The sequence below is a fragment of the Mesorhizobium sp. CC13 genome (assembly GCF_039907765.1).
Lineage (GTDB): Bacteria > Pseudomonadota > Alphaproteobacteria > Rhizobiales > Rhizobiaceae > Aminobacter.
Map to the genome: position 1 here is coordinate 1 of NZ_JARDJI010000003.1, position 57,671 is coordinate 57,671.

Below are 57,671 nucleotides of genomic sequence, written 5' to 3' on the forward strand. Positions count from 1 at the left end.
CAACGACCTTTTTCCGACTTTTGCGAATTTTTTGCGACAAAAACACAGACCCCTTCAAAACCCTGCGTAAGGGCCGCCAAGAAAGCGCAGACACTCCCGTCCGAGCGAAAGACAACCCGCAATCTGGACGGGAAATCAAAGACTTGATTCAGCCCAGGGCGGGAAACCGGCAAACGAATGCCGAATCCCGGGGCCGAAAAAAGTTCGGCCGGGCGCAAAAAATCTGCACCCGGCCGCCAGAAAAATGATTCAGGCCGATTCACGAGGGCAAATCCCCTGGTGCATCGCCCGATGAACCATTCGAGGGTTCACTCGGCACCGAATCCACCCGGCGTCGGCGTGATCACCACCACCGTTTCGCCCGCCTCGAGCACCGTCTGGTCGCAGGCCTTGAGCACGTCGACCGAACCGTCGTTGCGGCGGACCTTGGTCGCGCCCTTCTCGCCGGCGCCACCGCCATCCAGCCCGAGCGGCGGACGCAAGCGGTGCGAGGAGAGGATCGAGCACTCCATTCTCTCCAGAAAGCGGATCGTCCGCTTGGTGCCGTCGCCACCCGGCCAGCGGCCCTTGCCGCCCGAAGCCTCGCGGATGCGGAAATCCTCGAGCAGGACGGGAAAGCGCAGCTCGAGGATCTCGGGGTCGGTGAGGCGCGAGTTGGTCATGTGGGTGTGGACGCCGGGCGTTCCAGCAAAGCCGCGCCCGTCATTCATGCGGCCGGCGGGCGACCCCGAGCAGATCGTCTCATAATATTGATAAGTGGCGTTGCCGAAGGTCAGGTTGTTCATCGTGCCTTGGGCATTGGCGAGCGCACCCATGGCGCCAAAGATCGCATTGGTGACGTGCTGCGAGGTCTCGACATTGCCGGCGACGACGGCGGCCGGATATTTTGGGCGCAGCATGGAGCCGTCAGGGATGATGATGTCGATCGGCCGGAGGCAGCCGGCATTCATCGGGATCTGGTCCTCGACCATGACGCGGAAGGCATAAAGCACGGCCGCGCGGGCCACCGGCTCCGGCGCATTGAAGTTGTTCTTCATGACAGGCGAGGTGCCGGTGAAGTCGACCGTCGCCTTGCGCTCGGCGCGGTCGACCGAGATCCTGACCTTGATCGTCTGGCCGGTGTCGGTCGGGTACTCATATTCGGACTGGTCGGGGAGCCGGTCAAGCACGCGGCGCACGCTTTCGGCGGCATTGTCCTGGACGTGGCCCATATAGGCTTCCACCACGTCGAGGCCGAAATGGGCGACCATCTTCCTGAGTTCCGCCACGCCCTTCTCGTTGGCGGCGATCTGGGCCTTGAGGTCGGCAATGTTCTGGCCCGGGTTGCGCGCTGGGTAGGGATGGTCGGTGAGCAGCCGATGCAGTTCCGCCTCGCGGAAGCTGCCGCGCTCGATCAGACGGAAATTGTCGAACAGCACGCCCTCCTCGTCGACCGTCGTCGCCAAGGGCGTCATCGAGCCCGGGGCCGTGCCGCCGACATCAGCGTGATGGCCCCGTGCCGCGAGCCAGAAGAGGATTTTCCGCGACTGGCCGATCTCCCCCCTTGTGGGGGAGATGCCCGGCAGGGCAGAGGGGGGCAACATGGAGAGCTGACCTGCGGGATTGGCCGACTGAGAGGATTGCGGGACAGCGCCCCCCTCTGTGGCCTGCGGCGACATCTCCCCCACAAGGGGGAAGATCTGGGCCTCTTCCTCCTCGAACACCGGCGTGACGACGGTGATGTCGGGCAGATGCGTGCCGCCATTATATGGAGCGTTGAGGGCGAAGACGTCGCCGGGGAAAATGTCGCCCTCGTTGAGGCGGATGATGGTCTCGACCGAACGGTCCATCGAGCCGAGATGCACCGGCATGTGCGGTGCATTGGCGACAAGCGCGCCCGAGCGGTCGAAGACGGCGCAGGAGAAGTCGAGCCGCTCCTTGATGTTGACCGAATAGGCGGTGTTCTGCAGCGTCACGCCCATCTGCTCGGCAATCGACATGAACAGGTTGTTGAACACCTCGAGCATGACGGGGTCGGCGGCGGTGCCGATGGCGGCGCGGCGCTCCTTCTTCTCGATACGCCGCATCAGCACGTGGTCGCGGGCGGTGATCTCGGCCAGCCAGCCGGGCTCGACGACGATCGTCTGGTGGCTCTCTATGACAAGGGCCGGCCCCGCCACCTTGTGGCCAGGCTTCATGGCGGCGCGGCGGAGGACGCCGGCATCACGCCAGACGCCCTCGGTGAAGATCTTGCTCACCTCGGAGGCCTTGGCCGGCCTATCCTCCAGCGCGGCCTCGCGTTCGGAGAGGCCGCGGGCGCTGCCGTCGCGGCCTTCCAGCGCCACGGCCTCGACCACCGTCGGCTTGTCTTTATATATGAAGCCGAACTGCGCCTTGTGGGCGGCCTCGAAGGCGGCCTTGGCCTGGGCGATCGAGCCATGCTCGAAGCCGACGGGCAAGGCGGTATCGGTGCCATCGTAGCGGATATGCAGGATCGGCCGCACGACGACGTCCTTCTCCGCGATTGCCTGTCCCGCGAGCTCGGCCAGCACCTCGGCGCGCAGGTCGCCGATCAAGGCTTCGATCCGGCCACGCGACTCGTCGGCCAGCGGCTGGAGCAGCGCCTGCTGGCGCGACGCGAAGACCGAGGACAGGCCGATGCCATAGGCCGACAGCAGGCCGGAGAAGGGATGGATCAGCACCGCCTCCATGCCGAGCGCGTCGGCCACCAGGCAGGCATGCTGGCCGCCGGCCCCGCCGAAGCAGTTGAGCAGATATTCGGTGACGCCGTAGCCGCGCTGGACCGAAATCTTCTTGATGGCGTTGGCCATGTTCTCGACGGCGATGGTGACGAAGCCCTCGGCGACGGCTTCCGGCGAACGGCCGTCGCCGATCTCGTTTGCCATGGCAGCGAACTTCTCGCGCACCACCGCTGCATCGAGCGGCTGGTCCTGGCCGGGACCAAAAATCGCCGGGAAGAAGTCGGGCTGCAGCTTGCCGAGCATGACGTTGGCGTCGGTGACGGCGAGCGGGCCGCCGCGGCGGTAGCAGGCGGGGCCTGGATTGGCGCCGGCGGAATCAGGACCGGCGCGGAACCGCCCGGCCTCGAAGTGCAGCACCGACCCGCCGCCGGCGGCGACCGTGTGGATGCGCATCATCGGCGCGCGCACGCGCACGCCTGCGACCTCGGTATCGAAGCTGCGCTCGTAGTCGCCGTCATAATGCGCGACGTCGGTGGAGGTGCCGCCCATGTCGAAGCCGATGACCCTGTCGAAGCCCGCGAGCTTCGCCGTCTCGACCATGCCGACGACGCCGCCGGCCGGGCCGGACAACAGCGCGTCCTTGCCCTGGAACAGGTCGGCGGCGGTGAGGCCGCCCGAGGACATCATGAACATCAGGCGGGGTTTTTCACCCTCCCCCTTGTGGGGAGGGTCGGTGCGCAGCACCGGGGTGGGGATAGACCCCGTCGCACCATCGTCACCCCCACCGCGTCCGGCTTCGCCGTCCGACCCTCCCCACAAGGGGGAGGGTGAGGCGCCCAACTCACCCGCCACCTGCTGCACATACCGCGACAGGATCGGCGACAGATAGGCATCGACCACGGTCGTGTCGCCACGCCCGACCAGCTTGATCAGCGGCGAGACCTCGTGGCTGACCGAGACCTGGGAGAAGCCGCACTTGCGGCAGACGGCGGCGACGGCGCGTTCGTGCTCGGGGAATTTCCAGGCATGCATGAAGACGATGGCAACCGCGTCGATGCCGTCGGCCCTGGCCTGCATCAGGATCGGCTTGATCTCCGCGATGTCCAGCAGCCGCTCGACGCATCCGTCGACCCGCACCCGCTCGTCGACCTCGACCACGCGCTCGTAGAGCTGCTCGGGCAGGATGATTTCCTTGGCGAAGATGTCGGGCCGCGCCTGGTAGGCGATGCGCAGGGCATCGCGGAAACCCTTGGTAATGAGAAGAAGGACGCGGTCGCCCTTGCGCTCGAGCAGCGCATTGGTGGCGACCGTCGTGCCCATCCTGATGTCGCCGATGCTGCCGGGCGGGATGGCCGCGCCGGGCGCGAGGCCGAGCAGGTCGCGGATGCCCTGGATCGCGGCGTCGCGATAGGCCTCAGGGTTTTCGGACAGAAGCTTGCGCGGGTGGAGGCCGCCCTCAGGGTCGCGGCCGATGACGTCAGTGAACGTGCCGCCACGGTCGATCCAGAAATCCCACTTGCCCGACATGACGCTCTCCCGAACCTGCGGCCACGACTTCTTCGTCTGCCGCATTGGGCAGGAAGCGGGAGCGCAGCCGATCCGTCAAGGGCGGCGGACTGTCATGGCTTGCGTCGCGCATGCTGACCATGCACGCGCGGCGACGGTCGACCTGCTCATGCCGCAATCGGCCTCAATCGCCGAACTTGGCGGTGGCAAGGGCCGCGCGGCCATACTTGTTGTTGGCTTCGAGCAGCTTGATCAGCGTGGCAAGGAACAGCTCGCGCTCGCGCTCGCCGAGCGTGTCGAGCAGCCGCTCCTGGGCGCGGCTCATCGCCGGGTGCATGGCTGCCACCAGCTTCTCGCCCTCGGTCGTGAGGCGCGCCAGCACCATGCGCTTGTCCTCGGTGCTGCGGGTGCGCTCGACCAGGCCGCGCTGGGCCAGCCGCGACAGCACGTCGGCGACATTGGTGCGGTCGTTGCCGAGCGCCTGGGCGAGCGAGATCTGGTCGGAATCGGGATTGCCCGAGAGGATGGTGAGCAGCCCGTATTGCACCGGCGTGATACCGAAACCCTCGCATTCCTCGAAGAACAGGGCGTAGTGGACCTGATGCAGCCTGCGGATGAGATAGCCCGGCCGCTTCCACGCCGCGACACCGAGGATCCGCAGCGCTTCTTCCTCATCGCCGAGTGGTCGGACATCGTCGAGCACGCCAAGATCCGCAAGGTGCTGGCCGAGGAGATCAAGCCCGCCTTCGTCGGCCTGATCGAGGGCCGCCAGTTCGTGCCCAAATATGTCGAGGTCGTCTCCTCGACGCCCGATGAGATCCTCAACGCAGGCCCCCTGACCCCTTGCGTTGCGCACGCTCCATGCCTTCTTCAGGCAGTCGACCTCGTACCGGCTGCGCATCGCGCTCGCGCTCAAGTCCTTCGAAGCGACGCTTGCCGTCGCCGGCCGACACGGGCGCTATTGCCTCGGCGACAGCATCACCATTGCCGACATCTGCCTGGTGCCACAGGTGGCCAACCCCGACGCTTCGACTGCGATCTTTCCGCATTCCCGCTGTCAGTGGAGATCGCTGGTACTGCCGCAACCCTGCCCGCCTTTGCTGCAGCCCATCCAAGCCTGCAGGCGGACGCGCTTTAGCAGCTGCTAGCGCTTGATCGCCACGATGTAAGGCCGGTTGTCGTTGCCCCTGGTCGAATGGATTTCGGTGGCAAGGATGTCGAAGCCGGCTGAGGAAATGAGGCGGCCCAGCTCTGCGGTGCTGAACGCGCCGACATGGGGCGCCAGCCCGGTGGCGCGCATCGCAGGCAGCAGGACAAGGCGGATCAGCGGGTTCATGTCGCCGAGGCAGGGGGTCTTGGAGATGAACAGGCCGTCGGCGGCAAGCAGCGCGTGGATGCGCCGCAAGGTGCCGGGCAGGTCGCGCACCAGGTGGAGATAGTTGAAGCCGAGAACCGCATCGAACTGCCCGATTTCGAGCTCGGTCGAATCGGCGGTTGCGGTGCGGAACGCGAGCCCCGACACGGGGTCCGCCCGGTGCTTTTCCTCGGCAATCGCGATCATGCCCTCCGAAAAGTCTGTGGCGAGATAGCTCTTCACCTCGCCAGCCAGGCGCAGCGCCGTCGTGCCGGTGCCGCATCCCAGCTCCAGCACCCTGTCGGTGGCGTCGAACAGTGCGAGCGTCCGGTCGAGCGTCCTTGCGTATCCGTCCCGGTCGGCAATCGCCGACCTGGCGTATTTGCGCGAGGTCCGGTCCCAGAAGCGCGCATCGCTGGTTATGCTCATGTGGCATGCTCTCTTCATGAGGCCGCGAAAGCCGACGCTCTCAGGGATCAGCTCAAGAATTACGGTTTCGCCGACACCCGACTACAGTCACAGTCTTGCAGCAACATTGCGTCGTGGAAAAACGCCGCGAAAGTGCGGCGACGGCATGAACCGCTACGCAGGCTCGAACGTGATCAGGCGCTACAGCCCGACTGCGCCTCATTCACGCGAACGCGACCCCATTTGCTCAAGCCATGCGGTGAGCCTCGATCTTTGTCGAACCAGGCCGTTCTGATCGAAGTGGTGAACGCAAAAATGCGCCCATGAATCTGCGAAGGCCATCTCCATATCACCTGTAATCGAAGTCGTGCCCAGCCCGATCTCCGCGTAGGTGAACTCGAAGCTGCCGCTGGGGCGCGCCAGGGCAATGTGGAATGGCTGACCATTGAACTCGTTGGTCATCGGCCTGCCGGTGCTCCGCATGACGCCGGGTATCTCTACCCTGGCTGTCCTGCGCTCCAGGTCCGCTTCAAGTTCGATCGGCAGGAACAGTGTCGCGAAGGATTGCGAGCAAGTGGACGCGAACACGGAGAACAGATTGCTCAATGGTTCGCCTGCCTCGCCTGAGATGATCGTTTCAAGAGCGATCCGTTGAGCTTCATCCGCGCGCTCGTCGACAACAATCTGGCGCCGGCCGTTTCCGTCCTTGATTTCGCCAGGCCACTTGTACAGAGCCGCCCAGTTCAGGCCTGCGATCGGGGTATTGTCGAAGTGACCCTCAACGATGTTGCCGACGAAGGCAGACTGGCAAAAACCGTGGGTCGTCGGCAAATTGAACTGGCAACCACAATTCATGGCGCAATTGCAGTTGTCGTAAGTCTCGCTCTTGAACAGCCACTGAACAGCCATCGCCCGATCCTCCCATCACATTCGCTGCTTCGAACGGCCGCTTCCCGCGATGACCATGATGTCGCCATCGTTGAAGACACCGTCTGCGTCTACGCCGGCAATCCCGTCTCGAAGCAGTAATAGAGCGTGCGAAATCCCGAACGCAGGGCCAGGGCGTCGTTCTTCACATTCTCCGGGCTTTCGCGCTGCACGATGATGCGGACGATGAGATCTGCGATCTCGTCCATCTCGGCCTCCTTCATGCCGTAGCGCGTCATCTCGGTCGTGCCCATGCGCAAACCGCCTGGAAAATCCCAATCCCTGGGGGTGTCGCTCGGGATCAGGTTCTTGTTGACGATGATGTTGGCCCGCTCGAGTGTCTGGGCGCATTCCAGTCCGCGGCCAAAATCGCGCACGTCGGCGATTGCCTGGTGCGTGGTCGTAAAGCCTTTGTGGCGGCCCAGCATCGGCAGGCCGCGCGCGTCGAGCCCGCGGGCAAGCGCCTGGGCGTTGTTGACGACCTGCGCCATGAACATCTCGCCAAAGGCGATCGCCTCGGCGGTCGCGAGCGCGAGTGCCGCGACGCGATTGACCTGATGCGTGGCGGCCCAGATCGGGAAGACGGCCGTCGTCACTTTTTCCGTAATCATCGGGTCGTCCCAGACGATGATGCCCGATTGCGGACCGGCAAAGGTCTTGCCGGCCGAACCCGTCATGATGTCAGCCCCCTCCTTGAGCGGGTCCTGGAACTGCCGGCCGCCGATCAGGCCGAGCTGATGAGCGGCGTCGAAGAACAGGCGCCCGCCCCATTCGCCGATCACGGCCTTCATCTCCGCCAGTGGCTGCGGGAACAACGTCATCGACAGACCGAGCGCCACCAACGGCGGACGCGCCGCGAGCGCAATCTTGCGAAACGTATCGACATCGACGACCAGTTCATCCGGGTCGATGGGAATGTCGACGATCTTGCGGCCCATGACGCCGGCCGGTCCGTCGAGGCGATTGGACGAATGTCCGCCGACCGGCTGCGCCGCGCTCATGACGACGTCGCCGGGCTGCGACAGCGCCGTGTAGACGACGGCATTGCCGATCATGCTCGCGCACATGCGGTGATCGGCGTAGTTGCAGCGGAAATGGCGCTTCAGCAGCTCGACGCAGAGGGCCTCGAGTTCGTCGATGTGACGCGTGCCCGCGAACCAGCGGTTGACCTTGCCGATATGCCCTTCGGCCGCCCGCGTGCCGATCTCGGCACCCAGCAGGGCGCGCACGCCCTGGCTGGTCGGAGCTTCCGGCGCCAAGAGGTTGATGCAGTCCTGGCCACGCCATTGCGCGTTGCGGGCGACGGCGGCCTTTACCGCCTCACCCATGTCGCGCGCGTCGGCGCAGGCATCCAGTATGGCGCTGGCGGCGGCAAGCGCGTCGCGGTCATGCACTTCGACCCGGTTGTGGGCAAGGCGTGTGTCGGTCATGGCGGACGCTCCTTTGGATCGTCCCGTAGCCATCGCCTGCAAGTGTCTCTACGCGGACGGAATCGGATTGCCGAAGGCAACCGGAAACCTCGCAATTATAAATCCGCAACGCCTGCGGGTCGACACGTCCCAAGGGTGCTGCTGCCTACCCCCCAGATACGCCGCCCCTCACGCCCGCCGGCGCTCGGCTACCGTCGCCTTGTCATAGCCGGCGACCTTCTTGTAGCTGTTCGACATCGCCGCCAGTTCGTCCTGGCTGATGACGTCCTCAAGCCGGGTGAAAGGCCGGTCGCCGGTGCGCTCATAGACCTCCTTGAGGATGACGTCGGGCGGCGCGGCGCGGTTGGTGCGCACCACGTTGGCCGTCGCCTCCAGCCGCTTGTCCTCGTAGGCCTTGAGAATACCTGCGACGTCGCCGCCCGACGCAAGGCAGTCGGCCAGCGCACGCGCATCGAGGATCGCCTGGCCGGCGCCGTTGGAGCCGCGCGGATACATCGGATGCGCCGCATCGCCGAGCAGCGTGATGCGGCCAAGGCTCCGGCGGGAAAGCGGGTCCTTGTCGACCATCGGATATTCGAGGATCGCATCGGCGCCGCGGATCAGGCCCGGCACGTCGAGGAAATCGAAGCTCCAGTCGGCGAAGGCGCCGATGAAATCGCCGATCCGGCCGCGGCGGTTCCAATCCTGCTGGAGGTAGTCGGGCGTCTCGATCTCGGCCACCCAGTTGATGAGTTGGCGGCCCTCGGCGTCGAGCTGGTTGCGGATCGGGTAAATGACCATCTTGCCATGGGTCAGCCAGCCGGCGCGGACATAGGACGCGCCGGTGAGATAAGGTTTCCACCAAGTTGTGCCGCGCCACATGTTGACGCCCGAATAGATCGGCGGTCCGTCGTCGGGCACGAGCTTGCGGCGCACGACCGAATGGATGCCATCGCAGCCGACGACGGCCACGCCCTGCTGAGCCGGACGGTCCTCACCGGTGCGGCTGTCGGCGAACGGGCAGTGGCTTCGCTGTCGCTCTGCTCGACGGCCACGCATTTCCAGCCGGTGACGACGCAGTCCGGGCCGGCGCGCTCGACCAACGCGCGGTAGAGGATCTGCTGCAGGTCGCCCCTGTGGATCTGGAACTGCGGATGGTCGTAGCCGGCGAGGTGCCCACCGGCTCCTTGTAGACGAGCTGGCCGAACCGGTTGAAGAAGCAGGATTCGCGCGCCGTGACCGCCACGTCCGCGAGCGCGTCCTGCAGTCCAAGCGCGTTCAGCTCGCGGCTGGCATGCGGCAGGATGGAGATGCCGACGCCGATCGGCCTGATCTCCCGCGCGCTTTCATAGAGGCGAAAAGGAATGCCCACCTTCTCCAGCATCAAGGCCAGTGTCAGCCCGCCTATGCCCGCTCCGACGATGATGACGTCCATGCAGTTCTCCACTCGATAACCGCAATATACTGATTATTTCCTTGCGACCATGGCCCGGTAATCCGCGCTACACGGCTTCCCGGAACGGCAGTTCGAATTCCTGGCGGGCGTTGCGGTCGAGGATCTCCTTGGCGAGCGCGGCGGCAACGCCGGTGGGTTCGCTGGCGACGCTGGTCAGGATGAACTCCACCTCCTCGAGTTGCGGCAGTTGCGGGGTGGTGGGCAGCACGACGAGGCCGGCCGACACCATGCTGCGCGGCTGCACCATCACGCCAAGGCCGGCACGCGCCGCCGCCTGCAGCCCGCTCAGGCTGCCGCTCGTGCAGACGATACGCCAGGGGATGCCCTTGCGGTCGAGCGCCTCCATGGCCGCGACGCGGGTGATGCCCGGGCGCGAAAACAGGATGAGCGGCAGCGGTTTGCCCGGCTCCACCACCGACGCGTCGCGCGCCGCCCAGACGAGCCGCTCGGTGCGGACGGCGATGCCGCTGCGGGCCTCGCGCTGCTGATTGAGCCCGACGCGGCGCTTGGCGATGACGAGGTCGAGTGCCCCGTCGTCGAGGAGATCGAACAGCGTGCCCGAGAGTGCGACCGTGAGCTCGAGCTCGACCGAGGGGGCGCTCGGTGAACTTGTGCAGGACATCCGCAAGCCGCGTGGTGACGAAGTCCTCGGAGGCGCCGAATCGGATGCGGCCGCTCAGCCTGGCTCCCTGCAGATAGCTTCGCGCCCGCTCGTTGGCGTCGAGGATCGAGCGGGCAAAGCCCAGCATGGCCTCGCCATCCGGAGTCAGCATCACCGAATGCGTGTCGCGAACCAGGAGCCGGCGGCCGGTGCTCACCTCCAGCCGCCTGATGTGCTGGCTAACCGTCGACTGGCCGATGCGCAGATGCACCGCAGCACCCGTGAAGCTGCGGGCGGTGGCAACCGCTACGAAGGTCCGCAGCAGAATCGGATCGAACATGATCCCTCCGCGTGTTCACGAAACGAAATGAGCATCATTCCCGTATGCGCCATTCCCAATAGGCATGGCATTTGGCATACTGTATACCATTTTCCATCCATGCCAAGGGATCCCGCGCTTGTTCTCCCGTTTTCGCCCCGACATCTTCATCCTGCTGATGATCGCCTCAGTCGTGCTGGCCTCGCTGCTGCCGGCCCAGGGCAGCTTCGCGAGCGTCTTCGGCACCGCCACCAACCTCGCCATCGCGCTGCTCTTCTTCCTGCACGGGGCTCGCCTGTCGCGCGCCACCGTCATTGCCGGCATGACCCATTGGCGATTGCACCTCCTGGTCTTCTCCTCGACCTTCGTGCTGTTCCCGATCCTCGGGCTGGCGCTCGGGCTGCTGGTGCCGAGCGTGCTGCCGGCGGCGCTCTATGCCGGGGTGCTGTTCCTGTGCGTGCTGCCGTCGACGGTTCAGTCGTCCATCGCCTTTACCGCCCTTGCCGGCGGCAACGTGCCGGCTGCCGTCTGCTCGGCTTCCGCCTCGAACATCATCGGCATGTTCCTGACGCCGCTACTAGTCGGCCTGCTGTTGACCAAGACGGGGAACGGAGCCGTGTCGCTGTCGGCGATCGAGGGCATCCTGCTGCAGCTGCTCGCCCCCTTCCTGGCGGGCCAGGCCGAAGGCTTTGGCGCCGGGAACGCAGGGGGCGGCGGAGTGATGAGAAGCTGGCGCACCCGACAGGATTCGAACCTGTGACCTCTGCCTTCGGAGCAATTTAGCCTGCTCATCCTAAATGCACGCTAGGGCACGCTATGATACTACAAGCATCTGAAATCGCTGGACTATCCTGGCTTTCTTACCGAAATCCATATCCGCAAGTTCGCTCCGATATTCATCCGGCTGCTTCCGTGGCGCTTCCGCGGAAGCAGCCCCTCCATAACGGGGGGATGGCCTGATGGCAAAGCTGACGAAACGAGTGGTCGACGCCGCAGATGTCCGGGAAAAGGACTACTTCATCTGGGACGATGAACTTCCCGGCTTCGGCCTTCGCGTGTTCGCTTCCGGCAAGCGCAGCTACCTCATCCAGTATCGCGCCGCCGGCAGGACGCGACGCTTCACCATCGGCCTCCACGGCATATGGACGGCCGAGACAGCCCGGCAGGAGGCGAAGGTTCAACTCGGCCGCGTCGCGCGTGGTGACAACCCCTCCGAGGAACGCCAGCTCGACCATAAGGCCATCACAGTAAAGGAGCTTTGCGCCCTCTATGTCGCCGACCTGAATGCCGGCTTGATCCTCGGCAAGGGCGGTCGCCCCAAGAAGCCGACGACCATCGTCACCGACTCTGGCCGCATCGAGCGGCACATCGTACCGCTCATCGGCGCACGGCGGGTCAAGGACCTCGCCAAGGCCGACATCAACAAGGTCCTGAAGGAAATCATGGCCGGCAAGACGCGGGTCTCCGTCAAGACGAAGAAGCTGCGCGGCAAAGCAATCGTCCGCGGTGGTGCGGGTACGGCGACCCGGACTGTCGGACTGCTAGGCGGCATCCTTTCCTATGCCGTCGAAGCCGGCATCATCGACCGCAATCCGGCACACGGCATCAAGAAGCCGAAGGACAACGTTCGCACCCGGCGTCTCACGGAAGATGAATATCATACCTTGGGCGGAATACTTCGCGAGGCCGCCGAGAACGAGAAATACGTGATGACGGTGGATATCATCCGCCAGATCGCGATGACCGGCTGCCGCCGGACCGAAATGATCCGGCTTATGCGGACTGAGGTGGATGCCGAAGGCAGCTGCCTGCGCCTAGTTGATAGCAAGGAGGGCGCCTCTATTCGCCCCATCGGCCTTCCCGTGGTCGAATATCTCGAGAAGTGGTGCCAGAAGTTGACCGGCACCTATGTTTTCCCTGGTCAGGGCGAGGATAACGCGTTCGGTAGTTTCCCGAACCATTGGGAGCAGATTCTCAAGGACACCCCGCTTGCCGACGTCACCCCGCACGTCCTGCGCCACAGCTTCGCCAGCATCGCGAACGACCTCGGCTTCACCGAGGTCACGATCGCGGCGCTGGTCGGCCACTCAAAGGGATCGGTGACGAGCAAATACATCCATACGCTCGACACTGCACTCATCATGGCGGCAGACACGATCTCGGGCTACATCCAGGGTCTTCTCGACGGCAAGGCGTTCAAGCAGACTGCCTACGCCCTTGATCGAGATTCCCGAAGGGCGGCGCTTGCGCGCTTCCTCGACAAAGCCGCCGGCGAGCATGAGGTGGACGGCGGGGATGAGCGGCGACTTGCAGCGTAGCTGCGCGCCACCGTCATCTCTAGATGTAGAACTTGAAGGGTTGCCGCTCTGCCCCTGCGGCGCTTCCCATCGTCAGCACTTCGCCGACCTTGTCCGCGAAACGAATTGTGACTGGAAGTCCATCGCTAAAATTGCAGGCGTTGTAGTTGATTTTCGTGAGGCCCAGAATGTCGGCCAGCACGACTTCGATGGCCGGATATTCACCGCTTGCGCGCAACACGGTGATGAACAGCGGGTTCGGCGTTTCCGGACCGATATACGTGTCGATGCGGGGCGCATATCCCGTTGTCCACAGAAAGGCATCTTTGTCAGCGAGCCTGATCGCCGTGCCGCGAAGGCATGGATAATCGCCATCCCGGAAGAGCTTCGTTTCGCCATGAGTCGATCGGATCCGCACGCCCACGACATTAGTGCCTTCGGGAGCAGCCTTGCTGAACGCCTCCCACTCAGCGTCGTTGAACTTTGTCCGGCCATGAATGAACAACTCACTAGGATAATTCCCGAAGCGCTGCCTGTACGTGTCCAGGACAGTCTTGATCAGCTTCTCAGCGGCTGAATCGCTGAGGTGGAACTCCTTGTCCTCTGTCTGCCACGGTCCGTTTGCCCCGCGAAAGACCACGCCATCCCCCTCGCTCAGGAACATCTGCGCCGCACAGCAGGCGTGATTGTCAGGATGGTTGGGAAGCACTTTGAAGACTAAACCCACGTAACAGACGCCCGGCCGCATCCCTGCGATCTTCCATGGGGGTTCAGCTTGCGTCTTGTAGAACAGGCCCGTTGCCAGGTTCCAGGCGATGGTGGCGGAATCCTGGGTGCCGCGCTTCGGATACCCTGCCTTGTTCAGGAACTCGTTGGGAGCAAGGGTCGTCTCGCGGACGAGTTGGGATGTCATTCCCAGCTTCAGCAGCTTCGCCTTAAGCTGACGGTGGAAGTCAGGGATGTCATCGAACACCGCCTCAAGCGTGTCATCAATGACGCCCGCCAGCAACGGAAGGTCGGCGCGTCCCTTCTGGCGCTTGGAAAGTTCCCCTTTGACGAGCTCGAGCTTACGGCGCTGACCAGCGACCGGCCGGCAGGTCTCGAACACAGGTTCCGGCACGACAAAGACCCAGACATCGACAGTCCGCTCCTCGTTTTTCGCGTGGCGTTCGATTGGGTCGATGAACAGCTTGGTTGTTGCAGCCACTGCCTCGTGATGGTTCTCGATCGCTATCGCGGTCCGGATTTCCGCGGGATCAAGCTCATATGCGATCAGGCCGCCCGGGTCGGCACGGATCCCGAAAGCCTCTTCGAGGCCGGGAAAATCGGACAGATGCAGCCGGAATTCCTTGTCGCGCTTGCCGCGAGGCGGGATAGCAACCGGATTGTTGATCGCTTCGAGCCAGCGACGCAGGAAGGCCAGGCCATGCTTGGTGCCGATTGCACCGATTGTGATCTGCGCGCGATCAGGCGTCGACGCCGGCCCATAGAGCGTCAGGCCGTCCTTCGGATGATCGGAAGTCTGCCCATGTGCGAATCCAAGCGATGGTTCCGGCACATAGAGGACGGGGATGGATTTTTCGGAGAATTCGGTCAAACGTCCTCATCCTCATAGTGGGTGCCGAGGGTGGTCTCATCAGGCTCTTCGGCATCCTCGCCGAGACGGTTGGTCTGCCGCGCCGTGACGGGAGCTGTGAACTGAATGGGCATCGCGTCGAGCGTGATGGTGCCGCCGGAGCCAACGGCAAGGGCGACATAGGGGCTGTCGCCGGCGAGCAGCTCCATGAAGGCCATAACACGCCCGTGCCACGCCTTGTTGCGCCAACCGGAGCAGACCGAACGCCGCAAGCGAAACTGAGCCTTCGTGTCCGCGATGATGATCGGCTTGTTGCGCTCACCTATGTCGGAGAACAACACACGGCCTTTCAGGCGCATGTGGGGATAGGGAAAAAGGCTCGGTATGACGCTGACGCCATATTCCCAGATCTTCTTGCGAGCGATGCCACGCAGCATCGAATTCCGTCGCTCGCCCTGGCGACCCCAGGAGATGCGCTGCTTGAGGCGTAGCTTGTCCTCGCCGACATGGAAGGACAGGCCGCTCGAGAAAGTACGGGCAAGGAACCCTTCCCGGGCACAATGCTTCTCCCACGCCTGGCGCAGAAGGTTCATCGTGATGGACTTGGCGTCCCGGCTTTCGATCCGCGCATCAGTGGAGCCGTTCTCCATGAACTCGATAACGTCGAAGTCTCGCTCGGTGCGAAACGGCCCGACCTGCTCGAAATGCTCTGTTAGGTCGAGCGGGCTGGCGAAGGTCAGGAAGCCATCACCAAATTCGGCCATCGGGAACTGGAAGGTAGCGCCCAGCTTGCGCAGGACCGCGTCATCGGCCCGGTTACGCGGAACCAGGTGATTCAGCCTGTCCGGCATCCCCACGATCCGAAGCCAGTTGGATGTCAGAACATCGGGAGCCGCCTCGATCTCCACGGCGTGCCGGCGGAGATAGGCGTACCACTCAGGCTGGATGACCCCACCGCCAGCCTTCGGCACCTGCTGTCTTTCAAGCGACTTGAGCAGGCTCACCAGCCCCTTGGCCCAGCCGCTCTCGAAATCGACATACTGGAGGCCACCGATGCCGAAGAGCTTCTTGAAGGTGCGTATCTTGAGGGGGATGATGAAATTGGGATCCTGGAGCTGCTTCGTCAGGTCTTCCGCAATGGCGATCTCCTCGCGAACGCCCCTTCTGGCGAGCGTCTCGTCGCTACAACACAGCAGCATCTTGATCGCCCGCGTCTGAAGCGCCGCGGTGAGCTTTCCACGCCATTCGTCTCCGGCGTCGAGATCAAAGATGTCGGCAAAAACCTTGTAACCCGCGGCCTCGAGGCGTGGAGCGAGCCACAGCACGAATTGGTCGTCGCCGGGCGTCGCCTTGGAGATGAAGATCAGGTCCCGTTCGGTCGGCCCGGCCACACTCATATTCCAGGTTCCGGTCCAGACAAGCGCCTAACCCGAGCGCTTTCCCTCGCGCTCAGGCCAAGCGAGCTTGGCCGACATCTCCAAGCCGACGAGCGATGGAAGTGCATCGACATCATTCGACCGACTTCTCAATGAACCCGAGCGTGTTGGCGTTTTCGACCAACGTCCGGACCTTGGCGCGCTCAAGACCGCCGGGCACCTCCGCTTCGATTTCGAGCCTGAGCTTCACCTGGCTGCCTGGCAGCGTCGTGAGCTGCTCGATGATCGCCTCGACGATCTGATGAATGTCCCTTGCCGGGCGTTCCGGCGAGATCATGACAGCCCCTGAAAAGCGGGTCGGCTTCTTCTCTGGCGGCGGCGAGCCCGGCGTTCCTCCAGTGGGCTCGCCTCCAGTCTCCGGCGGCTTTTCGCCAGGCGTTTCCGGGCCGCCGGTCGGTCCCGGCTGCGCCGGAGCCGGCCGGTGCGCTTCGGCCACATCCGGCTTCACGATGACGCTGTCGCTATCGATGACGACCACGGCATTGCCGGCTCGCTCGATCGCGAGACCCAGATAGGTGTCCGTCTTCTCATCCCACCGCTCGGCGTAAGCGAAGGGGCCGGGCAGCATGCCGCCGACGGCCGCCTGAACGGCCTTGATCAGGACGTCCTGGTTCTTCAGGCGCGGCAGATAGATGTAGCGGTTGAGGTATTCCCGCAGGTCCTTCAGCGACAGGTGCGACTTGCCATTCCAGATATATTTCTGGAGGTCGCGTTCGAGGCGGGCGGGTCCAAGCTCGGTGAGCAAGCCTTCCTCGCCGACGAGCTTCTTGCTCGCACGCGCAAGCAGCCCGTCCTGCGCCGGAACCTTGCCCGAGACCCACTCCACATCGGCCTGGGCGCTCTCCTGCGCCGGATAGTGCAGGTAGCACCACGTCTCCTTGAGGCGCGTCTTCATTGTCTCGGTCGCCTCGGCCAGCTTGGCCTCGGCGAGCTTCTGATCGCTGGGCCGAAGCTCCAGACGCTCCTTGTCGCGGACGATCTCGCCCCAAGCCAGGGACGCGCGCATGGCGTCCTTCAGATTGTCGAGCTGGCGCGAATCCGCAGCGATGAAGACCAGCATGTTGCGATAGACGCGCGGCGTGGTGCCGCGCTGCATCAAGATATCCTTCGCCCCGGTTAGGGCTTCCGAGGTGTCGCGCCCGTTGTGCGGATGCGTGATCCCCAGCACCACGGCCCTCACACCCCCTGCTTCATCGGGCACCTCGGCTGACGAAGCAGGCGCCACCTGCACGGCGTCGAAATGCCCGCGATCCGCCAGGCCATTCACGTATTTGCCGAGTTCCGCGTCGATCCTCACATCGACCAATGCCGCCTCGATCTGCGCTGCCTTATCCGCCGCGATGCGGTTGAGGCTGGCCGACATGGAGTACCAGTAGCGGCCGAGATCGGCGTGCATGAACTTGGCCTGGTTCGTCAGCCGCCGGAGCGCGTCGCCGAAGATCGCTGGGCGCTCTCCGGGCTGTACGACGCCGAGGTTGATCTGCTTGTCGTCGAGGCCGGTGTTCTGCTGCTGGTGGGTCGGGGCTGTGCCCATGAAGATCGCTCGGGCGACGCGCCTGGTCGCCGAGTAGCGGTTCAGGTTCGGCGCTGACTGGTCGATCTTGTAAGGCGTGGACGTCGTGCCATCGACGTCGCCAGCGATGATCGACTGCCAGCTTACGTCGAGATAGTGCAGCAGTTCCGGCTCGACACGCGGCGAACTGACGGCGACGCTGCCGGGCATGATCATCACGGAGGGATCGCCGCTCATCCAGAGTTCGTGAATCGCCTGCGCCATCAAGCGCAGCACGCCGCGCGTGCGCTGGAATTTTTCGAGGGACCCCCAGCTTGTATAAAGTTGGTCGAACAACTCGGGATGGATCGGATAGGCCTTCTCCAGCTTGCGCCGATAGTCCTCATCCGCGCAGCCCTGCGGGAAGTCGTTGGCGTTCTCGCGGTAGAGCTTGGCGAACTGCTTCAGCGTGTTGTCGCGGTGATGGAACTTGTCGCCGGGGATTTCCTTGAAGAGCCGTCGCCGGACGATCTCATAGCTCTCCTCCTGGCTCGCTGGTCGCCATGAGGATTCGACTCGGCTGAAGGTCTGCTTCAGGCGGGCCAGCGCCTCCTGGCCGCCCTCGCCGCCGACCTCGATCTGAGACGCGGGCAAAGAGGCAACCAGAAGCGTTCGCGGGCTGGCCTTGACGGCTTCGGTGAGCGACTGGACGAAGGAGAGGTTCGCGTCGAACGAACCGGACGGCAGCCCATCGACCCGGTAGATCTGCCGCAGATAGGCGACCCATTCGTCGATCAGGATCAGGCTCGGCGCGTACTTCTTGAAGATCGCTTCCAGCAGGCTCGAGCCGGGCGCGATGCCGGTGGCATCGTTCTCGGCGATCATGTCGAAGGCCTCGGCGCCGCCGAGCTGCCAGGCCAGCTCGCCCCAGGTCGTGCGAATCTTCCGGCCGCCGTCGGCGTTGAGGACATCCTGCGGCCCGCGTGACGTGCCGACGAGCACGGCGCGGTTGATGCTCTGCGGCACGCTGAGCCCCTGCTTCTCGAGCAACTGGTCCAGCCCGGAGAGGTCCCGGACCGGCGTCGGTCCGGCCATATGGTAGAGGGCGAGCATCGAGTGGGTCTTGCCGCCGCCGAAGTTGGTTTGCAGTTCGACCACCGGATCGCCGCCACTGCCAGAGAGCCGCTTGGCGGCGCCAACCAGCACTGCGCTCAGGCCCTCCGTCAGATAGGTGCGGCTGAAGAACTGCTTCGGATCGCGATATTCGGCGGGCGCGCTGCCCGAATGCACCTTGGCGAGATCGGCCGCGAACTCGGCCTGCTGAAACTCGCCGGTGGCGACATCCTGGTGCGGCTCGACCACGTCGCGCCAGGGAAGCAGACCTGCAACAGTCTCGACCGAGATTTCCAGCCGCTGGGTCTTCCGGCGCTCCTCGTTGCGCTGAAGCTCGGTGAACTTTGTGCGCAGGATCGTGTCGCGCGTCTTGGCGAGTTGCTCGGCAATTTCGCCCGCGCTGATCGCCTCCATCAGACGGCGCATTGAATCGAGCGCGCGCTCTGCGTCGTCGTAAGTGAAATTCTCGTTGTGCGAGAGCTTGTTGCGCACATCGAGCAATTCGGACACATAGGACCGCTCGGGATGGCCGAGAACGGTTGCGAAAGCCTCCTTCCAGAACGCCATCATGGTTTTCAGCAGACCCTGCTGATCCCAACCCACCTCACCGGCGGAGTTTGGCCGCAATCCCTGGACGCGCTGGATCACCTCCAATTGCCAGTGCCCTTTGAGCGAGCTTTCCAGCCTCTTCTCGACGAACGGGATGAGCGCCGCCGGGAGCAACTCCATCCCTTCAAAAACATACTGGCGCGTACTTTTGGCCACGTTCCGTCCCCCTTAGATGTCCAGCCGGATCTGCCGATCGCCGCTCGTGTCGTGGATCGTCGCCGCCTGCCGCGTCAGCTCCGTCCAGTCGGCGATCAGTGCGTTGTAGGAGGTAGCCTCTTTCGCATCCTTCCGCTTGTTGGCGCTGATGTCGTAGAGGACATAGGCGAGATCCTTCACGGCCTCGGCCTTGTCGCCGCCAATCTTCTTCAGCAGCAACGCGGTGTCGTGCGAGAGACCATCCAGCTCGTACTGACGCACCAGATACTGACAGCATTCCCAAATCGTGGGGTGCCTGTCATTTGCTGGATCCCAACCTTCTTCGAGGTCCTCCCGCTTGTAGATGCGGACCCTTCCAGCAGACGACTCCGCTATGCCGGCATGCTTGACGTCATCCACGGAAATGCCGCGTGCGCGAGCAAGGTTGTCGGCGTCGCCGAAAACCCCCTTCTCATATCCATGCTGGGTGAACCAGCTCACCGCAAAGCGAGTCTCGGGATCAAAGTCACCCTCCTGCGAGGATAGATACTGATCCAACTCCTCGTTGATGATCTGCAATGCCGTCTTCACCGACATCGGCTTGTCATCACGTTCGATCACCGAACCGTATCGACTGAAAATCGCGATCCCAGGGCCGATTGACGCCTGTGGAATGTCCACCGGAGCGATGTTCGCGCGGTGCATCTCCTTCAAGGCTCCGGGCAGCTCTCGCCGCAACGCCCGGATAAATTCAATCCGGGAGATAGATTCAGCGTCTAGCGCACGCGGGCGGCACGCCATCACAACAGACGTTGCTAGAGCGTTCTTATTTTTCTTCAGGTTCCCGACAAGCTCAGTCCTTACCGGCCATGTAGCGCCGATTGAATAGCCCGCATCGACAATGGATTGTAGGAAGGTTGCCCAGCCTTTCGACGAGTAACCGTGTTCGTCCACCTCTCCTTGCCGGAACGCATAGTAGATAGTGGCAGGTACGTCGGCCCGGCCTTCCGTAGCCATGTGGCGCATGACGGTGGTCATCCCATCAAGGAAGAAACGGTCTGCCTCGTCCTTGCCACCATGACGTTTATAGTCGGCGACCAGCTCCTCCTGCTTGGGGACCAGCATCGTCGAGAACAGGTCGGGGTACGTGCTTGCCAAGCCCTTCTTAATCCAGACGTAGAAGAAGTCCGACAGGTCCGCGTAAGGGACATTGTCGTAATAGGGAGGGTCGGTCGAGACGACAAAGCCCGAAAAATCCACGTTCTGGGCATCTAATTGCCTTACGCCGCCGCCCCCCTTTGAGCATGGAAGAGCGGCAACGCTCTTGGCTAGATACTCTACCTGTCCAAAGAAATTACCGGATGAAGACGAGAACGGATTTCCTTCAACTGTATCCCAACGCATAGGCAGGGCTTGCATCGCAAAAACCTGCTGCACCTTCTCCCCTGACGTATCCCAGAAGGCACTCGTGGATTGTCTGTTCGCAAGACGACTCACACTTAGGACAAGATACGAGGAGATAGCTGTCCGATATGCGTCGTCGGTGACGCCGCCCACCACCTCCGGAATGAGATTCAGAAAGGTGTTCAGGGCGATAGTCTGCCGATCCATGAAAAGGTCGGAGATATTTGTGGGACCATAGTTGGTCACACTCATATACTGAGGGTGCTGCGACAGCGGGTATTCCGGTCTCCAATCGGGCTTTTCGCTAAAAGCCAAAACCTCGTGCTCTTTGGTTGGGGCGACGTATCGACGTCCCCTTTTCCCCTCCACGACGATAGCGAGAAGGCGCCAGCCCATCCTGCCCGCCATGCCCTCAGCCTTCACGTAGTCGGCGGTGATGGCATCACCGGTCAGAATGCACCTGAAGTTCGCACCTCGCCCTGCCTTGGTCCCCGCCGCCACGGCATCTTCCTCGTCGGGCTTCCCGTTATGCACTTCGAACGAGATGTCCGTTCCACTGACGACTGGCTTCACCCACACTGATTTCTTGGGCTTGTTGCAAAGCCAGTAGTTGGAAATCAGGGGAACATGAGCGCCGCGTACTGCCGGGTTCGGACTGGCGACAGTCCTGGCCCAGAGCCAGGCAAGAACGGTAGCCTCCCCTCCGCCATCTTTCTTTGGAAGCCCGACCGACGGATAAAGATGCCCAATCTTCTTCCAAGCTCGGTTGCTCAGCTCTTTCGCATACCAGAGGATATCTTCGGCAAGCCCCTCTGCACCTCGATAGTGCAGGCGCTCAGGTTTGCCGGGATGAATGGGCTTGCGATCATGGAATGGCGACGGCAACTCAATCATCGCCTTGCCAATCATCACCGCGACGGGATTGAGATCCGATCCCTTCGAGGGAAGACCAAGACGAACCGCTTCGAGCGGTATGGAGCCTCCTCCAGAAAACGGATCGTAAATGGGCGGGACGCCGTCAGGAAAGTTATTGCGTATCTCGGCGCGTGCGCGTTCCAGAACTTCGTCGTTCGTCGAGTTCTCCCACTTCACCAGATCTTCAATGATCCGAAAAAGGCGTTGACGTTCAGCCTCTACCGCTTCCTCGGTGGGAAACTGCTCTGGATGGCTCGACGGATCATCCACCAACTGGGCGAAAAGCACCGCGCGGCATGCAGCCAGCGGACGCCGTGCCCACCACAGATGTAGTGCGGAGGGATGCCCGTGCTTGATAGCCTTCTCCCGTGCTGATGCCTCATTGATCGCTTCGAGAGGGATTGCGACCTCGATGAGTTTCTTCTTGGGGTTATTGGTCGAGGTCATAAACCAGCCTGTACGTTGCGGGGTGAATGGTCATTTCGCCGCCTTCGCGCAGCACGCGAAGGCGGGCGCCCGTCATCTCGACGGGTTCACCCTCGGGGTTGACGAGAATGAAGGCGTAGACGTCCGGCTTCTGGTCGAGCAGGCCCCAGACGTCAGCCTCGATCTGGAGCGGCTCGCGCTCCAGGCAGTGTTCCTTCGGATGGTAGTGGCGCAGAACTTCACCGCCGGCCGAGCGGCGCTCCCAGGGAAACCTCGTCCCATTGGCGCGGCCGATCCAGCTTCCGTCCGAATGGAAGAAGCGATCCTCTCCATCGGCCTTATAGCCCTGGGCCAGAGCGAAGCGCGCCATGACGCTGGGACGTTGAGGCTTTGGCGCTGGGCGCGGCTTGGTCGTGACCTCGGTGTCGATCAACGCGTGACCTGGTTCCCCCGGTTGCGGCTCGGGCTCGGGCGACGCGGTGGGCACGTCGTCCTCCGATAGCTGGAGATCGTCATCCTGGGCCGGCGCAGCTTCCTCGTGAGCGTCCTCGGAAGACTCATTGGCCACATCGTCGTCGGCCGGCTTGGCTATCGGCTGCAGCTCGACAACTGGCGCAACCGCTTGTCGCTGCGGGCCAAGCGTGAAGTTCTCTTCGAGGTATTCCTTGATGTCCTCGGGCGACCGCTCGAACGCATAGGCCAGCGCCGCACGAATATCTGCGCTCAGGCTCCTGCCGATCTCCTCGGGCACGCGCTTCGCGAGCTTGGCCTTCGACAACGGGCTGACGAACAGCTTGTGATCGAGCCACAGGATGTCCGTGAGCCGAGCCGTGCCCGCGGGCACACCGTCGAGATAGGGAATGACCTCCAGCTTCGGCGCCTGAACCCAACTCGTTTCCGCGATCGCTTCCGCCAGCGCCCGCACGCGCTCGGTCTCGGCGGGATCGGCAAGCTCGATCCGCCCAAGCTGGGTTCCGAACGCCGTCAGCCAGGCGCGCCGGTCTTCCAAATCCGCGAGCAACGACGGCTGGTTGAACCGCTCTTCGACGAGGCTCGACAGAGCCGGAAGCGCCGAGAAGGGCGCGCTCTGGACCATCTCGGCCGAGAGTTGACGGAAGTCCGCCGTCTTGCGTTTCACCCAATCGTGGAGATGCCCGTAGGTGAACAGGCTCTGCATGCTCAGCACATGGGCGAGCGTGTCGGCCGGCACCCACTCACCCAGCAGATTCACCCAATGCCCGCACTCGTCCCAGATGCGGGTCGGGTATCGGGACAGCAGGGAACGAACGCGGCGGGCGTCGTCGGGCGACAGCGCCTTCTCCGAGGCCAGTGTGCCGAGCCATTGCAGCGCCAGGTCCGCCGACGGCCGATCGGCGACTCCGATGCGCCGCCACAGGCTGAGATCGACCACGGATACCCGGATTGTCGCGGCGCCGGGAACGTCCTGTTCATCGCCGGCGATGAACACGCCGCCCGACGTCACCCACGTGCCGTCATTTGCGAGAATGAGCTTCTCGGTCTTAAACGCGTCCCTGATGTTCTGCGTGTCTGTGGTCGAGCTCCCGTCGAGCATCTGGTCGAGGCGGCGATACCATTTCTCGACCTCATGGGCGGGGGCCTTGTCCGATTTCGCCAGGGCACGCAGCCGGTCGAGCAGACGTCCGGGCCCGCTCGGCGTGCTGCGGACGCCCAGAAGGTCCAGCAGAGGTCGCGTCGTTTCCCGGTCGAGCAGCCCATGCACGAAGGGCTCGACATCGATCAGCGCTTCCGTCTCCGGGGTGCGTCGCAAGAGATCGCCAGGTTTGTGCAGGAAGCCGCGCACATCGCGAAGGCACGCTAGTTCCCTGAGCCGCGACGCCCACGCCGGAAGCAGGCCGCGACGCAACACTGTTCGCCGATGGCCATTGGAAGCTTCCTCGGCAACTGTCGCGGATGCCTTCTGTGACCAGAAGTCGCTCTTTTCCGCGATCAGCTTCTCGGCAACGGCGGCCCATATCCCGTCGTCAGTCTTTGCCGCGCGTTGCCAATGGGCCCAAAGCTCAGCCGGGAAATCCCAGTCGTGAATGTAGAACCAGGGATCCTTGTAGCGATATTCGATCCGCCCCGAGAACGATCGTTTCTTCAATTCGACATTCAGCGCCGATTCGCGTCCCGAGAATGTCCGCACCTCGACGAGGGGCGGGAATGTCCGCAGTCCTGATTTGCCCGATGATATCCATTGGAGCCACTCGTCGCGCGTGCAGGACCTAAAGTTTGCGACGTAGTCGGGATGCAGAAGCTGCGTTTGTCGGAGCGCCTGCGGCAGCAACTCCTCCAATGCGCCATTCTCATCGAACAGCACGGCCTTCTCGATGGAGCGGAGCTTCAGGTCGGCACAGGCATACCGGAAGGATTCGCCGATGGTGACACCGAGCTTCGCCGCGATCTGGGCGAGCTGGACGCATTCGACCAGCTTCGGCTGGCCGGATTTGAAATAATCGGCCGCGACGCGTTCGATGACTGCATTGACGTCGCTGGTACCGTCGAGTCCGATCTCTTCGAGCACGGCGAAGGCCGCCCCGACCGCGTCGCCGCGCCGGGCGTCCTTGTCGCCCTTGTCGCGGCGCTGATCAGCGAGGAAGCGCGTCCAGTTCTGATTGAGCACGATCAGATGGTCGGCCAGGAATTCCCAGTCGTCGTCGGACTGGAGCAGCTTCTTCTCGCCGAGCCGCACGACCTCCGACGCCGAGTAGAGCACCTCCTTGCCCTGGACGGGGACGATGCGCAGGCGATTGGTGTCGTGACATTCCCAGCCCGTCACCTCAGGGGCGATGTAGGCCCACAAGTTCAATAGGTGCCGCCAAGTCGACGGCCGGGGAAGGTGCTTGCCGCGCAGCTGCTGAAGCAGATCGGACTTCGAGAATTCCTCGACCAAGTTCCAGTGAACGAGCTTGGTTCGATCCATTGCCGACACATGCTGGCAAAGCGCCTGTCGCGACTGTTCGTCGAGCAGGGCCATGGCCTGGTCGGCTGGCCATATGTCGAATATCGGCAACGGGACGGCAATCGCCCCCTTCGTGGCGGCGAGCCCGCCTTCCTCGGTGAGGAGGACCGGCCGATCCCCGATTGCTTCATCGAACGCCAGCTCGACGATGGCGGCGCAAGACCCTTCGAGCGTGCTCGCCTCGCGGTCGACATCGGGGAGGAGTCCATAGGCGTCCGCCCGATCGCGCGGGCTGGACTTGGTCTGTTCGAGCCATTCCGCCATCGCATCGGCGGCGAGTGCGCCGGCGCGCTTCAGCAGCCAGCGGTTCGTGGGCGAGGTCTCCGGATCCTTGATCTTGAGGCGCGCGGGATCCTGGATGAAAGGGGCGTTGCAAGCGAAGGGGAGCGGGGTCTCGACGCCGGTCGGCAGGACGACATAGAGCCGCCCTTTCGCTCCCAGGACGATCTCAACCCGGCAGGGCGGAAAGTCGCCGCCGTCCTCGGCGCCGATCATGCGCTCCTTGCGGATCTCATCGAGCGCATCGTCGGGAAAAGCCTCCTCGGCGGAGCGGACCAGCAGGAACGGGTCGTCCGCCTTCTCGTCCAGGGCCATCCATTCGCTCTCGGCGACGGGGCCGGGGCCGAGACTCTGCCAATGCACCGCCTTGTCGCCGATCTGAAGCCGTCGGATGGTCTTGAAGAACAGCAGAGACACAGGGCTCTTCAGCCATTCGTCGAGGTTCTTCTCGACCTCACGGCGCAACAGCGAGTTGGCGATCGCCACCTCGACGCGCGTGCTGCCCGCCGTCGGTTGATCGCGTTCGATCCAGTGCGGCTCGGTGAACCGGGTGCGCTCGAAGGCCACGGCAAGTGTGGGCGTGAAGAGCTCGACCCGATCGCCCAGGCTGAACGTGCTCTTGAAGCCGATCCCCCGGAAGCCGATCGTATGGAGGGCGCGCTTGTTCGAATAGCCGAAGCGGCAGATCGACGCGAAATGGGCCTCGATGAAGTCCTCACCGTTGTGCTCGAACACGAAGCGATCGTCCTCGATCGAGACGCGCGCTTCGCTGGCGCCGGCATCATCGGCGTTCTGGAGCAGTTCGGACAGGATGTGACGCGGGCTCTGCACCTGCTTGAAGAGCTGGTGCCACGGACCGGCAAGCTCCGGGTCCGCCTCGAGTTGATCCCAGCGTTTCGACGCGCGCTCTCTGATCCGGTCGAAATAGTCCGGAGGAGCGCCGATCGCGGTCGCGAGCATCTGGCGTTCCGCGCTCATCGCGAGGCCCCCGCGTTCGGGAGCTGCGCGAACGCGCGTCGCGGTTGCGTTGACCGTTCGACGATCATGCCTCGAACTCAATCGTCGAAGGCGTTGCGACCAGTTCCGGCCCGCGCGGCGGCGCACTCTTGCGCCAGCCGCCCTTGATCGTCTGGATCGCCGAAATCGGCAGCCTCTGGGCGGGCGGTAACTCGCGCAGATCGCGGACGTGCCAGAACACGGCCCAATGCCCCTGATTGTCCGACGTGTATTGCCCGGTCGTCGGAGGGCGGTGGGTCATTCCCTGCGAGTGCTTGCCGTTCGCGCTCTCCTCGCAGCCGAAGTACCAGCCTCTCCAGCTAACGACGAGACTGTCCTTCGCCGGCACGTCCTCGTGGGACGGATAGATCAGGACCGGGACGAACGCGTCGCCGCGAAGCTCTTCGACCTTGCGGAACAGCTCCCATTTGCGCGAGCCGAAGGCGACGAATCCCGTGCGGCGCGCGATGTCCTCGCCCGACTGGAGATGCTCCAGCGGGACCGGTGCAAGGATGGCGAAATCCTTGATGTCCGTCACGGCGCCCTCCCTGCCGAACCCCGTCTCCTGAGGCTGACGCGATAACGGTAGGGCGCGGTCTCCTCGATCACGACGAGGTCTCCGGCCCGCGCGCCATGCGATTTGTAGAAGGCGCCGATCCAGCCCGCGGGCGCGGAAGAACTTCTTGTCCTGGCCGTCGATGTCGGTCCGCACCGGCTCCGGTCCGCCCCAGTCGATCACCACCTCGCCTCGTGCCCGCGAGGCCTTGTTCGAGCCGCCGATCACATCGTCAGGGAACTTGTCGATTAGCGGTCGCAGATAGAAGTGGTTGTTACGCAGATTGGCGTGGTTGATTTCGATCTCGCCGATCCAGCGCGCCGTGGATGCTGATGCGGGCGGCGAGATCGCGGCCGCCGTGGCGGCCTTTGGCGTTTGGATTCGACCAGCCGCCGCCGACGGCTGCCTGGCGGCAACCGTCACCGCCTCCGGCATGGGCTCGGCAACCGAGCCTTCGGGGAACACGCCACGCAACGCGGCGGCGATCCCCGCGATCGCCTCCTCGTCCAGTTCGACCCAGGTCACGGCGCCGCTCTTGTGCCGGTAAGGCACTGGCCGGTCGAGCCGGCGCACCTCGTCCAGCTTCCACGGCACGTTCCATTTCGCGACCGCGCCGGAGCGGATCATGTGCTCGGGGATGCAATGGCGCTCGAACGTCACGATCATGTCTGCCGGCGACAGCGGCCGGCCGACCTCGGTCAGCTTGGCGACGCCGTACACCGCGCCCGTGCCTTTCCGGATGAGTCCGAACCAGCCGCGATGCGACGTCGCCGACGAGCGCATCTCCCAGGTTTTCGAGCCCTCGAGGAGATGGCCGATCCACGGATCGGCGACGATAAGCCCCTTGGTGATCCTCATCGCGGCGCCTCCGCGCGCTCCAGGAGACGTCGCAGGTCGAATTGAATCGCCGTCTCGAGGAACGACGGCTCGCGCTCGACCAGGGCGCCGCGCACATAACGCGGCTCCTGGGCGAATCCTCCGGCGACGGACACGACCGCCAGGATGAACTTTTCCGGCTCATGCAACGAGGTGATTACCTCCTGGCGCGTGATCATCACGGAGTCGGCGCTGTCGATGCGGCCCTTGACCTCTATGAAGCGCAGATGCCCCGACTTCGGATCGTGCGATGCGATGTCGTACCCGATCTTCTGCGCCGAGACGTCGACCGGAGCGTGTCCGAGCGTGCGCTCGGCAGCCATGACAGCTTCCATCGCGGTAAGCTCGATCGCCCGCCGCGCCGCCGGATCCTCGGCGAAACCGTTCGCCACGGGAGCCTGACGGGCTTCCAGCAGACCGCGCGGTATCACCACCATGCCGCCTCGGACCCGTGGTGGCTGCGACGAGATGAACCGCTCGCGTTGGAGCTGGTCCATCCGCCGCTTCTGGCGCTCGGCCAGTTCCTCGGCACGGCGCTGGGCGTTCTGCCAGTTGAGCCGCGTCTTCTTGCCGGCCTTCTCCTCCTCTTTGAGCTCGAAGGCCCGCGAGTCCCAGTAGTTGATCTCCTTCTTGAGCCGGGCGCGGACCTCCTGCTCGACCTTCTCGATCTCGGGCAGGCGACGCGCCTTGACCTCGGCGACATGCCCCTGCGCCAGCTCGACCGTGGCGAAGCGGATGGCCGTCTTTTCCAGTTCGCTGGTCAGCCAGTCCTCGTCGAGCAGGTCGCGGACCATCCCGATCTCTTCCGCCGTGGCGGGTCGGAGGTTGAGGTGCGGCGCGATGCCCGCGTTCTCGGCCTGACCTCGCTTGTCGATCGCGGCGAATTGCAGCCGCTGCGAGATCACGTGCGGCTTGCCGCCGCTGGTCAGCCGGCCGTCCTGGACGGTGTGCTCGAGCAGGAAGACCGCCGAAAGCGCATCGCCCGGATCGGTGTCATCGACGAGGATCGCGCCCTGGCGCATGATCTGCTCGTATTGCTCGCGGATCAGGCTGATCACCGCCTCGAGCAGCGGGTGCCCGGGACAGACGAAGGCGGCGACGGGCTGCTGATTGATCAGCCCTTTCTCGAAGCAGATCCGCTCATATTGCTTCTGGATCGGCGCCCCGGTGCCGATCTGGCGATCGCGTTCGCGGATGCGCACCGGCACGTGGGTGATTTCCCAGCGCCCTTCCTCGCGGCGTTTGAGGCGTCCGCCGAGATGCTGGAACGCCTCGACGAAGAAGCTCTGGATGTGATGTGGCTGCAAGCGCAACGCTTCGGCCCGCTCCATCTCCAGCCGCAGTTCCTCGACCTTGGCCTCGGGCATGGTGTCGTTGGTGAGCGCGCGGCGGCGGAGCAACTCCAGCAGATGCGCCTGATCGACCGCACCGTCGACCTGCCGAAACAGACGCGCCTTCACGTCTTCCTGTTCTCCATACTGGATCGCCTGGAAGAGGAGATCCTTGAGCGCGGTGCCTTCGAAGAGTTCGCCGAGCACGTCGTAGACGCGCCCGCCCAGCGCCTCGCGCGCGGCTTCCAGTTTTTCGAGAAGCCGCGCATAGACCTCGCCCTCGCGCGTGTCGGCCGCGACCAGGTTCCAGAGATGGCAGACTTCGGTCTGGCCGATGCGGTGAATGCGCCCGAAGCGCTGCTCGATCTTGTTGGGGTTCCAGGGCAGGTCGTAATTGACCATCAGGTGCCCGCGCTGGAGGTTGACGCCTTCGCCCGCAGCGTCATTGGCGATCAGCACCAGCAGATCCTTGTCTTGCATGAAGCGCTCGATCACCTTGCGCCGCTCCTCGCGCGACACGCCGCCATGGATCACGTCCACTGCCTCGGGGTTACCGAGGCGCGCGCGCACCTTGTCGAGCAGGTAGTGAAGCGTGTCCTTGGGCTCGGTGAAGATGATCAGTTTGCGGCGGTTGCCGCCCGCATCGATCATCAGGTCATCGTCGAGAATGCGGTTGAGCTGGGTCCATTTCGTGTCCACGCCGGAGCGCAGCACGCCGAGCGCCGTCGCCTCGAGGCCTTTCAACGTCTCCACTTCTAGGGCGAGCTGCTCGACCGTCTCGGCCGTGGTCGCGCCGGTCGAGATCAACTCCTCCAGTTCGTCGATCTCCTCCTGCCCGTATTCCTCGATGTTGCGCAGCATGTCGGGATTGACCGCCGGCTCATCGACGCCGACGCGCCGTCCTTTCGCGGCGAGGCGCGCTTCACCGAGCTCGCCTTCGAGGCGCTCACGCCGCCGCTTCAGCGACTGGTAGATAGCGGCTGGCGACGAGGCCAGGCGTCGCTGCAGGATCTGCAGTGCGAAGCCGACATTGTTGCGTTTCTTGCCATCGCCCTCAGCGAACCGCTGCACCCGGTTCATCTCGGTGCGGACATACTCGGTGACCGCGGTGTAGAGCGCGGCTTCGCCCTCGGAGAGTTCATACTTGACGGTATAGGCGCGCCGCTCGGGAAACAGCGGCCGGCCATCGAACTTCAGCAGTTCTTCCTTGGTCAGCCGCCGCATCATGTCTTCTGTGTCCGCGTAATGGACACCGTCCCGGAACCGACCTTCGAAGCGGTCGCCGTCGAGTAGCGCCATGAAGAGCTGGAAGTCTTCCTCCTTGCCGTTATGCGGCGTCGCCGACATCAAGAGCAGGTGGCGGCAGATCTGACCGAGCTTCTGTCCGACCTGATAGCGCCGCGTATATTTGACCTCGCCACCGAAATAGGTCGCCGACATGCGATGGGCCTCGTCGCAAATGATGAGGTCCCATTCGCGGGCACTCATGAGCTTTTCCTGCAGCTCCTCGTTACGCGCCAGCACATCGAGTCTCACGATCAGCCGATCGCGTTCGCTGAACGGATTGCCCGAACGCGACGTCTCGATCATGTCACGGGTGAGGATGTCGAATTCGAGATTGAACTTCTGGCCGAGCTCGTCCTGCCACTGCTCGACCAGGCTGCCCGGCGCGACGACGAGGCAGCGCTCCAGATCGCTCCGTGCGATCAGCTCCTTGATGAGCAGGCCGGCCATGATCGTCTTGCCGGCGCCGGGATCATCCGCAAGGAGGAAACGCAGCGGTTGCCGCGGAAGCATCTCGCCGTAGACCGCGGAAATCTGGTGCGGTAGCGGATCGACTAGGCTCGTGTGGATCGCAAGATAAGGATCAAAATAATGGGCAAGCTTGATGCGGTTGGCTTCGGTCACGAGGCGCAGCAGCGCCCCGTCGGCGTCAAAGGACCACGGCCGTCCGCTCTGCTCGACGTCCAGCCGGTGTTCGTCGTCCCGATAGAGGATGGCCTCCGCGACATTGCCGTTGTGGTCGCGGTAGACGACGCTGATGGCCTGATCGCCGATCCAATCGACCGACACGACCTGGACAGGTTGCGCGGATACGATCCCGCGAACCGACGCGCCATTCTTGATGTCCTCGAGTTTCGCCCCCATCGGCTGAATCTACCCCCCAAATGCTGTCATAGCTGAAGCTCAGTCTTTTCTAAAGCAGCCTCGGTTTCCTTGCGATTTATCGCAACGATATGCTGCGTGCGCGGATTCTGTTTTGCGGCATCGCCGAGCAGCCCAAGTCGTTTCAGCACATAGAAAAGCATCGCGTAGCGGACCGGGAGGATGCCGTTACCGTGATCGAAGCCGTAATCCTTGGCGACGACTTTCTTCTGGCTCTCGGTCAGATCGGGATGCGGACCGACGACGACATCGAAATAGTTGTTCCAGAGCCAGTCCTGCTCGCCAGTCGCGCCGGGCCTGCCCTTGTCGCCGACCTCGAGAATACGCGGCAGGAGGAAATCCTTGAACCTGTCCTGGAGATGGCAATAGGCCCGGGCGTGCCAGCGGAACCCGTCATAGCCGAAAGCGTGCGGCGTGATCCTGCGCCATATCGGATCGGGGCGGGATCGGTTCATCGACTGATAGAATATGTCCACGGAGGCGCCCTCGCGCACCGCGTCAAGGATCCTGCGCAAGACCTCGATGTCGATGTCGCGCTTGGGCGTCAGGGCGACGTCGGCACTCGGAAGCGTGGCGATCCAGGAATCATGGGCCGGCACGGTGCCTTCGGCGACAGCGCGGAGCTGCGCAAGGTAGGTGTAGGGATCGGGATCGAGGAAGCGCAGGACGAACTTTTCAGCCGCGACATAGCGCTTCGAACGCGTATCGTAGTCCATATTTCCGGGTGCCCGTTCCTGGTAGAGCGTCAGGTCCTTGGACGCCTGTGGAATCGATACTCCGAAGCATTCCTTGATGTCGGCACGATTGATCGAGCCCTCCCAGAACAGGCGGAACTCAATAAATTCAAGCCTTTGCTCAACACCCCAGCGCACTCAGCGATCCTCGGTATGCGATTATAAACTATACTGACTTGACAAACAAGTACGTGTAGTTCATATACGCATCCTGACAGTGAGTCAACGGCGGGAGGCCAGAATGGCGGATAGGTACGTTACCAAACATCCCAAGGGCTGGGCGGTTAAGGCGCCGGGCGCGGATCGGGCGAGCAGCGTCCATCACACGCAGCGCGAAGCCGAGCAGGCTGCGAAGCAGACGGTCCGCAATCTCGGCGGCGGAGAGGTTCGCATCCAGGGGCGCGACGGCCGCTGGCGCGATTCCGACACGGTGCCGCCCGGCAACGATCCGAATCCGCCCCGGGATCGGAAGCATTAGCTGCGGCGAGCGGGGGCAAACACCGTGAAGCGCATCCTTACCATAGATGGCGGCGGCATCCGGGGCACCTTCCCGGCGGCGTTCCTCGCCAACCTGGAACAAGAGCTCGATCAGCCGATCGGCCACTATTTCGACCTGATCTCCGGAACCTCTACCGGAGGCATCATCGCCATCGGGCTGGCGCTCGGCATGCGCGCCGCCGACATCCTCAAGCTCTATGAAGATAAGGGGCCGGCGATCTTCGCGCAGACGCGCGGCGGCGTCGCGGGCTGGCTCGGCCGGCATGTGCGCAAGGGACGCTGGCTATTCTGGGGACCTAAATACAGCGCGCAGCCGCTCCGTGATGCGCTTCAGGGCGTGCTGGGCGACCGCAAGCTTGGCGAGGCGCGGACGCGCCTGGTAATCCCTGCATGGCATCCCCAGACGCAAGGCGTCTACATCTTCAAGACGGCCCATCATCCTCGCCTGAGGACAGACTACAAGGAGCTCGCGATCGACGCGGCGATGGCAACGGCAGCTGCGCCGACATATTTCGCGCAGCACGTCACCGCGAATGATGTCGGGTTGGTCGATGGTGGCCTGTGGGCCAACAACCCGACCGGCATCGCCGTCGTTGAGGCGATAGCGACGCTTGGCTGGCCTGCCGACGATATCAGGGTTCTCAGCATCGGCTGCCTCGAGGACATCAAGGTCGTCCGCGAGGCCTATGGCGCGGCCAGGCTCGCCCCTCAACTCGCCAGTCTGTTCATGGCCGGGCAGTCACACGGCTCGCTAGGCATCGCCCATATTCTCACAGGCGACCCGCACGAGCGACGCGCCATCTATCGCGTCTCCCAGCCGGTGCCTGACGGCTTCTACTCCCTCGACGACACCAGTCGCATCCGCAGCCTGAAAGACCGCGCCTTCGCAGAGGCGCGTATCCAGAAGGCGATCCTCCAACCGCAATTCTTCGGCGCGCCCGCTGACGAATTCGTCCCTCACTGCAGGTGATGCCATGACCATGCACGACAAGCGGCTCGCGAAATCGCACGACGATATCCTGGAGGCGATGGCGGATGCCCTCGACATCCCGCCGTCGAAGTTCGAAGAGGCAAAGAACCGCTACGAGGCAATCGGCAACTGGCTCGACCGCCCGGAGTCAACGCTCGCCGACTACGACCCAGCGATCTCGCCGCAGGGTTCCTTCCTTCTCGGTACGGTTACGCGGCCGCTGACCGACGCGGAGGAATATGATGTCGATCTCGGGTGCCGGCTCAACGCGTCGAAGGCCGAGTTCACGCAGAAGGGCCTGAAGGAAGCGGTCGGCTATGAAGTCGCGCTCTACGCCAAGGCGCACGGCATGGCCAAACCGGACGAGCGGCGCCGCTGCTGGACCCTCAACTACGCTGCCGGCGCGCAATTCCACATGGATATCGTGCCCGCGCTTCCTGATGCCCAGCGCTATAAGACCAAGCTGCTTGAACATGGCTATCGCTCGCTGGCTTACGACACTGCTTTGACCGGCCAGGCGATTGCCATTACGGACAATACCCTCCCGCACTACAACCAGCAGACCGAAGACTGGCCGCAGAGCAACCCGCTCGGTTATGCGGCGTGGTTCCGTAGCCGCATGCGCGTGCGCCTGACGGAGGCGAAGCGCGCTTTCGCGCAGCGTGAGCGGATCACTGCCAGCGTCGAGGACATCCCCGACTACAAAGTCAAAACGCCGCTGCAGCGCTCAATCCAGCTTCTGAAACGGCACCGCGACTGCATGTTTGCGGACGACTGCGAGCACAAGCCCATTTCGATCATCATTACGACGCTCGCTGCCCATGCCTACAACGAGGAGCCGACTATCTCGGCCGCGCTGCAAAGCATCCTGACCGGGATGGATCGCTATATCGAAGATCGCGGTGGTGTCGCGTGGGTGGCCAACCCGGTCAATCCGGCCGAGAACTTTGCCGACAAATGGGCGGAGGAACCCAAGAAGCGTGATAACTTCCGCCGCTGGGTCGACCAGGCCCGGCAGGATTTCGCATTCTATCTGCGAGTGAGCACGTTCGACAAAGTTCCTGAAGTGCTCCGGGAGCATCTCGGCGCGAAGCTGGTCGATAGCACCCTTGCGGCAATACTCCCCGTGGCGGCGGTCGCTCTGGCCACGCCGGCCATCGCGCGGGATATTTCGGATAGCGGTGACATGGGGCGCGCCGAGCGCGCCGTCGAACAGATCAACCGCGACGGGCCGCAGTCGAAGCCTTGGGCCAAGTCTTAGGCAAATCGATCAAGTTGCTGACGCTGGAGGAGGTCAAGGCTGCGATCGCTTTCGACCAACCGAAGTTGCGCGCTTCGGCTGACGGTCCGAAAATTCAAGTCGAGGGCGACTATCTCATATTTGAGAAGGATGTCGTCGCGGCCCCCGGCGGGCCCCTCGCCGACTTCAATATCAGGATTGAGTTGTCCGAGCTCTATCCGCGTCAAGAACCCAAGGTCTTTGAGGTCGGCGGCAGAATCCCGCGTGAGGCGGAGCGACATATCAATCCCGATGGCGATTGCTGCGTTACGGTCTGGGAACACTGGCTGATCACGGCGAATGACCACTCCGTCGGCAACTTTCTCAACGGCCCGCTCAATGAGTATTTTCTTGGCCAGTTCTGGTTCGAAAAGACCGGGAAATGGCCGTTCGGCGAGCGGGCGCACGGCACACCAGGGCTCGAGGAGGCTTACGCAGATGCACTGGGAATCGCGAATGGGCGAAAAAGCCTTCTCTATCACTTGCGGATGCTGTCCCAAGATTGGCCGAAAGGTCACTGGCCATGTCCCTGTGGAAGCGGCCTGCGCCTTCGGCATTGCCACCGTGACGATCTGATGACCATACACCAGCGCGTTTCGCCGAATGTTGCCCGGCGCATGTTGCGTCGGCTCAATCCAGACAGGCGCGAAACGCGAAGCGTTGGATTCTAGCGTTCCACCTCAGGTCCTTTACCGTGTCGGCTGCGTAGTCTTCTTGACTCTTTGAGCGAAAAGCTAGAACAAATAGCGAACATGATGCAAGACCCACAAGCGGAGGTCCATCCATCCCGTGCGGCCTCAGCCCGCCATCGACGCCTTGCGCGTGCAGATCGAGAAGATCGAAGGCCCTCGCCGGCGCGTGCAGTCGGTGCTGCCCTTCGGGGTGGCCGAGGTCGACTCACGCCTACCAGGAAGAGGGCTGGCACGCGGCGCGCTGCATGAGATCGCTGGCGGTGGCAACGGCGTCATCGACGGCGCCGCCGCGGCCCTGTTCGCCGCAGGCATCGCAGCCCGCACCAAGGGCCGCGTGCTGTGGTGCATCACGCAGCCCGACATTTTCGCGCCTGCCGTCGCACAGGCCGGACTACCGCCCGACCGGGTGATCTATCTGCAGGCCGGTGACCAGGCCAGTGTCTTGGCGTGCATGGAGGAAGGGCTGCGGCATGGCGGCCTCGGCGCCGTGGTCGGCGAAGTTGCCCGACTCTCCATGAACGCCTCTCGCCGCCTCATGCTTGCAGCGGAAGGGAGCGGAACCATCGGTCTCGCGCTTCGCCGCTGGCGGCGCCAGACCGACGCCACTGACTTCGGGCAGCCCACCGCCGCCGCCACGCGCTGGCGGGTGTCGGTGCTGCCGTCCACCCCCTTGCCGGTCCCCGGCGTTGGCCGCGCCCGCTGGCTGGTCGAACTGATCCGCGCCCGAGCCGGCGAAAGCGCTGATTTCGAATTGGAAGCCTGTGATGAAAAGGGTCGTCTCGCTGTACCTGCCGAACTGGTCCACCGACCGTCTGCGGCGGATGACTGGCGACGCACCGCCGCGCGCTGATGCGCCGCTGGTGGTCGTCGGCCGGGACGGGAGCAGACGGATCGTGACGGCTGCCGATCCGGCGGCCGCGGCACTTGGCGCGCACGTCGGCATGCCCGCGGCGAAGGCTCAGGCGCTCGCGGCCGGCCTCCAGATTCGCGACGCCGATCCATTGGGCGACGCCGAGGCGCTGGAGCGGCTGGCGCTCTGGATCCTGCAGCGCGTGGCCCCCATCGTCACCGCAGATCCCCAAGACGGCATCGTCATCGACACGACCGGGACCGATCACCTCCATGGCGGCGAGGCCGCCATGCTCGATGGCCTCGTCAGCCGACTCGCCATGTCGGGCGTCGCCGCACGCGCGGCCGTCGCCGATACCTGGGGTGCGGCGCACGCGCTTGCCCGCTTCGCCCCCGGCTCGATGATGATCGCCGCGCCCGGTCATGGCCCATCGGTGATTTCGGCACTGCCGATAGAGGCGCTACGGCTCCCGCCCGGTATGCCGGCGGCGTTGCGCGTCCTCGGTTTCGAGCGGATCGGTGAACTCATCGCGCAGCCGCGCGCGCCCCTGACACTGCGTTTCGGCCCCGAGCTCGGCCGGCGTCTCGATCAAGCGCTCGGCCGCGCAGCAGAACCGATCGAGCCACTTCGACCGGCCGAGCTCTCCGAGGTGCGCCGCTCTTTCGCCGAACCGATCTCCGCGGCTGAGACCATCGCCCGCTATATCGGCAAACTGGTCGAAGCGCTGTGCACGGACCTCGAGCAGAACGGCCAAGGCGCGCGGCGCCTCGACCTCATCTGTCAGCGCGTCGACAGCCGCGCCCAAGCCATCCGCATCGGCATGGCCAAGCCCGTGCGCGATGCGAAGCGCCTCACTCGTCTGCTCTGCGACAAGATCGAGACAATCGATCCTGGCTTCGGCATCGACACCCTGACGCTCTGCGCCTCCGTTGCCGAACCGCTGGAGCCCCGGCAGATGGCGACCTCCCTCATTGAAGTGGCAGAGCCCGATATCTCTGATCTCATCGATACCCTCGCCAACCGCGTCGGTGATCGCGCCCTCTATCGGGCCGCGCCGGTCGCCAGCGACGTTCCGGAGCGGTCGGTCAGCCGTGTGCCGGCGCTCGCCCCCCAGACCGGCGCGAGTTGGCCCGATGCCTGGCCGCGACCGGCACGGCTGCTGCTGACCCCCGAGCTGGTCGAGACCATCGCCTTGCTGCCGGACCATCCGCCGGTCTCCTTCACCTGGCGCGGCGTACGCCGCCGCGTCCGGCGTGCCGATGGGCCGGAGCGGGTCTTCGGAGAATGGTGGAAACGCGATGCGGAGTTGGCAGCCATCAGGGATTACTTCCGGGTCGAGGACGAAGCAGGCGAACGCTATTGGCTCTATCGTGCCGGTAACGGGGAGGACGAAACCACCGGCTCGCAGCGCTGGTTCATCCACGGGGTCTTCGGGTGACAAGCCCACGCTATGCCGAATTGCAGGTCACCTCGCATTTCAGCTTCCTGCGCGGCGCATCCTCTCCCGAGGAGCTTTTTGCGCAGGCAGCGCTGCTCGGCATCGAGGCGCTCGCCGTCGTCGACCGCAACAGCCTCGCCGGCATCGTCCGCGCTCATGAAGCCGCCAAAACCACCGGCGTGCGCCTCGTCGTAGGCTGCCGCCTCGACCTCGCCGATGGCACGTCGGTCGTCGTCTATCCGACGGACCGGCCCGCCTATTCCCGGCTCTGCCGACTTCTCAGTCTCGGCAAGGGACGCGCCGGCAAGGGCAAGTGCCATCTCGAATGGGCGGATCTGGTGACCTATGGCGAAGGCCTAATCGCCGTGCTCCTCCCGGACGTCGCCGATGACGAATGCGGTCTGCGCCTGCGCCGCCTGCGCGAGGCCTTCGGCGATCGCGCCTATATGGCGCTGACGCTGCGGCGCCGGCCGAACGATCAGTTGCGGCTTCACGAATTGTCGAACCTTGCGGCGCAAATGCGGGTGCCGACGGTGGTGACGAACGATGTTCTGTTCCACGAGCCCGGCCGGCGCATCCTGCAGGACGTGGTCACCTGCATCCGTCACAATGTCACCATCGACGAGCTCGGCGAACGCCGTGAGCGCCACGCCGACCGCTATCTCAAACCACCAGAGGAGATGCATCGGCTCTTCGGCCGCTATCCCGAGGCCCTCGCGCGTACATTCGAGATCGCCGAGCGCTGCCGCTTCAGTCTCGACGAACTCGCCTACCAATATCCGGAAGAGCGCGACGATCCCACGCTCACGCCGCAGCAGACGCTGGAGAAGTTCACCTGGGAAGGCGCTGCTCAACGCTATCCTGACGGGCTCCCCGACAGCGTGCGGGCGACGCTCGAGCACGAACTGCGGCTGATCGAAAAACTCGGCTATGCGCCGTACTTCCTCACCGTCAACAGCATCGTCAGGTTCGCCCGCTCGCGCGATATCCTCTGCCAGGGTCGCGGGTCGGCCGCCAACAGCGCCGTCTGCTTCGTGCTCGGCATCACCTCGATCGACCCGGGCCGCAACGACCTGCTGTTCGAACGCTTTGTGTCGGAGGAACGGCGCGAACCGCCGGACATCGATGTCGACTTCGAGCACGAGCGGCGCGAAATCGTCATGCAGTGGGTGTTCGACACCTACGGCCGCGATCACGCGGCGCTCTGCTCGACGGTCATTCGCTATCGTACCAAGGGCGCACTACGCGATGTCGGCAAGGCCCTCGGCCTGCCGGAAGATCTCATCCGCACGTTGTCGGGCCAGGTCTGGGGCTGGTCCGAGGAGGGCGTCGCCGATCGGCACCTCGCGGAGCTCAATCTCAATCTCTCCGACCGGCGCCTGCGTCTCGCGCTCGACCTTACCGGCCAGCTTATGGGCGCCCCGCGCCATCTGAGCCAGCATCCGGGTGGTTTCGTGCTGACCCACGACCGGCTCGACGACCTCGTTCCCATCGAGCCTGCCGCCATGATCGATCGCCAGGTCATTGAGTGGGACAAGGACGACATCGACGCGCTCAAGTTCATGAAGGTCGACGTCCTCGCCCTCGGCATGCTGACCTGCATGAAAAAGGGCCTCGATCTGCTGACCGAGCACAAGGATATCACGCTCGATCTCGCCTCCATCCCGGCCGAGGATCCACGCACTTACGCGATGATCCGCAAGGCCGACACGCTCGGCACGTTCCAGATCGAATCGCGCGCCCAGATGTCAATGCTGCCGCGGCTCAAGCCGCGGACCTATTACGATCTCGTGGTCCAAGTCGCGATCGTCCGCCCTGGGCCGATCCAGGGCGACATGGTCCACCCCTATCTCCGTCGCCGCGGGGGCCTCGAGCCGGTCCACTACCCGAAGCCCGAGCTTGAGAGAGTCCTGGGCAAAACGCTCGGCGTTCCGCTCTTCCAGGAGCAGGCCATGCGCGTTGCCATCGAATGCGCCGGCTTCACGCCGGGCGAGGCCGACATGCTGCGCAAATCCATGGCCACATTCAAGCACACGGGAGGCGTCTCCGCCTTCAAGACCAAGCTGATCGAGGGCATGGTCGACCGCGGCTACGACCGACCGTTCGCGGAAAAGACCTTCAGCCAACTCGAGGGCTTCGGAAGCTACGGCTTTCCGGAAAGCCACGCCGCATCCTTCGCGCTGATCGCCTATGCCAGCGCCTGGCTCAAATGCTGGCATCCCGACGTCTTCTGCTGCGCCCTGCTCAACAGCCAGCCGATGGGCTTTTACGCCCCGGCGCAGATCGTGCGGGACGCGATTGCCCATGGTATCGAGGTGCGTCCCGCCTGCGTTAATGCTTCACGTTGGGACTGCACTTTGGAGCCGACCCAAGACGATAGCCGCTTCGCCGTTCGGCTTGGTCTGCTCATGGTCCGCGGCCTCGCCAACGTCCATGCGGCGAGCATTGTCGCGGCGCGCGCCGATCAGCCTTTCGCGTCGATCAATGATCTGTGGCGGCGCGCCGGGGTGCCCCAGGCAGCCCTCGTCCAACTCGCGGAGGCCGATGCTTTCCGGCCGGCGCTTGGCTTGGCCCGGCGCGAGGCGCTGTGGGCGATCAAGGCGCTGCGCGACGAGCCGCTGCCGCTCTTTGCTGCAGCCGCAGCGCGCGAGAACGAGATTGTCCCGGAGATCGCCGAGCCCAGCGTCGCCTTGCGGCCGATGACGGCAGGCGCCGAAGTGGTGGAAGACTACAGTCACGTCGGGCTGTCGCTGCGCAACCATCCGGTGAGCTTCCTGCGCGCCGATCTCCACCGTCGGCGCATTGTCTCCTGCGCCGAGGCGATGGCGGCTCGCGACGGACGCTGGCTGGAGGCCGCTGGCATCATTCTGGTGCGGCAACGGCCCGGAAGCGCCAAGGGCGTCATGTTCATCACGCTCGAGGACGAAACCGGGATCGCCAACCTCGTCGTCTGGCCGAAGGTGTTCGAGGCCAACCGCCGCACCATTCTATCAGCCGGCATGATCGCCGTGCGCGGCCGCATCCAGCGCGAGGGCGAGGTGGTCCACCTCGTCGCGCAGCGCTTGACTGACCTCTCGGCCGAACTGGCCAGCGTTGGTCAACGTGATGCTGCGTTTCCGCTGCCGCATGGCCGTGGCGATCAGGCGCGCCATGGCGGCTCCGGCCCAGACCCGCGCGAGGTTCCGCCGTGTGGCCTGCGGACCCGGGACATCTACATTCCGGACCTGCACATCGATGCGATCAGGGTCAAGACGCGTGATTTCCACTAATCTAAAGGAGCCCGGCGCCATTCGCAGGCTGACAGGAGCGATGCGCGAAACGGCCACGTCGTCGCGCAGCAACAGGATGCCCCACACCGGCAGCGCCCCGCCGGGCTGGCCGCCAGTACCCGGAATCACAAATCGCTGATACAGGATCGAGCGCGCTGGGTCCCCGGGGTGTGGATCAGGTAATTGCGAAAGCGGGTGCTAGGCCGATGAAAACCGCGCCGACTGAGAACCTCTTCGAGTTTTTAAAGAAGCTTCACAATGAGTCGATGCGGCTACTGGCGACGGTGAAGTTCGACAAGCGGGATCAGCAAGACCGACTCATCATGTCTCTGTACATGAGCATGATTGAACAGGCGGGCAGCATCATCCTTCTCATTGAGAAGCTGAAAGAGGCCGGCGTCTCGGCAATATTCCGATCAATGTTAGAAGCATATGTCGACCTCAAGAACCTAGCCAACGACTCAGGCTATGTTGGCCATTTGAACGCGAAATACCATGAGCAATGGCTGAAGCTGATGAAAGAGGGCCACGATAACAACAATGCGTTCCTAGCTGGTCTGAAGGACGTTCCGGAATTTGAGAAGCGCATGAAAAGCGAACGCGAGAAGTTGGAGGCTTTGAAAGCAAGCGGTCGGGGGCCGCTTACGATTTTTGACAAATTCAAAAAGGCTGGCGTCGAGAACGTATACCGGTCCTACTACAACATGCTGTGCGCCGACGCGCACAACGATGTGAGGGCGTTAGTCGACAGACATTTAGAGGTCAACGGCGATGACTTCGAGGTTGTAGGTTATCGCGAGGTGACGTTGCCGGATTTCGAGCCGATCTTGGACAGCGCTGCGGGCTCGCTGATGGAGGCTACTGATGTAGTGCACGCCTACTCGAAGTCCGGCCTTGACGAAGAGGTAAAGGCCCTGCGGGCCGAGCTTGATGCAATTCGCAAGGACATAGTGGACCGCGGCTAGTACCCGGAATCACCAATGGTCGATACAGCTTCGGTTACACGGGGTGCCCGGCATATGAATCACGTATTTGCGAAATCGGTTGCTAGTTCCCGCCCAGAACGACGAGGACCGGATTGTGGTCGCTCGTTGCGGCCGCGCCCAGATCGATGTTGAGGTCCATGTAGTGGACCTGCAGATCTTCCGATGAAAGCGCCCCGCCGGCCATCACATGGTCGATTGCCTGGCGCAGACCCTGATGGCTTGATGAGTACCGGAACGCCTCTCCGCGACTGTCATTCACAAAGCCAAGGCCGAGGGCACCAGCTTCGAGCGGCACCAAAGTGTCCGCGAACGGCAGATCGTTGAAGTCGCCGAGCACGATGATCGAGGGAGGGTTGTTTGGGTACCGCGCATCCAGTTCCGCCGCGAGCGCTTCAGCCTGGGCCCTGCGCCCCTCGGCCGATCCAGCTTGCGGATCCTCATCGCTCGAATACAGCGAAACATCGCCGACCTTGGAACTGAGATGCACGTTGACGAAGACGTAGGGCTTGCCACCGATCTCCAGATTGAGCAGCAGCGGCTTTCGCGTCAGATAGAAGGGGTTGGCGTCCGCGTCGCACAGATCGCCCGTGTTGAACAGGCGCTCGATCTCTCCGACCACAGCACCGCTGTCGGACCGCAGCAGGTATGCGTTGCGGATATTGCCCCCCGGCGCGCCGCCATCGACATTGGGCAGCGGCGGGTCGAGCCAGATCGCCTGGTAGGTGGGACCGCCCGCGTCGATGATTGCCTGCACGAGCTTGCCCAACGTGGCTTGTGACGAGATGATCCCGGTAACGCCCGTACCGTCGTCGTCCTGAATTTCCTGAAGAGCGATCAGGTCGGGGGCGCCGAGCGGTCCCGTGATCTGCTCGGCGATGCGCTTCACTTTGATGTTCGGAGTCGTCGTGCTGAGGTTCTCGGCGTTGAACGTCGCGAAGCGGAAGCCGTCCCCCTCCGGCCCCTCCGCGGCGGGGCGTTCCACCTGTGTGATGTCGGATTGCGTCAGCACGTGATCGAGTTGCACGATGATCTCGCCGGCATCATAGCCGACGATTCCGGTGAGATCGCCCAAGCCAAATCCTGCTTCCATGACAAGGGATTCCGTCTGAGCGGACGACAGGCGGACCTTCACCACCTCAGGGAAGATGTGTCCCGGAATGGATTTGGGGAGGCCGCCGGCCGTGAGTTCCGCGGGCTGCAGAGCCGCTCTGCTGACGGCATAGAGAACCTTTCCCTCACGGCGCGAGACCACGACGGCGTCGCTGATCACGACGCGCATCCCTTCCAGCGACTCAAAGTAGTCGCGCGGGTGATCCGCCGGATCGAAAGGCGTGTTGGGAACGTCGGCGAAGGCGATCCCCGTCATTGCGCCTGGCGGCACCAGCGGAATGGCGTCCGGAAGCTCGCCAGGCCCGATAGCCGTCACCGCGGTGATCCCGATCAGCTCCGTGGTAGTCAGAAAGTGCTCGGCGTCCGTGTTTGGCACCGACCCCTCTTCCGTTGTCCCGCAGGCAACAACCTTGCGAGGATCTGGAAAGGGCGATTTCATGCGGAACTCGAAAACCCTGCCCTCGACTCTCACTTCCGTGCCAGGCGGCGGCACTTCGAGGGCGTGTTCATTGTTGCCGAGAAAAACATAGATGCCTTCCGATGTAGCGGGATCGGCGTCAGCATTGGCGTCCGCGCTCTGGATGAAGAATCCCTTCGGATCGACGGCCGTCACGACGCCAGTCACGGTCACCGGGGTGCTGGGCGCGAACGCGGTCTTGTGACCGGCGCCTTGTATCTCCGAGATTGGCGTGTCGGCTGCCACCGCCGGCGCGCACGCGAAAATCGGGACAAAGAACAGCGTGGCGGCAAGGCAGACTGTCGTCTTCAACATCACGCGGCCCCCTCAATGTGAGGCGCCGTTGATATCAAGTATCTCCGTCACAATCTATTGTCGGAGTAAGTCTTCGGGCGGTCGACGTCGCGTATGGACCACTTTCGGCTCGCCGGTCACCCGACCTGTTTCACATGCAGCGATCCGGCCGCAAGCGGCTTGATCAGCGATTGTGCGGGTATCGTCGGATCGAGCCAGTCAGCCCAGGCATGGCGTTCCAGGATCACGATCTGGCGGTCGTGGTAGGGCGTGATGTCCGGACCGGGTTCCATGGTCAGCATGGTGAAGGCCTCGCCGACGTCGTCAGTCTGGCGCCAGATGCCGGCGATGCAGAAGATGGGCGCGTCGGCCTTCGTGAACAGCCACTTGTCCTTGCGCTTCTTCTTGGGATCCGTGGGGTCGGTGAACTCGTAGAACCCGTCAGCGACGATCAGGCAGCGGTTGGACGCGAACTCCCGGCCCTCGCTCCTGAAGTTGTAGACGGGCCGCTTGTTGGCGCCGGGCCAGCTCCAGCGCCGCTGCACAAGATCACCTTCACCGCGTTCGCCTTCGACCGTCCGGATGATCGGGCCGATATCGGTGATCTTGACGTCGTCGCGCGCCTCGAGGTTTGACCGGCCTTCGGAGAAACGGATCCTGATCTTGAGATCGGCGAAATCCTCGACGATCGAGGCCACGTCAACATGTAGGCGGTAGTCGTTGCACATCGTCCGAGACCTCCATTCCATTGCGCTCTTTGCTTGTTCTTGTTATGTTCCCATCGCCATGCACGCAAGCATTTTTGACTCGGAAGCCTCGATCGGCCAACGGCGTGTCGTCATTCGCCGCAGCGGCAACGACATCGAGATGGTCGAGTTGCCCTGGGGCCTTCAGCCCGAGCACCCGGGTGGCCGTCCGTTCACGGTGATCCGCGCCGAGGGGCGGACCTTTCCCACTCATCGCTGCCTCGTGCCAGCGTCCGAATTCCGCCATCGCAGCCACGGCAAGTATTACGGCTTCTCGCTCTCCGACGGCGACTGGTTCTATTTCGCGGGAATCTGGCGGCCGGCTACATGGGATTGGCCGGAGGCCTACGCCATCCTCACTATCGAAGCGAACGCGGATGTCGCACCATTCCACGATCGGCAGATGGCGGTCCTGCGCCGTGATCAACGGATGGCTTGGCTGGACAGAACCGCCCGCGAAGACGATGTGCTCCGGCCACTGCCGCCTGGAAGTCTCAAGGTGCGGCCTTGGAATTCGGCGCGCCAGACCGAATTCGCCCTCTGAAACCAGCTGCGGCGCATTTGCGGTTCTCCGGTTTCACAATTCTGCGTCTTTGGGACACAACGCCTTTACGCTTCTGCGCCTTTCCGTCCTTGCGCTTCCCCGCCTTTCCGCCTTTGCGGATTCGGGATTGCGTATTCGGGGGAAAGGCCTTCCCCCTGGTCGGCACTGCGTTGCCGACACACCCCCTTCTGCGGGGGTTCCCCCGCAACGCCCCCCTAGAGTGAGAGTGCGGCCCGGTTTTGCCGTGACGGGTTGAGAGCTGGGAGAGAGGCTCCCGGCGCCCGTCGCGGAGAACCGCGATGCACAGACATGATCGCCAAGCGCGCGCCGGCGCCGACCGGGGAAACCTTTATGACGAGATCACCGGCAAGATCATCGCCGAGCTCGAGGCCGGGCGTTTTCCCTGGGTGCAGCCGTGGGGCAGTTCGGCGGCCAAGGCACCGCTCGGCCTGCCGAGGAATGCCAGCACCGGCCGCGCCTATGGCGGCATCAACATCTTGATCCTGTGGGACGCAGTCGTACAGCACGGCTTCCCCGGTCAGGGTTGGCTCACCTTCCGCCAGGCGCTCTCGCTCGGCGGCCATGTCCGGAAGGGCGAGCGCGGCACAGCGATCGTCTATGCCGACCGCTTCGTCCCCGAGGACGAAAAGCAGCGGGCCTTCGAGGCCGACGCGGAGGCGCAGGCCATCCCCTTCCTCAAGCGCTTCACCGTGTTCAACACGGCGCAGTGCGAGGACCTGCCGGAAGACATCGCCACCGAGGTGCCGCCACCACCGCCGGGCATGATCGAGCCGCGTGTTGATGCTCTCATCAAGGCGACCGGTATCGACTTCCGGATCGGCGGCGACCGCGCCTTCTATGTTCCCGCCAACGACTATGTGGTGGTGCCGCCGCCGCAAGCCTACTATGAGCCGATCGACTGGCACCGCACGGCGCTGCACGAGCTCGGCCACGCCACCGGCCATGCCTCGCGGCTCAACCGCACATTCGGCCAGCGTTTCGGCTCGAAGGCCTATGCTTTCGAGGAACTCGTGGCCGAGTTGAATGCCGCCTTCTGCTGCGCGGCGCTGGGCATCGTCCCGACCGTGCGCCACGCGGACTATCTCGCCTCCTGGCTCGAGGTCTTGCGCGAGGACAACCGCGCCGTCGTCCGGGCGGCGAGCCAGGCGAGCAAGGCGGCCGACTGGCTGCTCGCCTTCCTGCCGGAAACCGAGGTAACGCCCGACGCGGCCGCGACCGAGATCGACAGGAGGGCGGCATGATCCTCCTCACCGACGAATTGCGCGAGCGCCTGCTCGCCAACGGACGCGATCCCGGTGCCGATCATGTGCCGGTGGTCAAGTTCTTCAATCCGCTCGGAGCGGGCGTCTGGCTCGCGGCCGAGCTTCATCCGGATGGCGACATCCTCTACGGCCTCGCCGATCTTGGCTTTCCCGAGATCGGCAGCTTCTCGCTCGAGGAGCTGGCTTCGGTGCGGTTGCCGTTCGATATGGGGATCGAGCGCGACATCCTGTTCGCGACCGACCTGCCGTTGTCGGTCTGGGCGGAGGCGGCCGGTCAGGCGGGCAGTATCCGGGCAGCCGAGCGCATCGTCGCCTCCATCGCCCATACGCGGCGCGGGGGCTCATGATGCTGACGAGTGCGCTACTCCACGCCCAGCTCGAGCGCATGGAGGCGGGTCTTGCCGAGACCCGCCGCACGCTCGTCGCGGTCGAGCGCAAGCTCGAAATCCGGGCCGAGGCGGAAACGATCCGCCGCCGTCCCAAGGCCCGGTACTGCCATCGCCGCATGTCGCGCTGGACCGGCGCCGACGAGGCCGAATACCGGCGCGTACTGGATGCGATGCTGTCGGTCACCGGCCCGGAGCTCGACCGGCTCAGGCGACGGGCCGATCGGCAGGACGCCGCGATCGAGGCCCTGCGCCGCAAATACCGGGTCAATGAGGAGCGCCCGCTCTTCTCCGTCCGGTAGCACCGCGCCGCCGCCAAGCGGCGACAGCCGCCCCTCGCCAGAGGGGCGGCCTTTCGCCGTGACGATTCGTGAGGTCGGGAAAGCTCCGGCCGGTCGTCGCGGAGATCCATCATGACCCGTCCTTCCCCGACCAGCTTCAACTACAGACCCTATATCGACTCCGCGCTCCGGACGCCCGGCGGCCATCTCAGCATCGGCCGCGGCGGCTTCACGCTCCATTATGGTGAGGGCGCGCGGCTCTCGGACTACGAGCTCCAGACGGTCAAGGCCGAATGCATCGCCGCCGGGCTGCCGGTCATCGACAGCCTCGCCGTGCCCTTCGATGCCGCGCTCCATCTCGCGGTTGCCGGCCCGATGATCGCGGTCGGCCGTGATCCCGATCCGGCACCCTGGCATGCGCTGTCCTTCGCTTCTGTCAGCGCGGTCGCCGCCGCCTACGCGGCGGCCGGCGCCGAGGTCTGGAACCTGCCGGAGATCGCCACGCCTTCCGGGCCGGCCACCGCGGGGAGGGCGCCATGAGCCGGCCGATGCTTTCGCTCTACACCACGATGCGGGAGTTCGAAGCCCTGCACGAGCGCTATGACCGCACCCGCGGCACCAGCCGGACGGTCACGGTCGAGCGCGAGGCGCTGATCCACCTCCTCATGGATCATGCCCGCCTGGTCGAGGCGCTCCGCCAGGCGGGACAGGTCCGGATCGAGGACGGCGACTGACGTCCATGTGCCCGGTCCGCGCCGCCCTCGGCCTGGCCATCGCAACCGCCGCGCGCCAGTGGGGTGTCGGCCCGCGAGAGGGAGAGGGGGGACGGGATTTCGCGACGGGTTGGAGGTCGGGAGAGAGGCTCCCGGCCGCCCGTCGCGGAGACTATCTCGATGGCAAACGCCAAGCAGAAGATCACCCTCAACGCCTCGCGCGACATCCCCTTCAACAAGCTGGTGCTGAGCCAGGCCAATGTCCGGCGCATCAAGAACGGGCAATCGATCGAGGACCTCGCGGCCTCGATCACGCGGCGCGGCCTCTTGCAGAGCCTCAACGTCCGGCCCGTGCTCGACGGCGAAGGCAAAGAGACCGGCATGTTCGAGGTGCCTGCCGGCGGCCGGCGCTTCAAGGCGCTCGAACTGCTCGTCAAGCAGAAGCGCATGGCCAAGGCCGAACCCGTGCCTTGCGTGGTTACCGACGCCAATAGCGTCGTGCCGATCGAGGAAGATTCACTCGCTGAGAATTTCCAGCGGGAGGACCTGCATCCTCTCGATCAGTTCCGCGCCTTCCAGACCCTTCACGACCAGGGGGCGAGCCATGAAGACATCGCCGCCCGCTTCTTCGTCACCGCCACCTTCGTGCAGCAGCGCCTGCGGCTCGCCAGGGTCTCGCCAAGGCTGCTCGAGACCTACGAGCAGGACAGCATGAAGCTCGATCAGCTCATGGCTTTCACGGTCAGCGACGACCACGCGCGCCAGGAGCAGGTCTGGGAAACGCTGCAGAACTCCTGGTCGCAGGAGCCGCAGCAGATCAGGCGCATGCTGACCGAGACCACGGTGCGGGCCACTGACCGCCGGGCGCGGTTCGTCGGTGTCGACGCCTATGTCGCCGCCGGCGGTATTGTGCTGCGCGACCTGTTCGAGGCCGACAATGGCGGCTGGCTGCAGGATCCGGCGCTGCTCGACCGCCTGGCCGGAGAGAAGCTCAAGGAAGCAGCCGACGCGATCGCGGCCGAGGCCTGGAAGTGGATCGTGGTGGACGTCGATCTGCCCTATGGCCATGCGCAAGGCCTGCGCGAGCTCACCGGCACGCCCGCCGATCTCAACGACGACGAGCGCGCCACCCGCGAAGCCCTGCGCAAGGAGTATGACGACCTCGAAGCCGAGTACGCCGAAGCGGACGAACTGCCCGACGAGGTCGACCAGCGCCTCGGCGAGATCGAGACCGCGCTCGAGGCCTTCGAGAGCCGGCCGATCATCTACGATCCAGCCGAACGCGCCCGCGCCGGCGTTTTTGTCAGCATCGACCGCGACGGCGACCTCGTCGTCGATCGAGGCTATGTCCGTCCCGAGGACGAGGCGCCCGAGCCGGTCGACGGCGACGGGACCGAGGGCGATGGCGAGGATGGCGCAGACCCCGCCGGCGGCGATCCGGCGGTGCGCCGCACCACCATCACCATTGGCGGCCAGTCGGCCGAGCCGGAGGAGGACGACGGCGACGACACCATCAAGCCGCTGCCGGAGCGTCTCGTCACCGAGCTCACCGCCTACCGCACGCTGGCGCTGCGCAACGCGGTGGCCGTCAACCCGCATGTCGCCATGACGGCGCTGCTGCACCGGCTCGTCCTCGACGCCTTCGGCCAGCGCTCCTTCACCGGCTGTGTCGAAGCCGCCGTGCGGCAGGTCTATCTGACGGCGCAGCAGGCCGACCTCAAGGACAGCCCCTCGGCCAAGGCGGTCGACGAACGTCACGAGGCCTGGAAGGCCGACATTCCCTTCGGCGACGACAATGCGCTGTGGGCGTGGCTGGACACGCTCGACGAGGCCAGCCGGCTGGCGCTGCTCGCCCATTGCGTCAGCTATGGCATCAATGCCCTGTTCGAACGGCCCAACCCCTATGGCGGCAATGGCGTCAGCCAGGCCGGTCTCGAGCAGCGCCTGCGCGAGGCCGACCGGCTGGCCCATGCCACCGGGCTCGACCTGGTCGATGTCGGCTGGCGCCCGACCGTCGACAACTATCTCGGCCGGGTGACCAAGGCCCGCATCCTCGAGGCGGTCCGCGAGGGCGCCGGCGAACAGGCGGCGCAGCTCATCGACCACCTCAAGAAGCCCGAAATGGCCAAGGAGGCCGAGCGCCTCCTGGCTGACAGCGGCTGGCTGCCCGAACCGCTGCGGCTGATCGACGGTGAGGCGCCCGCGCCCGCCGGGGACGAGGAGCAGGACCTCCCCGCGTTCCTCGCCGGCGACGGCGACGATGCAGAGGCCGAATCCGATGACGGCGCGGTTCAGGCCGTCGCTGCCGAATAGCCGCATCGGCGGGGCGGCTGCGGTCGCCCCGCTCACCCTTCACCCGCTCGGCCCGGCGTCCTGCCGGGCCACTTTGTTTTCGGAGACCACCATGTCTGCCCATATCGTCTATGACACCGCCCCGCTCGGCGCGCTGATCCGCTACTCGGACGGCACGCCGAAACCGCCGGCGCGCTTCGCCAAGAAACTCGCCGCCTGGGAACGGCGCAACGGCCTCGGACGCCTCGTCCGCAAGGAGCCACCGCGCGAACGGCCGGCCTATTGCGCACCGGCGGCCATCATCCTCAACGAAGGGAGCTTCGCCTCCGGCAGCGTGATCCTCGTCACCGCGATGCGCGAGCACAGCCTCGACAGCGATCTGCGCTACGAGATCGTAGACCGGCCCACCATCGGCATGTTCCGCGTGTTGCTGTCCGTCGGCGACAATGTCGAGCTCCTCCATCTCGCCGACAGCCGCGAGGCCGCCGAGCTGTGGCTGGCCAGGACCGGGCACGCCCGGGCTCGCCTCGAAGAGGTCACCGCCGACGAGGTCGGTGCCGACGTCATCGAAGGACGCGCGGCGGCCTGACCACGCCACCACTTGCGCATCTTCAATCTTCATCAAGACGGCCCGGGCTGCGATAGCGGCGCCGGGCCGCCTGCCTTTCAGGAGCAGCACGATGCCCACCTTCACCATCGAGACCACCTACCACCTGCCCGTCTTCCGGCACGTCACCTATGCGGCCGATACGCCCGAAGCCGCCTGCCGGCTTGCCATCGAGGACAATGACTGGTCCGGTCAGCGCGAGGACTACGAGTCCTCCGGCGAAACCTATGTCACCGGCATCTGGGAAGGCGCCGATACGGCCTATCGGGTGCCAGCCATTCCCGTCCCGCCGCATTTCGGGGAGACGGTGCAGCGCCAGGCTGCGCATTTCGAGGTCCTGCTCGGCCTCCTCAAGATGCTGTTCAGCGACGTCAGCGCCGACCGGCAGACGCCGCCCGAATGGCTGGCCAAGACGGCTTGGGCAATCGCCCGCGGCGGGGCCATCCTCGACGGCGCGCGCGGTCCCGACGAGCCCGCCGATCTCCCGGCGCCGCCCCATGCCCTGGCCGAGCTGCACGAGGATCGCGTCCGCGGCCAGGTCGCGTCGATCCTCGAGGCCGACGACAGCTTCGTCGGCCTCACGGTGGACGCGGTGACCGACACGGACATCCATGTCGCCTGTCTTTCGGTGGCCGCGTCCATCGACCTCGCGGAGGAAGTCGGCGCCGCCGAGTTCCGTGCCGCGCTCGCCGCGTTGCGGCAGGCGCAGCTGCGCCTTGCGTGACGGCGCGCCCTGCCGTCGCGGCATCCCACCTTCCTTTCAACCGAGGCCCGGCCATCGCGCCGGGTTTTTCCATTTCAGGAGGTTTTCATGGCCGACTACGTCACGCAGTTCTCATGCACATTCGATGTCGAGAGCGTCGAGAACGTCGCGCGCGCACTCGAGCTCTATCGCCAGGACACCGCTGCGGGCGAACACGATACCGTCTTCGCGGACGGGTTCCACCTCGCCAGCGGCGAGGCGGATGCCGACACGGAACAATGCATCCATGCCGATGACTATGGCGAGCCCGAGTGCGTCATCCGGTTCGTCCGCCTTTGCGCTTCGGCGTTCGGCCTCAGCGGTCGCTGGGGATTTCAGTGGGCCAACACCTGTTCGCGACTGCGCGTCGATGACTTTGGCGGCAGCGCCGTCGTGCTCGATCTGGCAACCGGCGAGGTCATCGCCTGGATCAACACGCACGAGTGGCTCGCCAACCTTCTCGCTGGAGGGGAAGCCGATGTCTGAGATCATTGAAACCACGGTCTATCGTCTTGACGAGCTCTCGGACGCGGCGAAGGTGAAGGCCCGCGACTGGTATCGCGAAGGCGCCGTCGATCACGACTGGTATGAGTTCGTGTATGAGGATTTCCAGCGCATCTGCGCGATCCTCGGCGTCGCGTTGAAGACGATCCCGGTCCGCCTCTATGGCGGCGGCACGCGGCAGAAATCGTGCATCTGGTTCTCCGGGTTCTGGAGCCAGGGCGACGGCGCCTGCTTCGAAGGCCAGTATCGCTACGCGGCGGGCGCCGTGCGGAAGATCCGTGACCATGCGCCCAAGGACACGGAACTCCACCGGATCGCCGCCGCGCTGCAGGCCGTCCAGCGCCGGAACTTCTTCCAGCTCCACGCCGGCATCGTCCATCGCGACCGCTACTATCACGAATACTGCATGGCGATCGCGGTCGAGCGCGACAGCCCAAGCTATCAGGAGATGACGGCCGACGCGGAGGAGACGGTGATCGAGGCGCTGCGCGATCTCGCCCGATGGCTCTACCGCCAGCTCGAGCGCGAATACGACTACCAGACTTCCGACGCGGTGGTGGACGAGGCCATCCTCGCCAACGGCTATACCTTCACCGCCAATGGCCGCCGTTTCGGCTGATCGCCGTTTCGCCCGTATGCGCGAGTCCCGTAAGCCGGGCGAGTGCGCCGGTCGTGTCACCGGTCCTACAACCCTGTCCGTGCGGAATGTCCGACCTCCTCGACGTCCTGGTAAGCGACCCATCCGCCTCTCGCCGTCAACCCGCACGGGGTTCTCCTCGATCCCTCGGTGACGGCAGCGGACCGCTCGCTTTCGGTGGGCGTCGGCGGAGCGTTTCCGCGCAGACAGGAGGATAGACCGATGACAACGCAGCAGCCCTATCATCCCGATGACATTGTCGTCTGGCCGGACGGCACTTGGGCGACACTCGCGGACGTCTGGGCCGGTGACTATGCCTGGATGTCGGACGACTACGAGATCGTGCGCGCGGACGATGTCGAACGGCTCACGGCGCTGAACCTCGCGGACGATCTCGGCCTGCCGTGAGAGGCAGAGGAGGGCCTGGACGGGTCTGAGCCGGCGCGGTCCAGAGAGAGCACCGCGCGCTCGCTCCTGTCCCTGCTCTCCCGAGGTTCCTCTCATGTCCCCGATCTCCGTATCCGCGGCGGCGCCCGCTGCCGCGCCGCTCGCGCCCGCCGACACTGACGCCGCGACGGCCGTCCTCGCCGCCGGCAATCTCATCCTTCCCCATCTCGAGCGCGGCGAACGTATCGACGCGCCGATCTTGCGCGCGGCGATGGAGACCGCCTTCGGCGCCTCCGATGCCGCCGGCGCCTGGGACTGGAAGCAGGCTTACGAGGCCTGCGAAGCAGCCACCGTCCTGTTTCTGCGCAAATACGGAAAGGCGCTGCTCCGTAAAGCCGCCACTCCGGCTCTGCGGCTTTCCGCCCTGACAAAGATCGGCGCGCTCCTGCCGACGCATACCCGCCGTTCCGAAGAAGCGCAGGCCTTCCAGCAGTTCTCGACACCGATCCCGCTCGGTCTCGTCGCCGCGACCGCTGCCGCCATCACGCCAGCCGATCGCGTGCTCGAACCCTCGGCTGGCACCGGCCTGCTCGCCATTCTCGCCGAGATTGCCGGCGGCGCGCTCGTCCTCAACGAGCTCGCCGAGATGCGCGCCGGCCTCCTCACCTCCCTCTTTCCGGCCGTTTCCGTCACCCGCTTCGATGCCGCCCAGATCGACGACCATCTCGATCCCGGTGCCGTGCCGAGTGTCGTGCTGATGAACCCGCCTTTCTCGGTCCTGGCCAATGTCGAGGGGCGCGTTGCCGACGCGGCGTTGCGCCATGTCGCCTCGGCGCTCGCACGCCTGGCGCCGGGCGGCCGCCTGGTGACCATCACCGGTGCCAGCTTCGCGCCCGACGACCCGGCCTCGGCGCCGGCCTTCATGCGCTTGCAGGAGCGCGGCCGCGTCGTGTTCTCCGCGGCGATCGACGGCGCGGTCTACGCCAAGCATGGCACGACATTCAACACACGGCTCACCGTGATCGACAAGCTGCCGGCCGACGATCCGGCCGTCTTCCCCGCCTCGCTGGGAATCGCGCCCGACGCGGCCACGCTTATGGCCTGGGTCGGGGCGCAGGTCCCGGCGCGCCTGCCGGTCGCTCTGCCGAGCGCTCCGGTCACGGCCGCTGCCGCACCGCGCACGGTACGCGGCTATGTCACCCGCGCCGCGCGGATCGCGCCGCGGGCTGCGCTCGCCGAGCCAGAGGGCGTCGAACTCACTTATGAGATCGTCGATGCGCAGCCGGCCGAGGACGCCGGCATCACCGACGCCATCTATGAGGCCTACGGAGTTCAGGCGATCCGTATTCCCGGCTCTCAGGCGCACCCGACCCCGCTCGTGCAGTCGGCAGCGATGGCGAGCGTCATGCCGCCTCGGCCGAACTACCGGCCGCGCCTGCCGCACAACATCCTCGAGCTGCTCTCCGACGCCCAGCTCGAGACGGTGATCTATGCCGGCGAGGCCCATGCGGAATTCCTCGCCGGCGCCTGGACGGTGGACGACACCTTCGATGTAGTCTGCGCCGCAGCGGAAGATGCCGCGAATGCCGTCCGCTTCCGGCAGGGTTTCATGATCGGCGACGGCACCGGCGTCGGCAAGGGCCGCGAGTCCGCCGCCATCATCCTCGACCAGTGGATGCAGGGGCGCCGCAAGGCCGTCTGGATTTCGAAGTCCGACAAGCTGATCGAGGACGCCCAGCGCGACTGGTCGGCGCTCGGCATGGAGCGGCTTCTCGTGACGCCGCTCTCGCGCTTCCCGCAGGGCAAGCCGATCACGCTGCCGGAAGGCGTCCTATTCACCACCTATGCCACGCTGCGCTCCGACGACCGCGGCGACAAGGTTTCGCGGGTCCGGCAGATCGTCGATTGGTTGGGCGCCGATTTCGACGGCGTGATCGTGTTCGACGAGAGCCATGCCATGCAGAATGCCGTTGGCGCCAAGGGCGAGCGGGGCGATGTCGCCGCCAGCCAGCAGGGCCGCGCCGGGCTGCGGCTCCAGCACGCGTTGCCGAACACGCGCATCCTCTATGTCTCCGCTACCGGCGCCACCACCGTCCACAATCTCGCCTATGCCCAGCGGCTCGGCCTCTGGGGCGGCGAGCACTTTCCGTTCGCGACCCGCGCCGAGTTCGTCGAGGCGATCGAATCCGGCGGCGTCGCGGCGATGGAGGTGCTGGCCCGCGACCTCAGAGCACTCGGCCTCTACACCGCCCGCTCGCTCTCCTTTGTCGGCGTCGAATACGAGCTGGTCGAGCACGAGCTGACGCCCGAGCAGGTCCGCATCTACGATTCCTATGCGGGCGCTTTCGCCGTCATCCATAACAACCTGGATGCGGCGATGCAGGCGGCGAACATCACCTGCAGCAGCGGCACGCTGAACGCGCAGGCGAAGTCGGCCGCCCGTTCGGCCTTCGAGTCGGCCAAGCAGCGCTTCTTCGGGCACCTGCTCACCTCGATGAAGACGCCGACGCTGATCCGCTCGATCGCGCGCGACCTGGCGGACGGCCATTCAGCCGTCATCCAGATCGTTTCGACCGGCGAGGCGCTGATGGAACGGCGCCTGGCCGAACTGCCGACCGAGGAATGGAACGATGTTCGCGTCGACATCACGCCGCGCGAATATGTCCTTGACTATCTCGCCCATTCCTTCCCGGTGCAGCTCTTCCAGCCGTTCACGGACTCGGAGGGCAATCTATCGTCGCGGCCGGTCTATCGAGACGGCCAGCCGGTCGAGAGCCGCGAGGCTGTCGCTCGCCGCGACGAACTGATCGCGCAGCTCGCCAGCCTGCCGCCCGTGCCCGGCGCGCTCGACCAGATCGTCCAGCATTTCGGGGTGGACGTCGTCGCCGAAGTCACCGGCCGCTCCCGCCGCATCGTGCACAAGCCTGGTTCTGTCCCGGGCGGCGACCGCCTCGTGGTCGAGACCCGCGCGGGATCGGCCAACCTCGCCGAAACCCAGGCCTTCATGGACGACCAGAAGCGCGTTCTGGTCTTCAGCGACGCCGGCGGGACCGGGCGCAGCTACCACGCCGAGCTTTCGGCCCGGAACAGGCGGCTGCGCGTCCACTATCTGCTCGAGGCGGGCTGGAAGGCAGACGCCGCCATCCAGGGCCTGGGCCGCACGCATCGAACCAATCAGGCGCAGCCGCCGCTGTTCCGCCCTATCTCCACCAATGTGAAGGCCGAGAAGCGCTTCCTCTCGACCATCGCTCGCCGCCTCGACACGCTGGGTGCCATCACCCGCGGCCAGCGGCAAACGGGCGGCCAGGGCCTGTTCCGCCCAGAAGACAACCTTGAAAGCCACTATGCCCGCGACGCGTTGCGCCAGCTCTACATGGTCATCGTCCGCGGCAAGCTCGAGGGCTGTTCGCTCGAACGCTTCGAGTCCGCCACCGGCCTCAAGCTCATGGACGACACCGGGATCAAGGACGAGCTGCCGCCCATCACCACTTTCCTCAATCGTATGCTGGCGCTCACCATCGAATTGCAGGGCGTGCTGTTCGAGGCCTTCGAGCACTTGCTAGCCGCGCGGATCAATGGCGCCATCGCATCAGGGACCTATGACGCGGGGCTCGAAACGCTCCGAGCCGAGAGCTTCATCGTCACCGGACGGGAGGTGATCTACACCCATCCGCGCACCAGCGCCGAGACCCGCCTGCTGACCATCGCCGAGCGCCGCCGCAACCGTCCCGTGACGCTCGACGCAGCGCTCGATCATCTCGCCGATCGGCACGCCATGCTGCTGCTCAACGAGCAGTCCGGCCGCGCCGCCGTGCAGATTCCGACCACCAGCGTGATGCTCGACGATGGCGAGATCGAGCGGCGGGTCCGCCTGATCCGGCCGATGGAATCCCAGAACATGCCGCTCAAGGCGATGGGCGAGACGCGCTGGGTCGAGGCCGATCGGTACGCGTTCTCGTCGGCATGGCAGGCCGAAATGGCCGAGGTGCCGGAATTCTCCGACAGCGTCCTGCATATGGTGACCGGACTGCTGCTGCCGATCTGGCGGCGCCTGCCCAACGAGTCAACGCGGGTCTATCGGCTCCAGACCGACGCGGGCGAGCGCATCATAGGCCGCCGCGTCTCTCCGGCCTGGGCAGCCAATGCCACCACGACCGGCGTCGCCTCGCTGTCACCGGACCAGGCCTTCGCGGCGCTGATGGACGGGCGGACGATCATCGATCTCGCCGAGGGGCTGCAGCTCCGCCGCGTCCGCGTCATGGGCGCCTGGCGCATCGAACTGACCGGCTTCGCCGACACGATGCGCGAGCGGCTCACCGCCTATGGCCTCTTCCACGAGATCATCTCGTGGAAGCTAAGGATGTTTGTGCCAACCGACGCCGCCGGCATCGCCGTGCTCGATCGCGTGCTGGGACGCTGGCCGATCGAGCGCGTCAGCGAGCGGGAGACCGCATGATGCCGCGCCGCGCCGCCGCCGAACTCGCCCACCGTCTCGGCGAACAGGCCGAGGCGGTGTGCCGGCACTATCTGTCCAACGGACGTCGTTCCGGCAATTATTGGCAGGTGGGCGATGTCCGCAACGCAGCGGGGCGCTCGATGTTCGTCCGCCTTCAGCGCTCGCCGAAGGGACCACCGGGCAAGTGGACCGACGCCGCGACCGGAGAGCACGGCGATCTGCTTGACATCATCCGCGAGAGCATGGGTCTCCTCGACTTCAAGGA

Annotated in this window: 42 protein-coding genes and 2 pseudogenes (1 of these 44 running past the window's edge); 25 read left to right on the plus strand and 19 right to left on the minus strand. The window is 64.7% G+C overall.

Annotation, left to right across the window (positions count from 1 at the left end):
* Window positions 1-248 (plus strand): hypothetical protein (locus tag PV773_RS05780; RefSeq protein ID WP_347965436.1); only part of this gene is annotated, 248 nt, incomplete at its 5' end.
* A gap of 60 nt (window positions 249-308) precedes the next feature.
* Here the strand turns inward: PV773_RS05780 and PV773_RS05785 are convergent.
* From PV773_RS05785 to PV773_RS05825, 9 genes and pseudogenes are all read right to left on the minus strand, one after another.
* Complete coding sequence (locus PV773_RS05785) at window positions 309-4,208, minus strand: hydantoinase B/oxoprolinase family protein (RefSeq protein ID WP_347965437.1); 3,900 nt, start codon at window positions 4,206-4,208, stop codon at window positions 309-311.
* Window positions 4,209-4,371: 163 nt separating this feature from the next.
* Window positions 4,372-5,088 (minus strand): MarR family transcriptional regulator, encoded by a 717-nt coding sequence (locus PV773_RS05790; RefSeq protein WP_347965438.1) that lies wholly within the window; start codon window positions 5,086-5,088, stop codon window positions 4,372-4,374.
* A gap of 243 nt (window positions 5,089-5,331) precedes the next feature.
* Window positions 5,332-5,970: a class I SAM-dependent methyltransferase gene (locus PV773_RS05795; RefSeq protein WP_347965439.1), complete on the minus strand. Its 639-nt coding sequence runs from the start codon at window positions 5,968-5,970 to the stop codon at window positions 5,332-5,334.
* 198 nt (window positions 5,971-6,168) lie between these two features.
* Complete coding sequence (locus tag PV773_RS05800) at window positions 6,169-6,858, minus strand: DUF1326 domain-containing protein (protein WP_347965440.1); 690 nt, start codon at window positions 6,856-6,858, stop codon at window positions 6,169-6,171.
* Window positions 6,859-6,947: 89 nt separating this feature from the next.
* Window positions 6,948-8,306, minus strand: coding sequence for an aminotransferase class I/II-fold pyridoxal phosphate-dependent enzyme (locus PV773_RS05805; protein ID WP_347965441.1), 1,359 nt, complete (start codon window positions 8,304-8,306; stop codon window positions 6,948-6,950).
* 168 nt (window positions 8,307-8,474) lie between these two features.
* Complete coding sequence (locus PV773_RS05810; protein ID WP_347965442.1) at window positions 8,475-9,257, minus strand: FAD-dependent monooxygenase; 783 nt, start codon at window positions 9,255-9,257, stop codon at window positions 8,475-8,477.
* A 22-nt stretch (window positions 9,258-9,279) separates the two neighbouring features.
* On the minus strand, window positions 9,280-9,720 hold the full coding sequence (locus tag PV773_RS05815; protein WP_347965443.1) for a tryptophan 7-halogenase: 441 nt from the start codon (window positions 9,718-9,720) through the stop codon (window positions 9,280-9,282).
* Between the two features lie 67 nt (window positions 9,721-9,787).
* Window positions 9,788-10,363 (minus strand): LysR substrate-binding domain-containing protein, encoded by a 576-nt coding sequence (locus PV773_RS05820; protein WP_347965444.1) that lies wholly within the window; start codon window positions 10,361-10,363, stop codon window positions 9,788-9,790.
* A 190-nt stretch (window positions 10,364-10,553) separates the two neighbouring features.
* A pseudogene (locus PV773_RS05825) lies at window positions 10,554-10,682 on the minus strand (LysR family transcriptional regulator); the annotation flags it as partial.
* A gap of 118 nt (window positions 10,683-10,800) precedes the next feature.
* Between PV773_RS05825 and PV773_RS05830 the strand changes: the two are divergent.
* Window positions 10,801-11,340: pseudogene (locus PV773_RS05830) on the plus strand (bile acid:sodium symporter); the annotation flags it as partial.
* Window positions 11,341-11,620: 280 nt separating this feature from the next.
* On the plus strand, window positions 11,621-12,979 hold the full coding sequence (locus tag PV773_RS05835) for a tyrosine-type recombinase/integrase (RefSeq protein WP_347965445.1): 1,359 nt from the start codon (window positions 11,621-11,623) through the stop codon (window positions 12,977-12,979).
* 19 nt (window positions 12,980-12,998) lie between these two features.
* On the opposite strand, the gene PV773_RS05840 is transcribed toward PV773_RS05835, so the two are convergent.
* The 8 genes from PV773_RS05840 to PV773_RS05875 form a co-directional block, all read right to left on the minus strand.
* Window positions 12,999-14,555: a hypothetical protein gene (locus PV773_RS05840; protein WP_347965446.1), complete on the minus strand. Its 1,557-nt coding sequence runs from the start codon at window positions 14,553-14,555 to the stop codon at window positions 12,999-13,001.
* Complete coding sequence (locus tag PV773_RS05845) at window positions 14,552-15,931, minus strand: toll/interleukin-1 receptor domain-containing protein (RefSeq protein WP_347965447.1); 1,380 nt, start codon at window positions 15,929-15,931, stop codon at window positions 14,552-14,554. Before PV773_RS05845 ends, PV773_RS05840 begins: the two co-directional genes overlap by 4 nt.
* 112 nt (window positions 15,932-16,043) lie before the next feature.
* The gene (locus PV773_RS05850; RefSeq protein ID WP_347965448.1) at window positions 16,044-19,340 is read right to left on the minus strand and encodes a DUF499 domain-containing protein; all 3,297 of its coding nucleotides are present in this window, start codon (window positions 19,338-19,340) and stop codon (window positions 16,044-16,046) included.
* Window positions 19,341-19,352: 12 nt separating this feature from the next.
* Window positions 19,353-22,085: a DUF1156 domain-containing protein gene (locus PV773_RS05855; protein ID WP_347965449.1), complete on the minus strand. Its 2,733-nt coding sequence runs from the start codon at window positions 22,083-22,085 to the stop codon at window positions 19,353-19,355.
* The gene (locus tag PV773_RS05860; RefSeq protein ID WP_347965450.1) at window positions 22,069-26,304 is read right to left on the minus strand and encodes an ATPase; all 4,236 of its coding nucleotides are present in this window, start codon (window positions 26,302-26,304) and stop codon (window positions 22,069-22,071) included. Before PV773_RS05860 ends, PV773_RS05855 begins: the two co-directional genes overlap by 17 nt.
* Window positions 26,305-26,368: 64 nt before the next feature.
* The gene (locus tag PV773_RS05865) at window positions 26,369-27,736 is read right to left on the minus strand and encodes a hypothetical protein (protein WP_347965451.1); all 1,368 of its coding nucleotides are present in this window, start codon (window positions 27,734-27,736) and stop codon (window positions 26,369-26,371) included.
* Complete coding sequence (locus PV773_RS05870; RefSeq protein ID WP_347965452.1) at window positions 27,733-31,233, minus strand: helicase-related protein; 3,501 nt, start codon at window positions 31,231-31,233, stop codon at window positions 27,733-27,735. Before PV773_RS05870 ends, PV773_RS05865 begins: the two co-directional genes overlap by 4 nt.
* A 26-nt stretch (window positions 31,234-31,259) precedes the next feature.
* Complete coding sequence (locus tag PV773_RS05875; protein ID WP_135861101.1) at window positions 31,260-32,123, minus strand: WYL domain-containing protein; 864 nt, start codon at window positions 32,121-32,123, stop codon at window positions 31,260-31,262.
* Window positions 32,124-32,226: 103 nt separating this feature from the next.
* Between PV773_RS05875 and PV773_RS05880 the strand changes: the two genes are divergently transcribed.
* From PV773_RS05880 to PV773_RS05915, 8 genes are all read left to right on the plus strand, one after another.
* Window positions 32,227-32,463 carry a DUF2188 domain-containing protein gene (locus PV773_RS05880; protein WP_347965453.1) on the plus strand — a complete coding sequence of 79 codons (237 nt, stop codon included), beginning with the start codon at window positions 32,227-32,229 and terminating at the stop codon, window positions 32,461-32,463.
* A gap of 24 nt (window positions 32,464-32,487) precedes the next feature.
* Window positions 32,488-33,453 (plus strand): CBASS cGAMP-activated phospholipase, encoded by a 966-nt coding sequence (locus PV773_RS05885; protein ID WP_347965454.1) that lies wholly within the window; start codon window positions 32,488-32,490, stop codon window positions 33,451-33,453.
* Window positions 33,454-33,457: 4 nt separating this feature from the next.
* Window positions 33,458-34,714, plus strand: a complete 1,257-nt coding sequence (locus tag PV773_RS05890) for a nucleotidyltransferase (RefSeq protein ID WP_347965455.1) — start codon at window positions 33,458-33,460, stop codon at window positions 34,712-34,714.
* Window positions 34,715-34,728: 14 nt separating this feature from the next.
* Window positions 34,729-35,403, plus strand: a complete 675-nt coding sequence (locus PV773_RS05895) for an SEC-C domain-containing protein (RefSeq protein ID WP_347965456.1) — start codon at window positions 34,729-34,731, stop codon at window positions 35,401-35,403.
* A gap of 118 nt (window positions 35,404-35,521) precedes the next feature.
* Window positions 35,522-36,274 carry a damage-inducible protein gene (locus tag PV773_RS05900; protein WP_347965457.1) on the plus strand — a complete coding sequence of 251 codons (753 nt, stop codon included), beginning with the start codon at window positions 35,522-35,524 and terminating at the stop codon, window positions 36,272-36,274.
* A complete protein-coding gene (locus tag PV773_RS05905) occupies window positions 36,189-37,712 on the plus strand; it encodes a DNA polymerase Y family protein (protein WP_347965458.1) in 1,524 nt (507 codons plus the stop codon). The genes PV773_RS05900 and PV773_RS05905 overlap by 86 nt, the downstream gene beginning before the upstream one ends.
* The gene (locus PV773_RS05910) at window positions 37,709-40,981 is read left to right on the plus strand and encodes an error-prone DNA polymerase (protein WP_347965459.1); all 3,273 of its coding nucleotides are present in this window, start codon (window positions 37,709-37,711) and stop codon (window positions 40,979-40,981) included. The genes PV773_RS05905 and PV773_RS05910 overlap by 4 nt, the downstream gene beginning before the upstream one ends.
* Window positions 40,982-41,187: 206 nt before the next feature.
* On the plus strand, window positions 41,188-41,946 hold the full coding sequence (locus PV773_RS05915) for a DUF5677 domain-containing protein (protein ID WP_347965460.1): 759 nt from the start codon (window positions 41,188-41,190) through the stop codon (window positions 41,944-41,946).
* An 82-nt stretch (window positions 41,947-42,028) separates the two neighbouring features.
* Here PV773_RS05915 and PV773_RS05920 read toward each other — a convergent pair whose 3' ends face one another.
* Both PV773_RS05920 and PV773_RS05925 read right to left on the minus strand, forming a co-directional pair.
* Window positions 42,029-43,849: an endonuclease/exonuclease/phosphatase family protein gene (locus tag PV773_RS05920; RefSeq protein ID WP_347965461.1), complete on the minus strand. Its 1,821-nt coding sequence runs from the start codon at window positions 43,847-43,849 to the stop codon at window positions 42,029-42,031.
* A gap of 116 nt (window positions 43,850-43,965) precedes the next feature.
* On the minus strand, window positions 43,966-44,556 hold the full coding sequence (locus PV773_RS05925) for an SOS response-associated peptidase (protein WP_347965462.1): 591 nt from the start codon (window positions 44,554-44,556) through the stop codon (window positions 43,966-43,968).
* Window positions 44,557-44,614: 58 nt separating this feature from the next.
* On the opposite strand from PV773_RS05925, the gene PV773_RS05930 reads away from it, so the two are divergent.
* The 14 genes from PV773_RS05930 to PV773_RS05995 all read left to right on the plus strand — a co-directional run.
* The gene (locus tag PV773_RS05930; RefSeq protein WP_347965807.1) at window positions 44,615-45,118 is read left to right on the plus strand and encodes an SOS response-associated peptidase; all 504 of its coding nucleotides are present in this window, start codon (window positions 44,615-44,617) and stop codon (window positions 45,116-45,118) included.
* Between the two features lie 299 nt (window positions 45,119-45,417).
* Window positions 45,418-46,380 carry a zincin-like metallopeptidase domain-containing protein gene (locus PV773_RS05935; protein WP_347965463.1) on the plus strand — a complete coding sequence of 321 codons (963 nt, stop codon included), beginning with the start codon at window positions 45,418-45,420 and terminating at the stop codon, window positions 46,378-46,380.
* Window positions 46,377-46,748: a DUF2958 domain-containing protein gene (locus tag PV773_RS05940; RefSeq protein WP_347965464.1), complete on the plus strand. Its 372-nt coding sequence runs from the start codon at window positions 46,377-46,379 to the stop codon at window positions 46,746-46,748. The genes PV773_RS05935 and PV773_RS05940 overlap by 4 nt, the downstream gene beginning before the upstream one ends.
* A complete protein-coding gene (locus PV773_RS05945) occupies window positions 46,745-47,089 on the plus strand; it encodes a hypothetical protein (RefSeq protein ID WP_347965465.1) in 345 nt (114 codons plus the stop codon). Before PV773_RS05940 ends, PV773_RS05945 begins: the two co-directional genes overlap by 4 nt.
* A gap of 111 nt (window positions 47,090-47,200) precedes the next feature.
* The gene (locus tag PV773_RS05950) at window positions 47,201-47,608 is read left to right on the plus strand and encodes a hypothetical protein (protein ID WP_347965466.1); all 408 of its coding nucleotides are present in this window, start codon (window positions 47,201-47,203) and stop codon (window positions 47,606-47,608) included.
* Window positions 47,605-47,802 (plus strand): hypothetical protein, encoded by a 198-nt coding sequence (locus PV773_RS05955; protein ID WP_347965467.1) that lies wholly within the window; start codon window positions 47,605-47,607, stop codon window positions 47,800-47,802. Before PV773_RS05950 ends, PV773_RS05955 begins: the two co-directional genes overlap by 4 nt.
* A gap of 159 nt (window positions 47,803-47,961) precedes the next feature.
* Window positions 47,962-50,094: a ParB/RepB/Spo0J family partition protein gene (locus tag PV773_RS05960; RefSeq protein WP_347965468.1), complete on the plus strand. Its 2,133-nt coding sequence runs from the start codon at window positions 47,962-47,964 to the stop codon at window positions 50,092-50,094.
* A gap of 91 nt (window positions 50,095-50,185) precedes the next feature.
* Window positions 50,186-50,662, plus strand: coding sequence for a hypothetical protein (locus PV773_RS05965; protein ID WP_347965469.1), 477 nt, complete (start codon window positions 50,186-50,188; stop codon window positions 50,660-50,662).
* 91 nt (window positions 50,663-50,753) lie between these two features.
* On the plus strand, window positions 50,754-51,404 hold the full coding sequence (locus PV773_RS05970; RefSeq protein ID WP_347965470.1) for a hypothetical protein: 651 nt from the start codon (window positions 50,754-50,756) through the stop codon (window positions 51,402-51,404).
* An 87-nt stretch (window positions 51,405-51,491) separates the two neighbouring features.
* Window positions 51,492-51,908 carry a hypothetical protein gene (locus tag PV773_RS05975; RefSeq protein ID WP_347965471.1) on the plus strand — a complete coding sequence of 139 codons (417 nt, stop codon included), beginning with the start codon at window positions 51,492-51,494 and terminating at the stop codon, window positions 51,906-51,908.
* Window positions 51,901-52,545, plus strand: coding sequence for an antitoxin of toxin-antitoxin stability system (locus PV773_RS05980; protein ID WP_347965472.1), 645 nt, complete (start codon window positions 51,901-51,903; stop codon window positions 52,543-52,545). Before PV773_RS05975 ends, PV773_RS05980 begins: the two co-directional genes overlap by 8 nt.
* 240 nt (window positions 52,546-52,785) lie before the next feature.
* On the plus strand, window positions 52,786-52,971 hold the full coding sequence (locus PV773_RS05985; RefSeq protein WP_347965473.1) for a hypothetical protein: 186 nt from the start codon (window positions 52,786-52,788) through the stop codon (window positions 52,969-52,971).
* A gap of 94 nt (window positions 52,972-53,065) precedes the next feature.
* Window positions 53,066-57,406 carry a bifunctional class I SAM-dependent methyltransferase/DEAD/DEAH box helicase gene (locus PV773_RS05990; RefSeq protein ID WP_347965474.1) on the plus strand — a complete coding sequence of 1,447 codons (4,341 nt, stop codon included), beginning with the start codon at window positions 53,066-53,068 and terminating at the stop codon, window positions 57,404-57,406.
* Window positions 57,406-57,671, plus strand: partial view of a toprim domain-containing protein gene (locus PV773_RS05995; protein WP_347965808.1) — the beginning only. The gene runs 769 nt beyond the window's last position; only the first 266 of its 1,035 coding nucleotides appear in the window; it begins with the start codon at window positions 57,406-57,408; the stop codon falls past the right edge of the window. Before PV773_RS05990 ends, PV773_RS05995 begins: the two co-directional genes overlap by 1 nt.

Bases quoted from the DNA above. Each gene is read 5' to 3' on its own strand.
- PV773_RS05785 (WP_347965437.1), bottom strand. From the start codon at position 4,208: ATGTCGGGCAAGTGGGATTTCTGGATCGACCGTGGCGGCACGTTCACT.
- PV773_RS05790 (WP_347965438.1), bottom strand. From the start codon at position 5,088: ATGCGCAGCCGGTACGAGGTCGACTGCCTGAAGAAGGCATGGAGCGTG.
- PV773_RS05795 (WP_347965439.1), bottom strand. From the start codon at position 5,970: ATGAGCATAACCAGCGATGCGCGCTTCTGGGACCGGACCTCGCGCAAA.
- PV773_RS05800 (WP_347965440.1), bottom strand. From the start codon at position 6,858: ATGGCTGTTCAGTGGCTGTTCAAGAGCGAGACTTACGACAACTGCAAT.
- PV773_RS05805 (WP_347965441.1), bottom strand. From the start codon at position 8,306: ATGACCGACACACGCCTTGCCCACAACCGGGTCGAAGTGCATGACCGC.
- PV773_RS05815 (WP_347965443.1), bottom strand. From the start codon at position 9,720: ATGGACGTCATCATCGTCGGAGCGGGCATAGGCGGGCTGACACTGGCC.
- PV773_RS05820 (WP_347965444.1), bottom strand. From the start codon at position 10,363: ATGTCCTGCACAAGTTCACCGAGCGCCCCCTCGGTCGAGCTCGAGCTC.
- PV773_RS05835 (WP_347965445.1), top strand. From the start codon at position 11,621: ATGGCAAAGCTGACGAAACGAGTGGTCGACGCCGCAGATGTCCGGGAA.
- PV773_RS05845 (WP_347965447.1), bottom strand. From the start codon at position 15,931: ATGAGTGTGGCCGGGCCGACCGAACGGGACCTGATCTTCATCTCCAAG.
- PV773_RS05855 (WP_347965449.1), bottom strand. From the start codon at position 22,085: ATGACCTCGACCAATAACCCCAAGAAGAAACTCATCGAGGTCGCAATC.
- PV773_RS05860 (WP_347965450.1), bottom strand. From the start codon at position 26,304: ATGAGCGCGGAACGCCAGATGCTCGCGACCGCGATCGGCGCTCCTCCG.
- PV773_RS05865 (WP_347965451.1), bottom strand. From the start codon at position 27,736: ATGAGGATCACCAAGGGGCTTATCGTCGCCGATCCGTGGATCGGCCAT.
- PV773_RS05870 (WP_347965452.1), bottom strand. From the start codon at position 31,233: ATGGGGGCGAAACTCGAGGACATCAAGAATGGCGCGTCGGTTCGCGGG.
- PV773_RS05880 (WP_347965453.1), top strand. From the start codon at position 32,227: ATGGCGGATAGGTACGTTACCAAACATCCCAAGGGCTGGGCGGTTAAG.
- PV773_RS05890 (WP_347965455.1), top strand. From the start codon at position 33,458: ATGACCATGCACGACAAGCGGCTCGCGAAATCGCACGACGATATCCTG.
- PV773_RS05905 (WP_347965458.1), top strand. From the start codon at position 36,189: ATGAAAAGGGTCGTCTCGCTGTACCTGCCGAACTGGTCCACCGACCGT.
- PV773_RS05915 (WP_347965460.1), top strand. From the start codon at position 41,188: ATGAAAACCGCGCCGACTGAGAACCTCTTCGAGTTTTTAAAGAAGCTT.
- PV773_RS05920 (WP_347965461.1), bottom strand. From the start codon at position 43,849: ATGTTGAAGACGACAGTCTGCCTTGCCGCCACGCTGTTCTTTGTCCCG.
- PV773_RS05925 (WP_347965462.1), bottom strand. From the start codon at position 44,556: ATGTGCAACGACTACCGCCTACATGTTGACGTGGCCTCGATCGTCGAG.
- PV773_RS05930 (WP_347965807.1), top strand. From the start codon at position 44,615: ATGCACGCAAGCATTTTTGACTCGGAAGCCTCGATCGGCCAACGGCGT.
- PV773_RS05935 (WP_347965463.1), top strand. From the start codon at position 45,418: ATGCACAGACATGATCGCCAAGCGCGCGCCGGCGCCGACCGGGGAAAC.
- PV773_RS05940 (WP_347965464.1), top strand. From the start codon at position 46,377: ATGATCCTCCTCACCGACGAATTGCGCGAGCGCCTGCTCGCCAACGGA.
- PV773_RS05945 (WP_347965465.1), top strand. From the start codon at position 46,745: ATGATGCTGACGAGTGCGCTACTCCACGCCCAGCTCGAGCGCATGGAG.
- PV773_RS05950 (WP_347965466.1), top strand. From the start codon at position 47,201: ATGACCCGTCCTTCCCCGACCAGCTTCAACTACAGACCCTATATCGAC.
- PV773_RS05955 (WP_347965467.1), top strand. From the start codon at position 47,605: ATGAGCCGGCCGATGCTTTCGCTCTACACCACGATGCGGGAGTTCGAA.
- PV773_RS05960 (WP_347965468.1), top strand. From the start codon at position 47,962: ATGGCAAACGCCAAGCAGAAGATCACCCTCAACGCCTCGCGCGACATC.
- PV773_RS05965 (WP_347965469.1), top strand. From the start codon at position 50,186: ATGTCTGCCCATATCGTCTATGACACCGCCCCGCTCGGCGCGCTGATC.
- PV773_RS05970 (WP_347965470.1), top strand. From the start codon at position 50,754: ATGCCCACCTTCACCATCGAGACCACCTACCACCTGCCCGTCTTCCGG.
- PV773_RS05975 (WP_347965471.1), top strand. From the start codon at position 51,492: ATGGCCGACTACGTCACGCAGTTCTCATGCACATTCGATGTCGAGAGC.
- PV773_RS05980 (WP_347965472.1), top strand. From the start codon at position 51,901: ATGTCTGAGATCATTGAAACCACGGTCTATCGTCTTGACGAGCTCTCG.
- PV773_RS05985 (WP_347965473.1), top strand. From the start codon at position 52,786: ATGACAACGCAGCAGCCCTATCATCCCGATGACATTGTCGTCTGGCCG.
- PV773_RS05990 (WP_347965474.1), top strand. From the start codon at position 53,066: ATGTCCCCGATCTCCGTATCCGCGGCGGCGCCCGCTGCCGCGCCGCTC.